Genomic DNA, 57,671 nt, shown 5'->3' with positions numbered 1-57,671 from the left:
GCTTATCGGCGATGAACTCACAGGTGACCTCGTCGTCCTCGCAGTTCCGTATGAAGCGTACCCGAACATACTTGAGCACTATCGGGATCGACTCAGCGGCAAGGTCGTCATCGACATCAGCAACCCCATTGATTTCACCACGTACGATGAGTTGCTGGTCCCATCAGACTCCTCGACTGCGGTTGAACTTTCCAAGGCCCTCCCGGTGGGCGTTACAGTCGTGAAAGCGTTCAACGTCAATCTCGGCGACACGCTCAGCACCGGCACCAATGGCACAACGCGCACGACTGTCCTGTTCGCCGGAGACGATGCAGAGGCGAAAATAGCAGTCGCGGCCCTCCTCGAAGCGGCAGGACTCCGGGCGGTCGACGCTGGTCCTCTTTCGCGTGCGAGGGAACTTGAGGCAATGGGCTTTCTCCAGATCGTATTGGCAGCAATCGGGAAGACACGCTACGAGTCCGGATTCGCGCTGCTGCCGTGAGGATTCCTGAGCGGCAGGCCACTTAAACCTCCGCCACCGGCGCTGCGAACTGGGCCTCGTACAGCCGCGCGTAAGCCCCGCCGGCAGCCAGCAGTGAAGCGTGTGTCCCCTGCTCCACGATCTGGCCGGCCTCCATTACCAGGATGAGGTCGGCGTCGCGGATCGTGGACAGGCGGTGCGCGATGACAAAGGAGGTCCGGTCGGACCGCAGTGCACTCATCGCCTTCTGCACCAGCACCTCGGTCCGGGTGTCCACCGAAGACGTCGCCTCATCCAGGATCAGCACAGAGGGCCGCGCCAGGAACGCCCGCGCAATCGTCAGCAGCTGCTTCTCCCCCGCGGACACGTTGGCGCCCTCGTCGTCCAGCACCGTGTCGTACCCGTCAGGCAGTGACCGCACGAACCGGTCCACGTACGTCGCACGCGCGGCTTCCAGAATCTCGGCTTCGGTAGCCCCAGGCCGGCCGTAGGCAATGTTGTCCCGGATGGTCCCGCCGAACAGCCACGTATCCTGCAGCACCATCCCCAGCCGCGAGCGCAGCTCGCGCCGGGGCACCGAGGTGACGTCCACGCCGTCGAGCGTTATCCGCCCGGCATCCAGCTCGTAGAACCGCATCATCAGGTTCACCAGCGTGGTCTTACCCGCCCCGGTGGGCCCCACAATCGCCACCGTCTGCCCCGGCTCCGCCACCAAAGACAACGAAGAAATCAGCGGCTTGTCCGGCGAATACGAGAACGACACATCCTCGAACACCAGCCGCCCCCGACCAAACACCGGCCCGGCAGAAGGCGCAGGCTCCACAGACTCCTCAGATTCATCCAGCAGCTCGAACACCCGCTCCGCCGAGGCAACCCCCGACTGCAGCACGTTCGCCATGGACCCCAGCTGCGCCAGCGGCATGGTGAACTGCCGCGAGTACTGGATGAACGCCTGCACATCACCAAGCTGCATCGCCCCGGACGCCACCTGCAGCCCGCACTACGATCCCCAGATACTAAGGTGCCGGCTGCTCGCCTCCGGCGGGAGCCCACCCCAGTGCCGGCCCCAGTTTCCCCCGCAATGTCGGTCAGGATCTGCACGTAGTCCTCGTGGTCGAAGCTGAAGGGCAGGGCGAACGCCACCTCATCCACTTCCTGGAAGCCTGCGTGCGCGTACAGCTGCTCGGCGATCTCCTCGCTGCTGCCAATCAGATCAGCAGCGAACATCACGCCCCGCAGCCCCTGCGGAGCAGCGGTACGGGGAGTGCGTTCATCCACATACCGCTGGTACTTCTCCCGCCGGGCCGGAGTCGCCGAGTCCGTAGGGATCACCACCAGGCCCGGCGAGACCCGCGCCTCATCATGCCCCGAGGCCGCAGCCGCTTCGCGGAACTCACGGATCTGCGACTGCTGGACCAGGTCAAAGTCCGGCTCCTGGTCCTTGTCGGGAAGATCACGCTGCTGGACAGCAGGTTGAACCCATTCGAACCGGACCAGACAGCTGATTTCGTGCTGCCCCCAGCTCGATGATCTGGAGCGTTGACTCATGGCCCGCCGCCGGGTTCCCCGGATGAACCAGCAATCATTGACGACTGTGACGGCATTGTGGTTAGGCTCGCCAAGAGCCGGTGACGGCGCCGGCACGGGAGGAATACATGTCATTGCAGGAAATCGAGTTCACGTCCGCCAACGGCCGAGACACCATCCAGGCGTGGGTCTACGAGCCGATCGGTGAGCCCAAGGCGATTGTGCAGCTGATCCACGGGCTCGGCGAGCACTCCCGCCGCTACCTCCACCTCATTTCCACGCTGGTGGACGCCGGGTTCATCGTGGTGGCCGGTGACCACTCCGGGCACGGGCGCACGGCGATGCAGCAGGGCATCTGGGGCGACGCCGGCGAGGAGGCCGCCAGCGTGGTGGTTGCGGATGAGGTCACCCTCCAGGCCAAGGCCAGGGAGGCACTCCCCCAGCTTCCGTACGTGGTGTTCGGCCACAGCTGGGGATCCATGATCGCCCGCGGCATGGCCGTCAATCCAGGCGCACAGCTTTCGGGCCTTATCCTCTGCGGCATCGCCGCCCAGATGCGGGGCATCGAGAAAATGGTCGACCGGCCGGAACTGGCACGGCTTGCCTCCGGCGAGAGGGCAGCGGAGGCGGCACCTGAGGAATTGGTGGGCCAGTTGTTCGACGGTTTCCTGGGCCGCTTAGGCGAAGATGCCGGCCCCACAGCCTGGGTGGCGCTGGACGCCGACGTCGTTGCCGACCACGGGAGGGACCCCTTCAACAACTTCGGCGCACGGCTGAGCGCGCGGTTCCTGCAGGGCTTCGTTGACCTCTACGATCAGGTCAACTCCGATGACTGGTACAAACAGCTCCCCGCGGACCTTGCCGTGCTGATCCTTGCCGGCGACCAGGACCCAGCGACCAACTACGGCGAAGGCGCCTACCACGTGGCAAACCGTCTTGCTGATTCCGGCCACGAGGACGTCCGCACCCGCGTGTTCCCCGGCGTCCGCCACGAAGTGCACAACGAACCCACCACCCGTGCTGAAACGGAGCGCGAGACGGTCGAGTTCATCCAGCGGGTCGCGCACCAGCGGCAGGACTCCCCCACCCCGTCGGCTGCAGGCTGACGGTCCCGGAGTAAGCGGCCCCAGCGGAAGGTTCGACGGCGGCACCCACCTCACCTCCGTCGTCGCACCTTCCAGCATGGGGAGACTCAGTCCGCTGCTGATTGCTCCAGCAGTCGTCGGATGCGTTCGACCGTTGGATCGATGCCCCCTGTTGACTCGATCATCAGGCCGGATTCGTCGGTCTGCAGCTCCTCCAGGTTTCCAGCTGGGAGGTGAGAAGCGACGCCGGCATGAAGTGTCCCGGGCGTTGGGTGAGGCGGTCAGGTATAGCGTGCTTCCCAGGTCAGGCGCCCAGACATGGGCAACGACCCGGTAGTTCACGGCGTCCAGCACCTCCTGCGAACGGGCAGGGCGAGGCACAGACTCAATATCAAGCGCAAAACGAGGCCTGCGCCCTTCGGTGTTTCTGCGTTGCAGGAACACCGAAGGCGCAGTTGGGCAGCCACCAAAATGGGAAGCTGCCCGCGTCCAATGGCAGTGCGTCAGCTGTCCCCTAAAGGATGTCGCGCAGCACCTGGGGGTAGTTGGTGATGACCCCGTCGACGCCCCAGTTGATGGCGCGGCGCATGTCCTGGCCGCCGTTCACGGTCCAGGTGTACGTCTTCAGTCCGTAACGGTGGATCATTTCCACGGTGCCCTGAGTCATGTTGCCGAGGGCCGGGTTGGCGGCCTGCGCCCAGGTGGCGGCATCGGCGAGCTGCGCCTCGGATGGCGCGCCGCCGAAGAGCAGGCCCACCGGTACGTCCACCGCGAGCGCGTCGTATGCGCGCAGCCACTCGTGGTTGAAGGACTGCATCATCACCCGGCCGTGCCGCTGGGCGTAAGTGAATTCGGGAAGGGCCCGGAGTTCCCTGTCGACATCGGTCTCGATGCCCGGGTAGAGCTCGGGCGACTTGACCTCCAGCAGCATGCCGGCCTGTTGGCCCACTGCCTGCGCCCACTCTGCGAGGGTCGGCACCCGCTGGCCGGCGAACTCGGGCGCGAACCATGAGCCGGCGTCGAGCTGCTTGATCTCGGCGAGGGTGAAGTCGCGGACGTTCCACGGCGCCCGGTCGGGGAAGACCTGCTCGACGTCGGTGGTGCGGGCCAGCGTGAGGTCGTGAACGACTACCAGGGCGCCGTCCGCGGTTCGCTGGATGTCGTTCTCCACCACGTCTGTGCCCTGCTTCAGCGCGAGCTCCACGGCGGCGATGGTGTTCTCCGGGGCTGCCCCGCTCGAACCCCTGTGGGCGATGACCTGGACGCCTGAATCAGTCTTGTCCTGGAACGTGCTCTGGGCGGCCTGCGCGGCCGGTGCGATTAACGCACTCAGGGTGGCTATAACGGCCAACCCCGTGACGATGCCTAGCCCGCGTTCTTTACGGCGCATGAATAGCCTCTTTCTGTTTCCAAACCGGCCTGTGCAGGTTTCTCCACCTACGCTCTCGAAACCCCGTGGACTCAAATCGAACTGCCCCTGACCGGCAGATGAACTGTGCCGCACAGCTGAACAGGCGGAGGACACACACAAGAACACCCGCTCCGCCGACGCCACCCCGAGGTTTTACGGCAGCCCAAGAAGTAAGGCCAAGCAGACACACATGAATCGCAAACTTCTAATCTTTCATCAGCAAACCCTTGCCAGAATCGCAAACAACGACTAACTTCAGAGCATGGCAGGAAATGAGACGGGGGTCACAGAGCGGGTCCGGACTTCGATTCGGAACTCGGGGATGGCCCAGCGGGAGATCGCGCATCATATGGGGCTGGATGAGACGAAGCTGTCCAAGGCGCTGAACGGCACCCGGCGTTTCCACCCCGAGGAGTTAACTAGCTTGGCGGACATCACCGGCGTCACGGTGAACTGGCTATTGTCGGGTTCGGATGAGGCGCACGGGCCGTCAGTTCCGCCGCCGCCGATGGCACTTCCCACTCGGCACCCGGAAAACAACGAGCATGCCCAGAAGCGGCGTTCCATTATTGAGGCGGCGTGGTGGTTGTTCGCACGCCGCGGCTTTTCCGCGGTCCGCATCGCCGATATCGCTTATGCCTGCAATTTGAGCACGGCAGCAATCCACTACTACTTCTCAGGCAAGCGCGAGATATTCGCGGAGGCCCTGCGCTATTCAATCAAGCTGGCCTTCGACCGGCAGATCGCCGAGTTACATTCGATTACCGATCCTGTCCGCCGGCTCAAGCGCTTGATCGAGCTACAGCTTCCCGCCGGCGAGCGCGGCAGCGCAGAGTTCTCCATCTGGCTGCAGACCTGGGCGGACGTCGCCGTCGACAGTTCCGGCAAGGAGAACCACGCGCAGGGCTACCGGCGCTGGTTCAAAACTGTGGAGGACGCCCTCGTGCAGGGCCAGGAGGCTGGCGCATTCGTGGTGGTCCCTTCCGACGAACTTGCCATGGAACTCACTTGCCTGATCGACGGCCTGGGAATCAAGGTCCTGACCGGCATGCTGACTTCGGATCAGATGTACCGCCATATCGAAAGTTTCATCGACCGCAACATCGTTATAGAACAAGGGAGTCCTGAATGAACCGCAAGGTCATCGTCACCTGTGCCGTCACCGGCGCCGGGGACACTACCGGCAGGAGCGAGCACGTGCCCGTTACACCGGAGCAGATCGCGAACAACGCGATCGCTGCGGCACGGGCCGGCGCGTCCGTGGTCCATATCCATGTACGGGACGTCGAAACAGGCCAGGGGTCGCGCGATGTGGCGCTGTACCGCGAGGTGGTGCGGCTGGTTCGCGAGAGCGACGTTGATCCCGTCATCAACCTGACAGCCGGCATGGGCGGCGACCTCATCCTGGATCCGGGCGAGCCGACCAAGCAGCTGCCGGGCACTGATCTGGTCAGCGCTCTGGAGCGGTTGGCCCACGTGGAGGAACTGCGCCCGGAAATCTGCACCATCGACTGCGGCTCACTGAACTTCGGCGAGGGCAGCCAGGTCTACATCAGCACCCCGGACATGCTGCGCGAGGGTGCCGAGCGGATCAAGGAGCTCGGGGTCAAGCCGGAGATGGAGATTTTTGACACCGGCAACCTCTGGTTCGCCAACATCATGGTCGAGGAGGGACTCATCGCTCCCCCGCCGCTCTACCAGCTTTGCATGGGCATCCCTTACGGTGCTCCGGTGAACGCCGGCTTGCTGCAGGCCATGGTGAACATGCTGCCGCAGGGTGCGCAGTGGACGTCCTTCGCGATCGGCCGCGACCAGCTTCCGTGGGTGGCCCAGTCGGTCCTGCTCGGCGGGCACGTTCGGGTGGGCCTGGAGGACAACCTCTACCTCAGTAAAGGCGTCAAAGCGACCAACGCCCAGCTCACCGAGCGCGCCATCCAGATTGTGCACGATCTCGGATCCTCTGTTGCCACTCCGGACGAGGCGCGCGAAATCCTCCGGCTCGAGAAAAAGGCCTGATCATGACCGAAGACTTCACTCCCCTGGAAATGAACGACGTCGACACGGTCGCCTGCGTGGGCATCGGCACCATCGGCGGGGGCTGGGCCGCGTATTTCCTGGCCCGCGGCTACCGCGTCAAGGCCTGGGATCCTGCACCGGACGCCGGTCCGAAGCTCCGCAGACTGATCGACGCCGCGTGGCCCGCCCTGACCAAGCTCGGGCTGGCGCCCAACGCGTCGAAGGACAACATCACCGTCCACACCGACCTCGCCGAGGCGGTCGCCGGAGTCGGCTTCGTGCAGGAGAGCGCGCCGGAGGTCCTGGAACTCAAGCAATCGTTGCTCGCCCAGATCGACGCGGTGACGGCGCCCGACGTCGTGATTGCCTCCTCCACCTCCGGGTACGGGATGACGGAAATGGCCACTGAAGCTAAGAATCCGTCCCGCCTGGTAGTGGGCCATCCATTCAACCCCCCGTACCTCATCCCGCTGGTCGAAGTGGTTGGCGGCGAGCAGACCTCGGCAGTCGCGGTCAAATGGGCCTCAGCCTGGTACGAGTTGATCGGCAAATCTGTGATCACCATGGACCGAGAGGTTCCGGGGTTCATCGCCAACCGTCTGCAGGAGGCGCTGTGGCGCGAGGCTCTGCACATGGTGGACAATGGCGAGGCCACGGTGGAGCAGATCGACCTGGCCATCACCGACGGGCCGGGCCTGCGGTGGCCGCTGCAGGGTCCGATGCTGACGTTCCATTTGGCTGGCGGAGAAGGCGGGATGGCGCACATGCTTGACCACTTTGGTCCGTCCTTGCTGTCCCCGTGGACCCGGCTCGTAGCTCCCGAGCTCACGCCTGAACTGCGCAACGCGGTCATCGCCGGCTGCGACGAGGAGGCTGCGGGACGGTCCGTTGTCGAACTGGTGGCCGAGCGCGACGAGGCGATCATCGCGATCCGCAACGCCATCGCCGAGGTCAAAGCCGCCGGCGCATGAGTGCCCTTGCACCCGGCACCTTGCGGGAGTACTCGTGCCGGGTGCAACCGGAGTGGATTGACTACAACGGCCACATGTCTGAGGCCTTCTACGTCCTGGTGTTCGGCTACGCCACAGACCTGGTGATGGAGCAGCTTGGGCTCGATGACGAGTACCGCCGCTCCACGGGCCACTCGCTCTACACCGTTGAAGCACACATCCGCTACCTGGCCGAGACCGGTCTGGACGCCGAGCTCAGCGTAATCTCCCGCATCGTCGGCGCCGGCCCGAAAAAGCTGCACCTTGCCCATGAGATGCGTTCCGGGGAAACGCTGATCTCCACCGAGGAACTGCTGGCACTCCATGTGAACCAGCACTCCGGACGTAGCACCAATTTCGCACCCTCCGTTATGGACACCATCACCGGATTCCTGCCTGCCCCGAGCGAGCCGGCACCGGAATGGACCGGCAGGAAAGTCAGTTCCTAGCCGTCCCCTTTCAGAAAGAAGGACCAGTGGAAAAATCTTCTGTTCTTCGCGGGCAACTGCGCGAGAAACCGGCACTTCCGCCGACCCGGCGTCGCGTGCTCGGGCTCGGAATGGCCCTCGGGCTGGGCGGATTCCTGTCCGCCTGCGGCGGAGGCCAAGCCGCAGTGCTGTCAGCCCCGAATGGTCCGGCTCAGCGCGGCGGCCGGCTGCGCGTGGGCCTGGCCGGCGGTGGTTCCGCCGACAGCCTGGACGCCCACGCACCGGTCAGCACCACCGACATCGCGCGGGTGGTCAATCTCTACGAGTCCCTGCTTTACCGGGACGAAAACTACGAACTAAAGCCGCTGCTGGCGGCCAAAGTGACGCCGTCGGCCGACGCCCTGACCTGGACAGTCGATCTCCGCGACGATATCCGGTTCCACGACGGGCGCCCGGTCACCGGCAGGGATGTAGCCGCGACATTCAAACGCATCACTAATCCGGACGATCCGAAGAGCGGGGCCGCGAGCCTTGTGATCCTGGACGAGGTCGCCGTCATCAACGACCACCGGGTCGAGTTTCGGCTTAACACCCCGACGGCCACCTTTGACGACTCGCTCGGTCAATACTCGCTGGGTATCGTGCCCGAAGACTTCGACCGGGCCGCGCCTATCGGCACAGGGCCGTTCAAACTCAAGTCATTCGCACCGGGACGCAACAGCGTCTTTGTCCGGAACGATCACTATTGGCGGAACGGAGAACCCTATCTGGATGAGCTCGAGATACTGAACTTCAGCGACGACGACGCCCTGATCAACGCCCTGCTCTCCACCCAGGTCGATGCGATCGGCCAAATCCCCCTGACGCTACTGGAGGTCATCGACGCCGACCCGCGGATTAGCATCCTGTCCGCGGAAACCGGTGCCTGGATGCCGTTCACGATGCGCGTGGACCGCGCGCCCTTCGACGACAACCGCGTCCGCGAGGCTTTCCGGCTGGTCGTGGACAGGGAGCAGATGATCGAACAGGTGCTCAGTGGCAACGGTAGCCTCGGCAACGACATGTACTCTCCGTTCGACCCGGGCTATCCCTCCCATCTTCCCCAACGCAAGCAGGACATCGCGCGTGCGAAGGAGCTGCTGGCCGAGGCTGGCCATCCGGATGGGCTCACAGTGGAGCTCGTGACGGCACCCATCCAGTCCGGCGCAGTGGAAGCGGCGCAGGTCTTCGCCCAGCAGGCCGCCGCAGCGGGCATCACCGTCAAGATCCGCCAGGTGGACACCACCACGTTCTTCGGCGACAGCTACCTGAAGTGGGACTTTGCCCAGGACTTCTACTACACCCGCAACTACCTGCCGCAGGTCAACGCGAGCACCCTCCCGACGTCGCCTTTCAATGAAACGCACTGGGACCACCCTCAGTTCAAAGACGTGATCGAAAAGGCCAAAGCCACCGTCGACGACGACGAACGCAACGCCCTGATCGCCCAGGCCATGGAGATCGAATACAACGAAGGCGGGTACATCATCTGGGGCCACGCGAACCAGGCAGACGCATACCAGCACTACGTGGCAGGTCTTGTTCCCAGCCGCACGGGGCTCGCCCTGTCAGGTTTCGAATTCCGCCGCGCCTGGTTAGGGGTCGCAGCATGATGCCCATCATCCTGCGCAGGCTCGCCACGAGCGTCCTGATCCTGCTGGCCGTCTCCGTGATGGTCTTCGTCGCGACGCTGCTGCTGCCGGGCGATCCGGCACAGGCCATTCTGGGTCAGCAAGCCACGCCGGAACGGCTGGCCGCGCTGCGCGAACAGATGAACCTCAACGACCCCGTCTGGCAGCGCTACCTGGGGTGGCTAGGCGGTCTCTTCGTCGGGGACTTCGGTGTCTCCGCGGCCTCGGGCGGCCCGGTCAGCGCGCTTCTGGGGGAGCGGATCGCTGCCTCGCTGGTCCTGCTCGTGGCGGCCGGTGCCATCAGCATCCCCATCGGTCTACTGGTGGGAACTTACAGCGCGCTCCGCCGCGGCCGGGCAGGCGACCACATCGCCACCGGCACCAGCCTGGTGCTCGCCGCGCTGCCGGAATTCGTCATCGGCATCGCGCTGGTCACAATATTTTCGACGACGGTGTTCACCATCCTGCCATCGGTCACAATGGCCCCGCCCGGTGAAGCCGTGTGGAACTACCCGACGCAGCTCATCCTGCCGACGCTGACCCTGATCCTCGTGGTGACCCCCTACATCATCCGGATGATGAGGGCCACGATGCTGGAGGTCCTGGAATCCGGCTACGTGGAGATGGCCCGGCTCAAGGGAGTCCCCGAACGGCAGGTCATCTTCAAGCACGCCCTGCCGCACGCGCTCTCCCCCGTCGCCCAGGTGGTTGCCATCCAGCTGGCATGGATGGCCGGCGGCGTGGTCGTCGTCGAATTCCTCTTCCGTTATCCGGGCATCGGCCAGGCCCTCGTTGACGCGGTCACCAACCGCGACGTGCAGGTGGTCCAAGTGCTCGCCGTCCTCATCGCCGCGGTATACATCGTCGTGAACCTGCTGGCCGACGTCGTCGGCATTCTGACCAATCCGAAGCTACGCACCGGGGGTGCCTGATGACCGCAGTTGATTCGCCCCAGATCATCATTACAGAGACCAAGGCGCCACCCGGGCTGATCCGCCGGCTGGTGGCACAGCGCCAGGCGAAGATTGGGATCGGGCTGACCGCCGCCGTCGTACTTTTTGCCTTGGCAGGCCCCCTGCTGCTGCCGCTGATCACAGGTTTCACCAGCACCGAGTTCACCGGGCGGCCTTTCCGGCCGGACGGGCTGTTCGGCACCGACAACCTCGGGCGCGACGTCCTCAGCCGCTTCCTCGACGGCGGGCTGCGCCTGCTGACCTACTCAGCGCTGGCGACGCTGCTGGGCATGGCGCTCGGCGTGCTGGCCGGGATGACGGCGGCGTATCAGGGCGGCCGGGTGGACAGCCTGATCATGCGCAGCAACGATGTCCTGCTGGCGTTGCCGTCGCTGGTATTTGCGCTGCTGGCCATCACCGTCCTGGGCCCGGAGGGCTGGGTGCTGGTGGCCGTCATCGGTATTACGCACGCGCCTCGGATCGCCCGGGTGACGCGCTCTGCCACCGTTGACGTCATTACTGAGGACTTCATCCGCGCCGCCGAGATGTACGCCGTGCCGCGCTGGAAGATCCTCGTGCAGGACGTCCTGCCAAACATCACAGGCCCGCTCATGGTGGAACTGGGCTTGCGGATGACCTACTCGATTGGCGCAGTTGCATCCCTGTCCTTCCTGGGCCTGGGCATGCAGCCGCCGACCGCAGACTGGGGTCTGATGATCAACGAGAACCGGATCGCACTGGTGGTCCAGCCCTGGGGTGTCATCCTGCCGGTCCTCGCCATTGCCGTACTGACCGTCGGCATCAACCTGATTACCGATTCGCTGGCCCGTGCGGCGGCGAACTCGAACGTGGGAGCAACCAAATGAGCACTTCCCTAGAGGACCCCATCAGGACAGCCGTCCTCAGCGTCTCCGCCCTACGGATCGCAACGACCGCGGGCCAGGAGATCCTAAAAGACGTCTCCTTCGAACTGCAGCCGGGCCGTATCCTGGCACTCGTGGGCGAGTCTGGCTCCGGCAAGACCACTGCAGGGCTGGCGTGCCTGGGACATTTCAGGGCCGGATTGAAGCATACGGGCGGCGAGATTCGGATGAGCGGAACCGGTTCGTCGTCAAACATGCTGGACCTGCCTGAACCGGAACGCCGGAAGCTGCGCGGCGGAACTATTTCCTACGTCCCGCAGGATCCTGCGTTGTCGTTGAACCCGGCAATTCGGATCGGGGACCAGATCCTTGAGGTACTGCAGGTGCAAGGCTACGGGAGTTCGGACGCGGAACGCCGGGCGCGAACGGCCGAGGTGTTGGCGGAGGTGGGGCTGGACAACAGCCCTGCTTATCAGCGCCGCTACCCGCATCAGCTCTCCGGCGGGCAGCAGCAGCGAGTCGGCATTGCGATGGCCTTCGTCTGCCGGCCCAGCATCATTGTGATGGACGAGCCCACCACCGGCCTAGACGTGACCACGCAGGCATTGGTGCTGCAGACCATCGACCAGCTGACCGAGCTGCACCACGTCGCCGGGCTCTACATCACGCACGATTTGGCCGTGGTAGCTAAAATCGCCGATGAGGTAGCAGTCATGCTCTCCGGCCAGGTGGTGGAACAGGGGCGCACCGAACAGGTCCTCTACCAGCCGCAGCACGAGTACACGCGGAAGCTGCTCGACTCCGTGCCGGACTTGGCAGGGAAGCGCCGGGTTGGCCGGACGTCGGCCATTACCGGGGAACAACCGGTGGTCGACACCGCGGAACCCGCGTATGGCTCACCGGAGCAGGACTACCCCGCGGGCGCCGGACCCAACGTCCTCGGCGGCACCGTACGTTTCCGGGCGGCGGCATCCGCGGACTCGCCCGGGCCTCGCGAAGCGGCGATGCTATTGGAAGTCTCCGACCTGCGGCTGGCTTACGGCAGCAACCAGATCCTGGATGGCATCAGCTTCACCTTGGCGCCGGGCGAATCCATGATGCTTCTCGGCGAATCGGGCTCCGGCAAGACGACGCTTTCCCGCTGCATAGCCGGCCTCAACGACGACTATGCAGGCGAGGTGCGGCTCACCGGGGATGCTCTGGCACCGGGCACCCGCGCCCGCACCGCCGAGCAGCGCCAGCACATCCAGTACGTCTTCCAGAGCCCGTTCTCTTCGCTGAACCCGCGCCGGACCATCTGCGAGTCCGTGGAGGTCCCGCTGCAAATGTCCGGCCGGATGGGCCGCAAGGAACGGCGCCGCCGGGTGCTCAAAGCATTGGACCAGGTCAGGCTCGGCAGCAGCTATTTGGACCGCCGCCCCGGCGATCTCAGCGGCGGCGAGCGCCAGCGCGCCGCCATTGCCCGCGCCTTGGTCAACGCCCCGTCGCTGTTGGTCTGCGACGAGGTCACGTCCGCGCTGGACGTTTCCGTGCAGGCGTCCATCATCGACTTGCTCCGCACCCTGCAGCACGAGACCCAGATGTCGATGCTCTTTGTCACGCACAACATCGCCCTCGCCCGGCACATTTCGCAGCGCATGGCCATCCTGCAGCAGGGGCGGATCGTGGAGTCCGGGAGCACCGAAGAAGTGCTGGAACGTCCGCGGCACGAATACACGCGGGAACTGCTGGCCAACGTCCCCAAGTTTTAGACCCACGCCATTGATTGAGAAGGAGAATCGTGGATCCGAGTTTTGAAAACTATAACGACGGCGGCCTGACCCAGCGGGCGTTCGACGGCCTGGGGGAAGTCTTCGGCCGACATCTGGCGGCGGCCCAGGGCGGTATGGCCTTCTGCGTTTACCGCGCCGGCGAACCATTGGTCCGTTTCTACGGCGGCAGCACAACAAGGCGGCCAGACCCGTCCGCGGAGGTGGAAGAAGCCTGGAGCCCGAAGACCATGGCTGTCATGTTCTCAGGCACCAAGGGCGTGGTGGCCACTCTGGCGGCGATGCTGGTGGATCGCGGCCTGCTCGATGTCCGGAAGCCCGTGACCGAGTACTGGCCGGAGTTCGGCGCTGGCGGCAAGGAAGCCGTCACCGTCGCCCAACTGCTCAGCCATACAGTCGGGCTGCCCTATGTGGACCCGGAACCGGAGGGGGCCGACCCGCAGCTGGACAACGCGGCGAACGCCCGGGCCCTCGCCGCCCAGACCCCGCTATGGGGACCGGGCAGCAAGGTGGCATATCATGCATCCACCTACGGGTACCTGATGACCGAGGTCTTCCGCCGCTCCACGGGCAAGCGGGTCGGCCAGCTGATCGCAGAACTCATCCGCGAACCCCTCGGCCTGGAGATCCATCTGGGCCTGCCTGAAGAGCTCGATCCCCGCGTGGCTACGGTCTTCCGGTCCGACAGCTACGCGGTCAGCACCTTCCTGCAGGATCCGGAGCGGCGCGAGGTGGTCGAGCGCATGTATCGGAATCTGATGGACCCGGAGAAGGACCCGTTCAACAGTGTTGGCATGCGCCGCGGTGAGTTCTCGGCCGGAGGGGGCATCGGGACGGCCGACGCCATGGCCAACCTGTACTCACGTTTGGCCGACCCGGCCGGCGGCGTGGTCAGCCCAGCGGCGCTCGCCGACGCCACGACCACTTGGTCCGAGGGGGTGGACGCCATCAATGACAGGCCCCTGCGCTTCGGCCTCGGCTACGAACTCGCCGACCCTATCGGAACCTACGGCCCCGTCACTCCCGCCTTTGGCCACTCAGGCGCCGGCGGCGGGCTGCACGGAGCCTGGCCAGGCAAGAACGTCGGCTTCTCCTTCTTGACCAATGAGATGCTCGCCGAGAACCAGGACAGGCGGGCCAAGGACCTGCTCGCAGAGCTGGCAAAGCTCGTCTGACGGCACAGACAGGAGGGACGACGGAGGGACCTCCCCGCCGTCGTCCGCTTTCGTTTAATGCTTCATGCCTTTTCGACATGGAGTCATAGCTGCAAGCAGATGAGTGTCATTCAGGACAATCACATGTAGTTTGTTGCTTCATCAGCTTGGATCTTTGCTGCACTTCGTTGTGCGGCATTGACGAACTTGTAGGGGGACAAATGGAGTTCGCAGAGAAGCTTTCAGCGTTGGCAGCAAAGGTGCGCCAGCAGCGCGGTGTTATCCAGACAGAAGAGGCGACGAAGAACGCGTTCGTAATGCCGTTCATTTCGACGATTCTTGGCTACGACGTCTTCAATCCCATGGAAGTCGTTCCGGAATTCATCGCAGACGTGGGGCTCAAAAAGGGCGAGAAGATCGACTATGCGATCGTCAAGGACGGCGAAGTCCAGATCCTGATCGAGTGCAAGAAGTCCAGCGAACCCGTCAAAATCGAGCACGCGTCGCAGCTTTTCCGGTACTTCGCCGTGACCAACGCTCGGATTGCGATCCTTACCAACGGGGAGGTCTATCAATTCTTTACGGACCTTGATGCTCCAAACCGTATGGACGCGAAGCCGTTCCTCGTGCTCGATTTGAATGACATCGATCAAATGCTTATCCCCGAACTGCAAAAGCTGTCCAAGGATGTGTTTGATCTTGATTCGATCATCAGCGCAGCCGGCGAGCTGAAGTACATCGGCGAGCTGAAGCGGACCCTGGCTGCGCAGTTCAAGGAACCAGAAGACGAGTGGGTCAAGTTCCTGACTGGACGCGTGTACTCCGGCCCGTACACCCAGAAGGTGCGGGAACAGTTCACAGCCCTGGTTACGAAGGCCTCGAAACAGTTCTTGAATGACCAGGTGAACGAGCGCCTGAAGAAGGCCCTCGGCAACCCGGGCTTCCCGCAGAATGAGGAAGCTACAGTGGCGGCTAGCGTCACCAGCGCTCCAGTAGCCGAAGCAGACCTAGCCGAAGCTGATGGGCTCGAGACGACGCTGGAGGAGATCGAGGGTTACCAAATTGTGCGGGCCATCGTCTGCAGCGAGGTGAAGCCAGCCCGCGTAGTGCAAAGGGATGCCAAGTCGTACTTCGCAGTACTGCTGGACGACAACAACCGCAAGCCCATTGCTCGTCTCCACTTCAACCGCACGCAGAAGTACATCGGGATTTTTGACGACAACAAGGAAGAGACTCGAGTTCCCATTAGCTCGCTCGAGGAGATCTACGAACACACTGAAGCGCTGCGGGCGAGCGTAAAGAGCTACCTGTGACGACGCCCCCAAATGACCTGGATCTGCTTCTCATCGCGATTTCCGCGATCCCCCCGCCGTGGAAGAAGTGGCCCGGCGGCTACCCTGATCGCCTGGATCTCGCATTGGTGGATGCCGTCATGTCCATCCGATTTCGATACGGCCGAGAACGCAGAGACGGAACATGGACTGGTGCGCGTGGTGCAGTATTGCGTTACCAGAGACACTCGGAGCATGTGGCACCTTCGGAAAGGATGCGCTACCTGGCGACACAGGACCCAGTCGCCCTGGAGAAGATATTGAATCGCCAGAAGGTGCATGCAGGAAAGACCAAGGCCTTTGCCATCGTGGAGGCCGCTAAGAACTTCAGGTCCGCTGGGATTACTGAGCCTGGACATTTGAAGCCCGATGACGATGATCACCAGCAGCTCTACACCGACGTTAAGGGCCTAGGTCCGGTGACATGGGAGTACCTCACCATGCTCCTAAGCCACGACGGAGTAAAGGCAGACTCGTGGATTACAGAATTCGTCGGGCGAGCGACCGGGCGGCGAGTTTCGTTCGAAGGTGCCGGCGGGCTGGTTAAGGAAGCCGCTCAGAAACTGGACGTGGACGAAACGACGCTCGACCATGCCATATGGAGCTACGCCAGCACCACGGGACTAAGGAATATGCCTCCTTTCCCTGATTTAGCCTGAAGGGGAGCATACGACGTCGGCAGGCCCCGCCGTAGTGCGCTCACTTGGGCCGGAGAGCGAGAACCCGCTAACCAAGGATTGGTGGTGCTGGGTCCTGTGCCTACTTAGAGCTTTTGTTGGTAAGAAGCGCGTGAGGCTGTTAAAGAGAATGAGGCGACACGGCCGAGAAGTTGGACGTGGCCAAGCCGGCGTGGAAATCAACCTGACGGCCTAGCCGGGCGGGAACAGGCGTCGACCTCACCCGCCAACTGCTGGTCCATCACGACGAGCGGGAAGGATGGGCGATGAGCCCCTATGGCATGGGGGGCTAGGAATCATCCAGCGCCGCCCCTGACGGCGTCCCGGCACCCCCTCGCCGGGACGCCGCCACCGGCGGGGCTTCAACTTCAGCGGCGCAGGTACTCCATCATGCCGGGTGTAGTCAGTACTACGCGCGGGGATGAGGCTTTGGCCTGGATGACAAGGCCAGTGAGTTCCTCCCCGCCGTCCAACAATTCAGCCACCCACTTGGCGCGCTGCTTATTCACGTAACCGGCTTTCTTTCCTGGACGGCCAACGACGATCGCCACGGCGTTGGCGTCGTGCTCATTGTCCGGCTCGCGCATTGCGGTAATTTTCTGGCCGACCCGGAACTTGAACGGTTTCTCCGGGTCCTCATAAAAGCCCATGCCGACCATGCGGAATGCAAAGATGCTGAAATGCCGCAACGCCAGGGTGTTGTAGTCCACGAGCTTGCCATCCGGAAGGGCGAAGTCCAGGCCGTTACTGGAGGACACCAGTCTCAGCGGAGGTAGTCCATCCGGTCCGGCCACCAGAAGAGTCTTGGCCTCTTCCGCTGAGATGTAGCCCGCCCGGTATCCCTTAACGGTTTGACCCGCCGCCCGCGCACGTGCCTTCTCCGCTTCATAAAACCTTCTCGTGGCCTCGGATTGCCGGAATGGTTCCGCGGCCCGTGGCTCCACCGGAGCGGGAGGGGCAGGTGCAGCAGGGCGGGGCGGCTCTGCTGGCGGGGGGATAGCTGCCTGTCTGGAGAGGTTCCGCTCGTGGTGTCCACGCCGACGACTGCATTCTTCAACCGCTCCCAAATCCCCATGCCCCTGACTATATAGGCCGTCCGCTGGCGATAGTGCGGGGGGCAACACAGGGGCGACCGGGCGAGTCACCTAGCATGGCGGCATAACGATAACCGTGGACCCCAGCGGAAACCTCTACTCCAACATGGACTGCCTGCACTGTGACGACCAAGGCCCACACGCTCACTACGACGTGCGCGGCGACCAACACGTCTTCCAGTGCGGTCGCTGCTTTGGCATGTTTACGGATGCCTCGCCTGCCCCGTCTACTTGGCTACCGGGACCGCGGGGTAGGGGCGTCCTAATCCCCCCGCTGCGTGCGGTCAAGGCCCCTTTGCCGGCATTGGTCCCTCCCCCGGGACCTGACCCGGGGTCGCGCGCGAGGGGGCCTACCCGTCTACGAATTATGTACGGAGTTGCCGTCCTCGTCGCCCCGCACGCATCTAGGTCACAACAACTCCGGAACGGGCCGGTCGCGAGATCCTGGTCCAGCGCCCGCCCCAACAAGGCGAGGGGCCCCGTCGGTTAAACGGATAAGCTTCTCAGCCTCGCTTGTTGCTCAGCGTGGAAGTTGGCAAGACTTGGGGTTCCGAGGGTTTCACCGATAGTGTTTATAGTCGACTTCCACGACTGACGCAGGACCCGCTTGTCTTTCCAAGTCAGCACCGCGTCCGCGAACTCAACCTCGGCAGAGCGGTTGCCGTACAGGTTCACCGCCACGTAGATGGTCAATCCAGGGGCGATTCTCGGAATCGGGAAAGGCTCTCCTCTATACGGTTTCCAAGGTTGCTTCCCGCCCTTGACCTCCGGAAAGCCATGAGGGTGGGCAGGCCTTGCCTCAAGATCGACAATAAGGTCCAGCTTTACACCCTTGGCGCTTGCGGCACCGTGGTTCGTGACGACCAGGAGGTCCGCCTTGTACTTGTAGTCCGGGCTCTTGGCGAAACGGACGCTCAGGTCCGCCTTGCGGCCACGTGAGAACTGATTTACCAGGGCTACGAGGCTCAAGGCCAAGGCCAAGGCCAAGAACGCTATGACCGTGGGCGTGGCATCGTTGCTGAAAACGTCGTGTACCGATTTACCCAAGCCGGCCCAAAAGTCGGGCGGCGTATTTCCCTGGCTGGTACCGGCATTTGGTCGCCAGATGACCTCTGGCCAGATATGTTGCACCGCCCACTACAGTGAAGTCATGTTGCACTCAACCCGGCAAGGCTCCGGTAAGCCACTCCTCCTGATCCATGGGCTCGGTTCCAGTATTGGTAACTGGAACCCGGTAATCCCGGCGCTGGCCGCTGAACGCGATGTCATCGCCGTCGACCTCCCCGGTTGCGGCGAATCCGCGCCGCTGACCGGCGAAACCACCATTGCCACGCTGACCGATGCCGTCGAAGCCTTTATCCGCGACAGGGAACTGGGTGACCTTGATCTGGTAGGCAGCTCCATGGGCGCCCGGATGGCGATGGAAATGGCACGGCGAGGGCACGCTGGCACCACGGTCGCACTGGACCCTGGTGGATTCTGGAATGACCGCCAGGCAGCGATCTTTGGTGCAAGCATCAAGGCATCCGTCGCACTGGTGCGCCGCATCCAGCCGGCGCTCCCCTTCCTCACGGGCAACCCCGTGGGCCGCACGGCCCTGTTGGCCCAGTTCTCCGCCCACCCCTGGAAACTGCCCCAGGATCTGGTCCTGCATGAGCTTCGCGGGTTCAAGACATCAACCAGTCTGGACCCGGCCCTCAACGCACTGATTCACGGACCCCGCCAGGAAGGCGCACCGGCCGGTTCACTCAAGGGCAAAGTGGTCATTGGATGGGGGCGGAAGGACAAGGTCACCGCCCCCAGTGAGGCGGCGCGGGCCATGGAGCTGTTCCCGGATGCAACGCTCCACTGGTTCGAAAACTGCGGTCACTTCCCGCACTGGGACCAACCAACGGAAGCGGCGCGCCTGATCCTCGATAGCACCGCCTGAGCTGCGGCTGAGCGCCGGGGCGGAGCCATTTACGTTGAGTTGGCTTCAGAAAGGTGGAACCTGCGACGGCTGGGGATGATGCCCCGGTCTCGGGAGGCATCGACGTCGCCGGTCCCGAATTGGGGAACCGGCTTCACCTGGACCGCCGCCGCTAGGGCGTGTCTCCCAATAGGGTGCTCCAGATGACGACGGCGTGCAGGACGGTCGCTGAGCAGTAGGTGAGGGCCAGTTTGTCGTAGCGGGTGGCCGGGGAACGCCGATGTTTGAGGGTGTTGAAGCTGCGCTCGACGACATTGCGCCGTTTGTAGGGTCCGATACGCTTGTTTTGCCTCTGGGGACTCCGGCTCTGCAACGGTTCCTCTTGCTCCCGGCAACTGGCCCACGAAGCGGACGTGTCGCCTACCCCTGAGGGTCCTCTTCTAAGAAGATTCAAGAAAGTTGGCATAATCGGATCTTCGCAGTGCCCCTCATCGGTGCTCTAATCAGCGGACGATCAATTTGACGCCCATAGGAGCATCACGGGCACCACTATGGCGTTATCCTTTTAGATCCTGAGCCCAAGTACGAAGCACGTCTGCCAGGACTGCGCCACTCCATAGAAATGAGGGTAGCTTCTAAACCTCCGCCACAGGAGCCGCGAACTGGGCCTCGTACAACCGCGCGTACGCCCCGCCGGCAGCCAGCAGTGAAGCGTGCGTGCCCTGCTCCACGATCTGGCCGGCCTCCATCACCAGGATGAGGTCGGCGTCGCGGATGGTGGACAGGCGGTGGGCAATCACAAATGAAGTACGGTCGGACCGAAGTGCACTCATGGCCTTCTGCACCAGCACCTCGGTCCGGGTGTCCACCGAAGACGTCGCCTCATCCAAAATCAGCACCGACGGCCGGGCCAGGAACGCCCGCGCGATGGTCAGTAGCTGTTTCTCCCCCGCGGACACGTTGGCGCCCTCGTCGTCCAGGACAGTGTCGTACCCGTCAGGCAGTGACCGCACGAACCGGTCCACGTACGTCGCCCGCGCCGCCTCGAGAATTTCGGATTCGGTAGCTGAAGGCCGTCCATAAGCAATGTTGTCCCGGATGGTCCCGCCGAACAGCCACGTATCCTGCAGCACCATCCCCAGCCGTGAGCGCAGCTCGCGCCGCGGCACCGAGGTGACGTCCACGTCGTCGAGCGTTATCCGCCCCGCGTCCAGCTCGTAGAACCGCATCATCAGGTTCACCAGGGTCGTCTTCCCCGCCCCGGTGGGCCCCACGATCGCCACCGTCTGCCCCGGCTCCGCAACCAAGGACAACGAAGAAATCAGCGGCTTGTCCGGCGAATACGAGAACGACACATCCTCGAACACCAGCCGCCCCCGCCCGAACACCGGCCCGGCAGAAGGGGCAGGCTCCACAGACTCCTCAGATTCATCCAGCAGCTCGAACACCCGCTCCGCGGACGCCACCCCGGACTGCAGCACATTCGCCATGGACCCCAGCTGCGCCAGCGGCATGGTGAACTGCCTCGAGTACTGGATGAACGCCTGCACATCACCAAGCTGCATCGCCCCGGACGCCACCTGCAGCCCGCCCACCACGGCAATCCCCACGTACACCAGGTTCCCGATGAACGTCATGGCCGGCATGATCAGCCCGGAAATGAACTGCGCCCCGAAACTCGGCTCCTTGTGTTAAAGGGAGGCTGGTGGCGCCCAACCCAAGGCTGGCCCCAGCTTCCCCGCGATGTCCGTCAGGATCTGCACGTAATCCTCATGCTCAAAGCTGAAGGGGAGTGCGAAGGCCACTTCGTCCACTTCCTGGAAGCCCGCGTGGGCGTACAGCTGTTCGGCGATCTCCTCGCTGGTGCCGATCAGATCAGCCGCAAACATCATGCCCCGCGGCCCCTGGGGAGCAGCAGTGCGCAGAGTGCGTTCGTCCACGTACCGCTGGTACTTCTCCCGCTGGGCCGCAGTCGCCGAATCGGTGGGGATCACCACCAGACCCTGCGACACCCGAGCCCCAGGGTGGCCAGCAGCACCAGCCGCTTCCCGGAACGCCCGGATCTGCGCCTGCTGGACCAGCGCAAAGTCCGGCTCTTGGTCTTTGTCCGGGAAGATCACGCTGCTGGACAGCAGGTTGAACCCATTCGAACCGGCCCACACCGCTGATTTCGTGCTCCCAGCCCCGTACCACAGCCGGTCCCGAAGTCCAGGCGAATGCGGCTCCACCCGGTTCGAAAACTCCTCCACCACGCCCTGCTTACCGGAAAACTCCCGCACCGGCTCACCCGCCACCAGACGCGCGAACCGCTCCACCCGGGCGTAGCTGAAGTCCTCCACGTCCGCCGTATCGGGGTACAACTCGTGCTTCACCGTGTCGTACTGCATCGGCTCGCCCACACTCACGCCGGGGTTGATGCGTCCTCCGGCCAGCAGGTCCACCGTGGCCAGGTCCTCCGCCAGCCGCAGCGGGTTCTCCCAGCCCAGGGGCGTCACCGCAGTGCCCAGTTCAATCCGCGAGGTCCGTTGGCTCGCCGCAGCCATCACTGCCACGGGGGAAGAAATCCCGAACTGCAGGTGCCGGTGGCGCAGCCAGGCACTGTCGAACCCCAGCCGCTCCCCCAGCTCGATGATCTGCAACGTGGACTCGTGGCCCGCAGCCGGGTTTGCCGGATCAAACAAACCAATGGTCAGAAACCCCAGCTTGCGCAGGGGACGGTTGGGGTGCGGCATCGGCTTCCTTCAAAGCGGCGGACGGGGCTGGTTTCAGACTAGGCGGAAGCCCCTTAAATGAACCAGCAAGCATTGACGCACATGACGGCCTTGTGGTTAGGCTCACCACGAGCCAGCGACGGCGCCGCCACAGGAGGAATACATGTCATTGCAGGAAATCGAATTCACGTCCGCCAACGGCCGCGACAAAATCCAGGCGTGGGTCTACGAGCCCATCGGCCAACCCAAGGCCATCGTGCAGCTGATCCACGGGCTCGGCGAGCACTCCCGCCGCTACCTCCACCTCATCTCCACCCTGGTGGACGCGGGATTCATCGTGGTGGCAGGCGACCACTCCGGGCACGGACGCACGGCGATGCAGCAGGGCATCTGGGGCGACGCCGGCGAGGACGCCGCCAGCGTGGTGGTGGCGGACGAGGTCACCCTCCAGGCCAAAGCCAGGGAGGCACTCCCCCAGCTCCCGTACGTGGTGTTTGGCCACAGCTGGGGCTCCATGATCGCCCGCGGCATGGCCGTGGACCCGCGGACGCAGCTGTCCGGCCTGGTCCTCTGCGGCATCGCCGCCCAGATGCGGGGCATCGAGAAAATGGTCGACCGGCCGGAACTGGCACGGCTTGCCTCCGGCGAGCGCGCCGCGGACCCCGCGCCCGAGGAACTGGTGGGCCAGTTGTTCGACGGTTTCCTGGGCCGCCTCGGCGAAAACGCCGGCCCCACAGCCTGGGTGGCGCTGGACGCCGACGTCGTCACGGACCACGGGAGGGACCCCTTCAACAACTTCGGCGCACGGCTGAGCGCGCGGTTCCTGCAGGGCTTCGTTGACCTCTACGATCAGGTCACCTCGGACGACTGGTACAAACAGCTCCCCGCGGACCTCCCCGTGCTGATCCTCGCCGGCGACCAGGACCCCGTCACCAACTACGGCGAAGGCGCCTATCACGTGGCAAACCGCCTTGCCGATTCAGGCCACGCGGACGTCCGCACCCGCGTCTTCCCCGGCGTCCGGCATGAAGTGCACAACGAACCCACCACCCGCGCTGAAACGGAGCGCGAGACGGTGGAGTTCATCCAGCGCGTCAGCCAGCGGCAGGACTCCCCCGCACCGTCAGCGGCACGCTAACGGTCCCCGAGAAAAGCACCCCCGCCGGAAGGTTCGACGGCGGCACTCACCCGGAGCCGTCGTCGAACCTTCCAGCAAAACCAGCCGGTCACGTCAGGTGTGCGTAGCTTTCTGCTGCCAGCGGGACAGGCGTGCGAACGTGGGGCCAGCGGGCGGCGGGATTTTGGCTGGGCCGGCGCCCGGCCGCCGTCGGCGCAGTTCCAGCGCCAGCGCTTCCTGGCCGCGCGCCATCGCCCACCGGTGGTTCGCGGCGAAAGCCGGCTTGAGCAGCCAGCCCGGCCGGTAGACCGCCTACGGCCGCGCCGGCCGGGACCGGTAAACGTGCCCGGGCAGCAGCGGAACCCCCTCGAAGAGCTGGGGGACGGACACCAGCTTGTAGCCCTGCCCCTGCAGGCCCGCAATCAGTTCCTGCTGCCCGGATATTGTCGACGGCTGGACGTCATGCATGAGTACCATCGCGCCGGGCGTGACCTCCTTCAGCACCTTGGGCACGAAGGCCGCCGGATTCTTGCTCTGCCAGTCCAGCGAGTCCACTGCCCAGATCATCAATGGTTTGCCCACAGCCGCCTGGACCGCTGCATCGGCCGCACCGTAAGGCGGACGCATCATGCTGGGAGTGGAACCCGTGGCGGCCAGGATCGCGGCATCCGTCCGGTCCATCTCTTTCCTGATCGCGGGCGGTGACAGCTTGGTCAGGTAGGGGTGGCTGAAGGTGTGGTTGCCGATTGCGTACCCGGCCTCGGCAACCTGCCTGGCGGTGGCCGGGTTGGCGGTGGTGTTGGACCCGGTCATGAAGAACGTGGCCTGCGCGTCGTTGGCCTTCAGGATGTCCAGTAACTGGGGCGTGGTGCGGGGGTCCGGCCCGTCGTCGTAGGTCAAGGCGGCGCACGGGACAAGATCGCAGTTCACGTGCCGGAGGGCCGGGGCGCTTGCCGGGCGCGGTGCTGCGGCGGCGTTCAGCTGCCCCAGCACCTGGCGGCCGTAATCGCTGAGGGCAGCCGCCGTGTCCGCGGCATCCATCGTGGCCGTCACCTCCCGGCCGGGCATGCCGGGCTGCCCTGCGGAGACGGTCAGTTCGCCTTCCGGACTGAGGACAAGGTCGGTCGGGATTCCTTGAGGGGCGCGGGCGGCGATGTCGGCAGGGATGCCCGCCGCGCGTGCCTGGATGGCGGGGATGGCGTCAGGCCTCAGCAGGTCGGTGCCGCTCCGGACCGCGCCGGAGGCCAGGTCGATATAAACGGTGGCGGCCGCCATCGCACTGACTCCCTCCGGCCCGGCGTCCGACACTCTTTGACGGACCACGAGCACATTGCCCTTGGCCTGGACGGGTTTGGCCGAAATGACCATTTCCCGGCCCTGGTGCTGGCCGGCGTTCAGTGCCATCGCGGGCCGGTAGCGGCCACCCGCCGGAGCCGCCGCATCCAGGAGTCCCAGCAGCCACGAGTCGATCTGGGCGTTGAAGGCGGGCAGCCCGTCAACGTAGGTCCAGGACGCGTGGACGTGGTGGTTTCCCACCTGGGCCGTCAAGCCCATCGGGTACCCGCCCGGGACAGCGGCCGGCTGATCCAGCACGTCCGACAATGGCGGTGGCATCGGCACCACCCGCGGCTGGCTGGAAACCCGGTCATGGAGCTGCAGCAGGGAAGGGGCCACCGCACTGCCAGCACCGCTGGCCAGCACCGCCGCTGCGCAGAGCGAGGCAACGAGCAAACGCAGGCAGGCAACAGCCACGCTCCCGCGGGTGCGCCCCATACCCAGCCCCATCGATCCGCACGCTCCTCAGGTGTTGACCTCTCGATTGTCCCTTACTACCAGGCCCACATGACGAAACCGGAGGCAGTGGCCTGGAACCGGGGAGCTGCGGCAGCCTAGATGGTCACGTTGAGTCCCGCTGTGTAGCCGACAGCGGCTGAACCGCTCATTGTTGCCAGCTGGTAGATGCCGCCGTCGTCCCCAAAGACGTTGTCCGATTTCAGGGTGGTGCGGGTCATGTTGGTGATGCTCTTCTCGTATCCGGGGGTGGCGTAGACATCGTCGCAGGCCGCCTTGGGCAAGGCGATCTGGGAGACGGCCAGGACCTGCCCGGCAGCCGTTGCGTTGTTCATCGACTCGAACACCTCGAAATGGATGTGCGGCCAGCGCCCGGAGTAGGCGGCCGGGAAGATCGACGTGAAGGTGACCTGCCCGTTGGCATCGGCTTCCTGCACACCGCGCAGGTAGTTTTCGTTCTTCAGGCTCGAGTCGTACATCGAGTATTTTCCGTCCCGGTCACAGTGCCACGCGTACACCGCGGCGCCGGCCATCGGGGCGCAGCCGTTGGCGTTGTCCAGGAGGGTCAGCGTGAACGTCAGCGGAATGCCCTCGGCCTTCGCGGAAGCTGTACCGAAGCTGGAGGTTATGTCCCGGCGCACCACTCCGGACGCTTCCAGGACGTTCGGCCCGTTGGACCCATCGCCAGGATAGGGGCCAGCGGTTTCCTGCGGAATTTCCACCCCGCACTCGGCGATGGCCCGCGTCAGCGTTGGCGTGGCGGGGCCGGTGTCCGGGGCCGTGGCAGATGCGGCGGACGTGGTGGCTGCCGCCGTCGTGGTTGTTGACGGCGAGGTGGAACCCGTGTTTCCGGCCGGCGAGCACGCGGCGAGCGCGGCCACCGCACCGCCCGCGCCCAGGAACAGTCCCAGGGACCTGCGGCTCACCAGGGTCTTCAGGTCAAACTCCAGCCCCCGGTCATGGTCGGGGTGCGGCTGGTCAAGGTCGGGCTGGCGGGGTGCGCGTGAAGTGCTCATGATGCAAGGAAACCGCACGGGGCTATGCCGTTGGCCGGTTGCTGCTGTGCCGTTGCTGTGCGTTCGGGCCGAGCTTCTTGCACGGCCAGCCCCGGGGAAGGTACGACGGCGGCACCCGCCCGCCGCCGTCGTCGTCCCTTCCAGCGAAGCCGGCCCGGCGCATATACGGCGCCGGAAAAGCGAGGCGGGGCAGGCCCATTGGAGCCTGCCCCGCCTCTTTGCACCGGCCGATGCCCTGCGCCCGACTTTCGGGTTTCCTGTTGCGATGGAGTATGCAGGAACATCTGCCGGCGGGTCTGGTGCGGCCGCCCGCGGTCGCCGGCGGCCTAGAGCGTCCTGGGATCGTCGGCGTACATCTTCAGCCTGATGTTCAAGGCGTCGGACATGTGGCGGGCGGCGATCTCACCCGCGCGCTCGGAGTCGCCGTCCCCGATGGCGGCCAGCAGCTCGGCGTAGTCCGCCAGCACCACCGGCCACCTTCCCGGGTAGGTCAGGGTGGTGAGGGTGTACCGGCGCACCTGCTGGTCAAGGCGTTCCAGCAGTCCGATCAGCGACGGGCTGTGGGTGGCGTGCCACAGCTGGGCGTGGAAGGCGCGGTTGGTTTCGGCGAGCGCCCGGCCGTCGCTGGGGTCCAGCTGCTGCATCTGCGTCAGCAGCCCCGCGAGCAGCTGGCGGTCCAGGGCGGTTGCCTTGACGGCGGCCTTGGCAGCCGCGGCCTGCTCCAGGATGATCCTCGACTCGTAGATGTCGATGATCTCCTCGGCCGAATGCGTGCGGACCACCACCGCCTTGCCGCGCCGTTCCACCAGCCCGTCCTGCTCCAGCCGCTGCAGCGCCTCCCGCACCGGTGTCCGGGAAGCCCCGTAGCGCTCGGTGAGCTTGGCCTCCGTGAGGGGCTCGTCAGGCGCAAAGACGCTCGCGAGGACATCCTCGCGGAGCCGCTGGTGGATGGGACTGGCCACTTTTTCCTCTTTTCCGTTGCTGGTGGGGGCTGCTGGGTGGCCTAGGCGATGGAGCCTGCGCGGCGGCCGAAGACGGCGCCCGCCGCAAGCCCGGAGCCGCCGGGGTAGTTTCCGCTGAACAGTCCGCCCAGCGCTTCGCCGCAGGCATACAGCCCTTCGAGCGGCTCCGCGTCCTCGGTGAGCACGCGGCCCCAGGTGTCCGTCTTGAGGCCACCGAAGGTGAAGGTGATGCCGCAGGTCACCGGGAAAGCGTAATACGGGCCGGTGGCGATGCTGCGGGCCCAGTTACTCTTCGGCGGCTGGGTGTCGGCCCGGCGTCCGTCCTTGACGTTGGGGTCGAAGGGCGAGCTGCCGGTGATCGAAGCGTTGAAGTTATGCACCGTCTCCTCCAAGCCTTCGGGGCTGATGCCGGCTTTCTGCGCCAACTCGGCGAGGGTTGGAGCGGTGACCACCGAGACGCCCGGCATGTCGTACTCCTCGGCGCGCAGCATGGGGCGGGAAGAAGCGTCAAAGATCTGGAAGGCGGCCGAGCCCGGCTGGGCAAGGATGTCCCGGCCGTACTTCGCGTAGGTGTAGTTGCGGTAGTCGGCGCCCTCGTCCACGAACCGCTTCCCGTCGCTGTTCACCACGATGCCCAGCGGGTACCCGCCGCGGGTGAGCTGGTTGGTGAGTTCCAGGTTGCCCTCGTTCTCCGGATGCCAGGCGTCCCAGGCCACGCTGTGGCAGGTGGACCAGTCGCCGCCCCTGGCCGCCCCGGCGTCGAGGGCAGCGAGGATCATCTCCCCCGTGTTGCCTGGCGTGCCGCGTACCTTCGCGTTCTGCCAGCCCTCCCCCAGGTGCCGGCGGCGCAGTTCAGGTGAGGCTTCAAAACCTCCCGAGGCGAGGATGACCGACTCGGCCCGGAGCTCGCCTTCTCCAGATGAGCTGCGGTACCGGACGCCGCGCACGTGGCCGTCCTCCTGGATGAGGCCGGTGGCTGCGCAGTCGTAGATGACCTCAACGCCCACGCGCTCAGCAGCTGCGCGGTGGTCGGCCATGAGCCCCTTGCCGCCGCCCACATTGCCCACGTGCAGTCCGCCCCAGAACAGGTACCCGCCGTCCTGGGTCCGGTACGCCTGGCGTTCGTACATCAGGCGGTATTTGAGTCCCAGGCCCTGAAGCCAGCGCAGGGTCGGGTTGCTTTCGCTGACCAGGACCGCGGAAAGTTCGGGGTCGTTGCGCCCTTCGGAGACCTTGGACAGATCGGCAAGGTATTCGGCGGCCGTGTAGGCGGGGACTTCGCTGGCGGCGTGCCGCTCATCAGGTTCCACGAATTCGATCAGCTCCTGGAGCCCGTCGTGGGAGATGCGCGTGGCACCGGCGGTGTAGAAGCTGTTGCCGCCCGATGCGGCTTCCCGTGCCTTTTCGAGCAGGACCACTTTGCGTCCACGCTCGGCCGCCGCAAGTGCTGCCGCAAATCCGGCGTTGCCGCCGCCCACTACCAAAACGTCGCTCTTGATCATCGTCAATCTCCTCAGCTCCATCGCTGTACACGATTGTATACATAGGTATGCCGTCGCATGCAATAGCATCCTGGCGCAGGCTTCACGGGCTCGGCGGGAGGGTTTAATGCCGGGATTTGTGGCTATCCCAGGCGCGGGTGGCTGATTTCCTGGGCGTCGATGTACATCTGGATGCGGATGTTCTTTGCCTCGTCCATGTGGGCGCTGGCGATGCGGCCGGCCTCCTCCGCGTTCCGTGCGCGGATGGCCACCAACAGCTCCTCATGCTCCTTCAGCACGCGGTCCCAGCGCTCCTTGGTGGAGAGCGTGGTGCCGGGGTAGCGGATGAAGTGGACCAGGATCCGGTCCAGCAGGTCAAGGAGGGCGGCGCTGTGGCTGGCGGCCCAGATGCGCTCATGGAAGGTGCGGTTGGCGGCGGCCAGTTCAGCCGGAGTGGCGGCCTCGAAATCAAGGGTGACCATGGCCTGGTGGGCGCGGTCGATCAGCATCAGGTCCATGTCGGTGTGCCGGAGAGCCGCGGTTTTTGCGGCCGCCTCCTCCAGGAAGGTCCGCACCTCGTAGAGGTCCAGCATCTCCTCCGGGCGGTACTCCCGCACCTGCATCCGCGAACCGTAGCGCTCCACGAGCCCCTCCGTTTCGAGGCGCCGCAAGGCTTCCCTGATGGGCGTCCGGGAGACGTTGTACTTCTTGGCCAGGGCGCTTTCAACGAGCTGGGCACGGGGAGGCAGCTCCTGCGAGATGATGGCGTTCCTGATCATCAGGTAGGGGCTTGTCTCTGGTTGCGACGCCACGGGCGGCCTCCGGTCTTCATGCAAACAAGCGGCAGGACGCGCCGGCGCCATACCTTTAGCCGCAATTCTAACGCACTGCATACCGTTTGGGCGCGCTGTGAACACCGTGCCGATTTTCCGCACACCATCTCGCCCCGCAAGGCACCAAGGCTGCCGTGTCGGTATTCATATTCAAATGACTGTTGCTTAAGTCATATCAACGGTATACCGTTTGTGACCAACGCCATACAGCACAGCAATTACCGGATTCCGGTTTGCTCAGCTTTGAACATTTATCCGGCGACTGCACACGGCAGCGCGGGGTATTTCAGGAGAACCAATGACGCTTCTATTCAGGGAAGAGCCGCAGGCCGGCACCCTCCCGGTCACCCCGGTACCGGCCACCCTCGTCCGTGGCGGCACCAGCAAGTGCTGGATATTCCGTGACGAGGACCTTCCGGCTGACGCCCTGGAGACGGACCGTCTCCTCATCCGCACCTTCGGCTCGCCGGACCTCCGCCAGATCGACGGAGTGGGGGGCGCCTCGTCCACCACCAGCAAGGCGATCACTGTGGCGGGCACCGACCCGGACGGAACGGTCCGCTACCGGTTCGCCCAGGTGGCCATCGACAAGCCGGCCGTGGAGTGGGCCAGCAACTGCGGCAACTGCGCCACAGCGCTGGGCCTGTACGCGCTCCACGCCGGACTGGTCGCTCCCACCGGGGAAGTCACCCGGGTCCCCATCCTGAACACCGTGACCGGGCTTCGCCTCGTTTGCGAAATCCCCACACCCGAGGCGCAGGTGCCGGCCTACGGCGGGCGGCGGCTCGACGGCCAGCACTACCCCGGCGTCCCAATCGACGTCATTTTCCAGAAGGCCTCCTGGTCCAGCTACGGAGCACAGTTCCCTACAGGCAACGCCGTCGATGACATCGAGGTCGACGGGCGCAGCTTCCAGGCAACACTGATCGACGCCGGAGCCCCGGCGGCGCTCTTCGACGCACAGGACCTGGGACTGGATGCCACCGGCAGCGAGGAGGACTTGGAGGCACTGGTCCGGATCGCCCCTCAGCTGCGCGCAGCGGCGGCCCGCCTGATGGGCCTTCCGGAGAACCTCACTTCCATTCCGAAGGTGGGCATCGTGGGGCCCCCACCCGCAGGCGCAACCGGCGTCTCGGCCCGAATGATCTCAATGACCGCGCTGCACCCCGCCATCGGCCTCACCAGCGCCGTCGCCGTCGCCGCCGCTTCGGGCACAACAGGCAGCGTGGTGCAGCGCAGCGTAGTTCCGGCGTCGGAGGCCGGACTCTTTATCCACTTACTGAAAGGCAAGACGGCGCTGGCATTGGATGCAGCCGATCCCGCTGAAGTCTCCTTTCAACGCTCGGCCCGCGTCATCAGCGAAAGCACCATCCTGGTGCCCAGCGACTGAAGAAACCCCTACCGGACAAACCCAGCCAAGGAATCAGCCATGAAAATCAGCATTCAAAACCTGCAGCTGAAGTACGGAAGCTTCACTGCCATCGAAAACCTCAACCTCGACATCGAAGACGGCGAGGCCTTGGTCCTCCTGGGCCAGTCCGGCTGCGGCAAGACCAGCACGATGCGGTGCATCGCCGGCCTGGAGGAGCCCACCTCGGGGCGGATCATCATCGACGACGTCGTGGTCTTCGACTCCGAAAAGGGCATCAACCTGCCCCCGAACAAGCGCAACGTCGGCATGGTCTTCCAGTCCTACGCGGTATGGCCGCACATGACGGTGGCCCAGAACGTTGCCTACTCCCTCAAGCAGAAGAAGCTTTCCAAGAACGAAATCGATGAGCGCGTCATGGAGGCCCTCACGCTGGTGGGCCTGGAGCCCTACGCCGACCGCGGCGCCAGCCTGCTCAGCGGCGGCCAAATGCAGCGCGTCGCCCTGGCCCGCAGCCTGGTCATGCGGCCCAGCGTGCTCATGCTCGACGAACCGCTCTCCAACCTTGACGCCCGCCTGCGTGACCGGCTCCGGGTTGAACTGCGTGAAATCCAGCTCCAGCTGGGGCTCACCTGCGTGTACGTCACCCACGACCAGCACGAAGCCTTCGCCCTGGCAGACCGCATCGCCCTGCTCCAGGGCGGCCGGATTGTGCAGATGGGCGCCCCGCAGCACATGTACGAAGCCCCCGCCAGCGCTTCAATCGCCCACTTCCTCGGTGTTTCCAACATCATGGACTGCACCCCGGAGGGCACCGCCGCCGGGTCCACCACCGCACGCATCACCGACAGCGAGCTCACCATCGAGTCCGCGCAGCGGGCCAGTGACGCCGGCACTTCCCCCAAGGTCTGCATCCGGGCCGAGGACCTGCAGATCACCGCCATGCCCACTGAACACCCCAACTCATGGCCGGGAACGGTCCGCGTGGCGGGCTTCCAGGGGAACGACATCCGGTACGCCATCCAGCTGGAATCCGGGCCCGAACTGGACGCACTGGGCGGACTTCGCCGCGGCGAACAGCACAAAGTGGGAGACCGCGTGTGGGTGACCGTCAACCCCCGCGAAGTCCAGATCCTGCCGGCGGAGGTCCTCGCATGAGCCTCAAGACCACCGAGGCGGCCACCCGCGCCGACGCCCGCCTCGCACCCACGCCGGCGTCCCGGGACTACCGTGCAGCCCGGACCCTTTCGGGCCTCCGGAAGAACACGCCGGGCCTGATCGTCCTGGTCATCCTCGGCGTCCTCATCGTCCTCCCCCTTGCCCTGGTGTTGCTGGCCGCGTTCTCGGACAGCGTTCCCCGGCCCGGCAGCATCTCCCTGGGCGGCCTGACACTGTCCAACCTGGCCCTGCTGGCCACCCCGGAAGCACTCGGGGCCCTGGTCAACTCGCTCATGGTCGGTGCCGGCTCAGCGATCATCGCCCTGCTGATCGGGGCATTCCTGGCCTTCGTGTGTGCCCGTTCCGATGCGCCGTGGCGGAAGTTCATCTTCTTCATCGGCATGGCGCCGATGTTCATCCCCGCCCTGGTGGGTGCCCTGGCCTGGTCGCTGCTGTGCTCGCCCAGCGCCGGCTACATCAACATCTTCCTCCGCGACCTGGGCATTGATGCCGCCATCAACATCTACAGCCTCCCGGGCCTGGTGTTCGTGCTGGGCATCTTCTACGCCCCGTACGCCTTCCTGCTGCTGCACAGCTCACTGTCGATGATGAACGCCGACCTCGAAGAGGCAGCCACCGTCCACGGGGCGCCCCTGCGCACCATGCTGCGGACCGTCACCCTGCCCCTGGCCCTTCCCGCCATCCTGGGCTCCGCCGTCCTGGTCTTCGCCTTGACCATGGAGAACTTCCCGGTGGCCCAGGTCATCGGCAACCCCGCCGGCGTGGACACGCTGCCCACCTACATCTACCGCCTCATGAGCGCCACGCCCGCCAAGAGCAACCAGGCGGCCAGCGTCGCCGTCATCCTCACCGTTGCGCTGATGGCCGTGACCCTGATCCAGCAGCGCATCATCAACAAGCGCAAATTCACCACCATGACCGGCAAGGGCAACCGTCCCCGCCAGGTGCCGCTGCGCAAGATGCGCTGGCCGTTCACCATCCTGGCCCTGGCCTACTTCGCCGTATCGGTGGTCCTTCCGATGCTGGCCCTGCTGGCCGCTTCGATGCAGGCCACACCGTTCGTGTCCTCGATGTCGCAGCTGCTCGAAGCCAACTCCCTCAGCTTCGCGAAGCTGATCGAGGTCCTGGGCTCCAACGACTTCCAGCTCGCCCTGAAGAACAGTGTCCTGGTGGCCCTGATCGCAGCCTTCGCCGGCACCACCCTGAGCTTCATCGCCTCCTACATCCGGTACCGCACCAAGTCCAAGGTGGGGCGGCTGATCGAGCTGGTGGCCATGACCCCCCTTGCCGTCCCCGCCATCGTGATGGGCATCGGACTGCTGTGGACCTGGCTGCTGCTGCCCCTGCCCATCTACGGCACCCTGGCGATCCTCGCCGTCGCCTGCGTGGCCGTGTTCATGCCCCAGGGCTACCGCGGCGTCTCCGCATCGATGCTCCAGATGGACCAGGACCTCGAGGACAGCGCCGTGATGCTCGGCGCCGGCCGGACCAGGTCCGTCCTGGACGTCACCCTGCCCCTGATGCGCGTCGGCATCATGTCCTCGTTCCTGCTGTTCCTCATGCTCTCCATGCGTGAGCTCAGCGCCTCAATCTTCCTGTTCACCTCGAACACCCGGATCCTGTCCATCCTCGTGTTCGACAACTTCGACAACGGCCAGAGCCAGGCCGCTGCCGCCGTCAGCGTCCTGTACTGCCTCGTCATCGGAATCCTCGCCGTCATCGCCCAAAAAGTCGGCGGCGAACGCAAGACCAAGCACTGAACCTCACACCACCTTTGAAAGGGACACCCACAATGAAGTTAGCGTCCAAGCTCCCCGCCCTCACCGCCGCCGGAGTGCTGCTCGCCCTCAGCCTGACCGGCTGTGGAAGCGCCGCCCAGAGCGCCGGCGTGGTCACAGCCAGCGCGGCCGTGAACACGGACAACGGACTGGTGATCAATGGCGAGTCCATCGCGGACAAGGACACCTACGAGAAGGCCAAGACCCAGACCCTGTCCCTCTACTCCGGCTACACCGATTCCTCGGAAAGCGCGCTGGTGGACGCCTTCACCAAGGACACCGGCATCAAGGTCAACGTTGTCCGGCTCACCCCGAACAAGCTCTCCGAACGCGTACTGTCCGAGCAGGGTGCCGGCAAGCTCAGCGCCGATGTCATCCGCACGTCCGACTACCGGATTGCCAAGTCCATGGAGGACGCCAAGGTCTGGAAGGCCTATGACGTCCCCGGCGCCTCCGCCCTCAAGGACGTCTCCGTGGACGGTGGCCAGTTCACCCGCATGTTCAACTCCGTGTACACCCTGGGCTACAACACCCAGCTGGTGAAGGAAGCCGACGCCCCCAAGTCATGGGCGGATGCCGTCGGCGGCAAGTGGCAGGGCAAGCTGGGCATCGTCCAGGGCGGCTCTGGCGGCAGCACCGCGGCACTGAACCGGTTCATGGAAACCAAGATGGGCGGCGACTACTTCGCCAAGTACGCTGCGCAGAAGCCCAAGATCTACGACTCCCTGGGCGCTGAAGCCACGGCCCTGGCCCGCGGCGAAGTGGCCGTGGGCACGGTCACCATCAGCGGCACCAACATCTCCGCCGTCCAGGACAAGGCTCCGGTCAAGTTCATCGTCCCCGAGGAAGGACTCGTCTCGTACGACTACTACCTGGGCATGACGGGCACCGCCACGAACGTGGAAGCCGCGAAGGTCTTCATGAACTACAACCTTTCCAAGCAGGGCCAGCAGGTCTTCGCCCAGATCGGTGAATACCCGGTCCGCACCGACGTGGCACCGCTCACCATCATGGGCGTGACGCTCCCGGCCGTCGATTCCGGCAAGGTCTATCGCATGCAGAACAGCGACGCCACCACTTACGGCAAGGACGACCTGGCCAAGTGGAACCAGGTGTTCGGCTACACCAAGTAACCCCGAAATCCCGCGCCTGGGGACCCGGCCTCCGCCGGGTCCCCAGGCTTTTTCGTTCCACACCATCCACCAGGAGGCCCCGTGACCGCCGCCCCGGACATTTCGGTGCCCCGGAACACCACGTCCCTGCTGGTCCGCCAGGACGGCAGGACCGTCGTCGAACTCGGCGACACCACCCGCGCCAGCTACGTCGCCTCCGTCCGCAAAAGCCTGCTCTCCATCCTTTTCGGCATCCAGGTGGCAGCCGGCACGGTCAGCCTCGACGCCACACTCGATGAGCTCGGTGTTGACGATGTGGGCGGCCTGCTGCCCATCGAGCGGACGGCGCAGCTCCGTGACCTGTTGACGTCGCGTTCGGGCGTCTACCACCCGCCCTCCAGCCCGGGCAGTGACGAGGCTGCCTTCCCTTCACGCGGCACAAAAGCACCGGGGCAGTATTTCCTCTACAACAACTGGGATTTCAACGCCGCGGGCGCCATCTTCGAGAAGGCCAGCGGCCTGACCGTCTTCGAAGCGTTCCAGCAGCACCTGGCCGGTCCGCTGGGGTTCGACGACTACGACCCCACACGCCAGCGAATGCTCGGGGACGCCCGAAAGTCCGCCTTCCCTGCCTACCACTTCTTCCTCTCCGCCCGGGACCTGGCCAAGATCGGGATGCTGATGGCAGCCGGCGGCCAGTGGGAGGGACGGCAGCTTGTCCCCCGGGAGTGGGCCACGGACAGCGTGGCCACCCATGTCAGGCGCGCAGACATGGCGCCGTCCACCGGTTTTGGCACCTGCGACTACGGCTATCTGTGGTGGCTGCCCCGGGAATCCGGCCCGCAGTGGGAGGGGTCGTTCCTGGCCGCGGGCAACTTCGGCCAATTCCTGCTGGTCCTGCCGGCGATCGGGAGCGTCATTGTGCACCGGCGCTTCGTCAGCGACAGCTTCGCCGTCGCCCGGAACACCCCCACGGCAGCTGCCTCGACGGCAGGCCCCGCTCCGGTGACCCACGCCGACTTCATGGACCTTGCCCGGGCTCTGGTTGCCGGGCCCCTGGCCCGGTAGGCGTCAGGTAAGGCACCGTACGACGGCGGCACCCTCCTTTGTCAGGAAGCCGCGCCCTTGGCGATGGACCGGAACACCTTGGTGGCCTGCTGCGCGGCGGGGCTGAGCCGCCGGTTTGCCAGGTGGGCCAGGAGGATCCGGCGCTTCGGGGACCCGGCGAGCGGGACCGCTACGACGTCGGGGCGCAGGGCCGTCAGGGCCAGCCTAGGTGCCAGGGCGATCCCGATGCCGGCCGCCACCATGCCCTGTGTCTCCTGGTAATCGTTGGCGGCGAAGGCGATCCGCGGCTCGAACCCGGCATCGCGGCACACCCGGCTGAGGACGTCGGCCACAGGGTGCTCGTCGCGCACCACCCATTCCTGGTCGCTCAATGCGCCGATGCGGACCGAGCCCAGTTTCGCAATGGGGTGTTCCCGCGGTACAAGCAGCACTGTTGGATCGTTGGTCAGCCTGACCAGGGCGAGGTCGGGGTCCTCGATCTGTTGCCAGGGATAGTCCCACAGCAGGGTCAGTTCGATTTCCCGCCGCCGCAGCCGTTCCAGCAGGCCGTCCCGGCGGGCGCTGACAACCGTCACTGCCACCTCGGGGTGGCGGGCGCGGAACGCCAGCACAACGTCGGGCATCAGGGAGGCTCCGCCGGTGGGAAAGGTTCCAAGCCGGAGCTGGCCGCGCCGCAGGCCCGCGAACTCCCCCATTTCGGCGCGGGCAGCTTCTACGGTCCTGTCGATGTCGTCGGCGTAGTGCAGCAGGGCGTGCCCCGCCTCGGTCAGGACCACGCCCCGGGGATGGCGCTCGATGAGGACCACGCCCATCTCCTGCTCGAGTTTGGCTATCTGCTGCGACACCGCCGAGGTGGTGAAGGAAAGGGCGGCGGCAGCAGAGGTCAGGGAGCCGGAACGGCCCACCTCGCGGAGCACGTGGAGCCGGTGGAGGTCGAGGATTGCCATGTACTGAGTTTAGCAAAAATAGATAGTCGTCCATTTATTTGCGATTGTGCTGAAGGCTCCCATCCCGGATCGTAGAAGTACAAGGTGCTGTGAAGTAGAGCACCTGCAAGTTACGAGGGAGAAATACAGTGGGACTCAAAGGACATTGGTACCGGGGCGGCACCAGCAAGTGCTGGCTCTTCGATGCCAGGGACGTGGCCCTCCACGCCCCCACCCGCGAGGAAATCCCCGCACTGCTGTCAGCCGCTTTCGGCGCAGCGGATGCGCGGCAGCTGGATGGCGTCGGCGGCGGAACGTCCACCACGTCCAAGGCTGCAGTCATCTGGGCAACCCCTGGTGCCGAGGCAGACCTCGACTACCTTTTCGCCCAGGTGGGGATCGGTGACCCCACCGTTGAGCTGGGTTCCAACTGCGGCAACTGCGCCACCGCCATTGCCCTGTTCGCAGTCCAGACGGGCATCGTTCCCGCCCGGGACGGCATGACCAAGGTCCGCATGCGCCACGTCACTTCCGGTGCCGTGCTGAGCGGATCGGTTCCCACCCCGGGCGGACACATTCCCAAGTCCGGCCTGGCCCGGGTTCCGGGCAGCAGCGCCGCCGGTGTTCCTGTCAGCCTCTCGTTCCACGGCCCCTGGGGCCAGAACACCGGTGCACTCCTGCCTACCGGCAACACGGTGGATGAGCTCCAGGTCAACGGCCGGACCCTGGCCGCAACGATGGTGGACGCCGGCGCCCCTGCCGTGCTCCTGGCAGCCGACAAGGCCGGCGTCGATCTTTCCTCAATGACTGGCAACCTCACCGCCCAGCTGCCGGACCTCATCGCGGCACGGGCATCAGCCGGCCTCATCATGGGGCTGCGGAAGCCTGAGGATCCGCCGCAGAACGCTGTCCCGAAAGTCGGGGTTGTGGCGCCTGCCGGGGACTACACCGCCGCGGACGGAACAACCATCACCGCCGGCAGCCACGACGTGCGGGTGCGGATGCTGTCCATGCTCGCGCCCCACCCGGCCATCGGCCTGACCTCAGCCGTGGCAGTTGCCCTGGCATCCTCGCTGCAGTCATCGGTGGTAGCCAACGCAGCAGGCCAATCATCCTCCGCCGGCACCGGAGCCCCCCGCTTGCTGCGGGTCGGGACGCCCGCCGGCGTGATCACCGCCGAAATCATCACCGATGACACCGGCAACGTCAGCGAAGTGGCCCTCCACCGGGCAGCCCGCCACATCGCCACCGCAGATATCGACGTGGCCCCGGCCGCCGAGCTGTCTGCCTAACACCCCTATCTCTTTGCCCCATCATTAAGGGGCCGCACCAACCAGGAAGTTGTTCAATGAAGATCAAATCCATCCTCGGACACCTGTATGTCCAGGTACTCATCGGAGTCGCCCTCGGCGTCGTTGTAGGCGCACTGTGGCCGGACCTCGGCTCGTCCCTGAAGCCCATCGGCGACGGATTCGTGAAACTCGTGAAGTTCATGATCGCCCCCATCGTGTTCTGCACCATCGTCGGAGGCATCACCTCCCTGCGGGACACCAGGAAGGTGGGGCCCACCCTGATCCGTTCGCTGGGCCTCTTCTACGCACTGACCGCCCTCGCCCTGGCCCTGGGCCTGGCCGCGGTGACGCTGTTCCAGCCCGGCGCCGGGATGCACATCGATCCCGCGCACCTGGACTCTTCGGTGGCGCAGAAGTACACCACGCAGCTGCCCAGCAGCAACCCCGTGGACTTCATCCTCAGCATCATCCCCACCACCTTCGTGGGCGCCTTCGCCGACGGTGAGGTCCTGCCCGTGCTGGTCATTGCACTGCTGTGCGGTTTCGCCTTCAGCAAGCTCGGCGCACCGGGCCAGCTGGCGCTGAACGTAGTCAACAGCTTCAACAAGCTGCTCTTCATCATGTTCGGCTACATCATGAAGGTGGCTCCGCTGGGAGCCTTTGGGGCCATGGCCTTCACGGTGGGCAAGTACGGCGCCCACTCCATCGGAAACCTCGGCATGCTGATCCTTGCCTTCTACGCCGCCTGCATCGTCTTCGTGGTGGTGGGCCTGGGTATCCTGGCCAAGGTGACCGGCTTCAGCCTGTGGCAGATCCTGCGCTACTTCAAGGATGAGTTCCTGATCGTCCTGGCCACGTCCTCCAGCGAACCGGTCCTGCCGCGCCTGCTGTCCAAGCTTGAAAGGATCGGCTGCGACCGCAGCGTTGTGGGGCTCGTGGTCCCCACCGGCTACTCCTTCAACCTGACCGGAACGGCCATCTACCTCACCCTCGCCTCCATGTTCATCGCCCAGGCCTGCGACATCCACCTCAGCTGGGGCCAGATCCTGCTGATGCTCGGCATGATGCTGCTGACCTCCAAGGGTGCGGCCGGCGTGACGGGCAGTGGTTTCGTGGCCCTGGTGGCAACCCTGACGGTCATGCCCACCCTGCCGGTGGCCGGCGTGGCCCTCATCGTTGGCATCGACCGTTTCATGAGCGAGGCCCGTGCCCTCACCAGCACGGTTTGCAACATCGTCTCCTGCGTGGCAATCGCCAAGTGGCAGGGCGAGCTGGACATGGGCAAGCTCCGCTCCGAACTCCAGGCGGGCTTCGTGCCCACCGAGGCGGAGAAGGTCCAGCTGGCCGAACCGGCCCTGGCCCACTAACCGGCCGGCAGGCCCCCACCCCCAGTGTTTGCCCGGGATCCCAGCAGGGGTCCCGGGCAAACCCTTGCAAGGGGGACTACTTCACAACCCCTACGGAAAGGACCCGGAATGAGTGAGCGCCAAACGGAGCAGGAAACGTCAGAAGACTGCGACGCCGGCACGTGCTTCTACTGCCAGAGCCCGGAAACCGACTAGGGCCCAAGGAAAGGCGGGGCGGCCGGCCTACAGCCACTGCTCCCACACCGTCAGCTGGAGGGTGACGGTCCCGGGCGAGCCAGCCCCCACAGCCCCAGCCCCCACGGAAGGTTCGACGGCGGCACCCGCCGTGCCGCCGTCGTCGTCACCTCCGGCAAGGCCAGCCTTCCCGGCAATGCCAGCCCAAGCGGCAAAACCTGCCCGGCGCATCAGGCGCGGACCGCCTCAACAGCCCCGTCAGGCAAGCGCACCGGCGTTTCCAGCCCGAGGTGCTCGCGGAGGGTGCTGCCCCGGTATTCAGTGGGGTACACGCCGCGTTCCTGGAGTTCGGGGACCAGGTGGTTCACGATGTCGTCCAGGCCGGTGGGGATCAGCCACGGGGAAATGTTGAACCCGTCCACCGCGCCCACCCGCGCATACTCCGTCAGCTGGTCTGCCACCGCGGTATAGGAGCCGGTGAAGGTGGAATCGACCCGCGCCGTCTTCGAGGTGACGAACTGCCGGATGGACAGCCCCTTGTCCTTGGCCTCAGCCCGCCACTGGTCCGCCAGCTGCCGGGCCTTGGCGCCGTGGAAACCGCTGCCGCGGGTTTCAGACGTTTCCTCCACCACCGGATCGATCTCCGGCAGCGGGCCGTCCGGATCGTAGGAGGACAGCTCGCGGCCCCAGAACTGCTCCAGGTAGGCGATGGCCTGCTGCGGGCCGATCTGCAGGCTCCGCACCCACGCCTTCTTCTCGGCGGCTTCGGCGGCAGTGGGCGCCAGGATGAACTCACTGGCCGGCATGATTTGGACGGCATTGGCGCCACGGCCGGCGGCCACGGACCGCTCCACCAGGTCCTTCCGGAAATCCACGGCGTCGTCGAACTTGGGGTGGGCCGAGAAGATCACGTCCGCCTGCCGCGCGGCGAAGTTGCGGCCCTCCGGCGAATCCCCGGCCTGGAACAGCACCGGCCGGTACTGCGCACTGCGCGGCAGCCGGGGCGTGACGTCCACGGTGTAATGCTGCCCGTGGTGCACCACACGGCGGGCGGGACCGTCCGGCGTCTCCCAGGAATCCCAGATGCGCTTGGCCGTCTCCACGAAGGCCTCGGCGTGCTTGTACCGGTCGGCGTGGTCCAGGTATCCGCCGCGGCGGAAGTTCGCTCCGGTCCAGGCGTTGTCAGTGGTCACGATGTTCCACGCCGCGCGCCCGCCCGAGATCAGGTCGAGCGAGGCCAGCCGGTGCGCCAGGTCAGCGGGATCGTTGTAGGTTGTGTTCTGGGTGGCCACCAGGCCGATGTTCGTGGTCACCGACGCCAAGGCGGCGAGCATGGTCTGCGCATCCGGCCTCCCCACCACGTCCAGCGCGTGCGGGCGGCCCAGGTGCTCCCGCAGGCGCAGCCCCTCGCCCAGGAAGAACGCGGCGAACAGGCCCCGCTCCGCCGTCTGGGCGATGCGGCGGAACGATTCGAAGTCCGTCTGGGAGCCCGATTCGGCGGCCTTCCAGATGGTGCCGGAGTTCACGCCCTGGAAGAAGACCCCAAACTGGATCTGGCCGCTTGGCGTGAAGACCTCGGATTTGGCACGGGTGTGCTGTGTCATGGTTTTCCCTTACTTTCCGGTGCCGGCTGCCGCGGCGGAGACGGTTGCATAGCGGCTGGCCGGGCGCTCCAGGCCCAGCAGGCCGCGGAAGGTGCCGTCCTGCACCACCGGGCGGAGGACTCCGCGGCGGCGCAGTTCCGGCAGCACCAGCCGGCCCAGCTCCTCGAGATCGACAAAGAGCGACGCCGGGTGCAGCCGCACGCCGTCGGCCTCCCTTAAAAGGTCGGCGAGGAAGTCGATGAGACCGGCTGCGGAACCTGCAAAAGCCGCCCGGCCGCCGTCGAACGCTGCATCCCTCGCAGCCGCACCCTGCCCGCGGGCGTCCAGGACGATGTCGAGCTCGGCGATCACGGCAACGGACGCCCCCACCCGGGCCCGGACGTCGCGGACCTCGGCGGCCAGCAGTTCCGCTGCGGGCGCAGACACCAGCACGGCATCCACCGCGTCCGCCGGAACTTCTCCGAGCAGGGACGCGGGAACCAGCACCGGCAACTGCCCCTGGAGCGGCCGCGGAATGATGGATGGCCCCTTGACGGAATAGCCCGCGCCGGCAAAACCGGCAGGCGTATCAAAATCGACGTAGTGCAGCTTGTCCACATCGATGTACCGGCCGGTGGCAACATCGCGGATCACGGCGTCGTCCTCCCAGGAATCCCACAGGCGGCGGGACACCTCGATGGAGGCGGCCGCTTCCTGGCCGAGCGCCTCGCCGGCAACGGAAGCACGGCCGACGGCGGCAGCCGCCCCAGGTGCGTCGGCGGCGGTGGCGATCCATCCGGCCCGGCCGCCGGACACGTAGTCCAGGCTGGCCAGCTGGGTGGAGACGTGGAAGGGCTCGATGTAGACGGTGTCCACCTCTGGGACCAGCGCAATGGCGTGCGTCACCGGCCCCGCGAAGGCTGCCCGCTGCAGGGCGTTGGCCCGGCCCGGCGCCGGCGCGTCGGTGAAGGTGGCGGCGTGGAAGCCGGCGGACTCTGCTGCCAGCACGGCGCGGGCAAGGTCCGCACCGTCCCACCCTGCGCCGTCGAGCTCGATCGCCAGGAAGCCCGGCTTTTCAAAGGTACTCACTGCTGGTCCTGACGTTCGTAGGGAATCTTTTCGCCGGCTTCGATGGCCACGGGCAGCCGGTTTTCGGCCGGCGGCAGCGGGCAGGTGGCCAGGTCCGTGTAGGCGCACGGCAGGTTCACGGCCCGGTTGAAGTCCAGCACCACGGACCCGTCCGCGGCGGGCACCACCGAAAGGGAGCGGTTGGCCGCGTAGGTGGTCTTGCCGGAGGTCTGGTCGGTGAACAGGATGGACAGGGAGCCGGGCGCGTGGCCGTTGAACGCGGTCAGCGCCAGCTCCTGGCCGGCCAGCTTGAAGCGGATCTCGCCGGGTGCCTCGTAGACATGCTGGATGCCTTCCACGGCTGCACCCACGGTGGTGGCCCGCGGCGCCTCGAACGGCACGAAGGTCCCGCGGACGGCGTACGCAGCATCCGGGGAGTAGGCGGGCGTGCCCTGGTAGGCCTGCAACAGCGGGTTTTCGGGGTGACGCGGCCGCACGATGTACTCGCCGCCCCGCCTGGCCAGTTCAATGACGGTCTCGCCGGACACCAGGTTGATGCCGCCGCGTTCTTCAACGGGGCCAAACTCCAGCGACGCGCCGGCTTCCGTGTTCAGCTCCGTGCCGTCCTGCTGCAGGCTGTCACCCGGTTCCAAAAGGACGCGGACGACGTCGGCCGCCACGCTCCAGGTGCCCGGGGCGCCTTCCAGCCGGGTGGGTTCGCTGCCCAGCCAGTGCAGGTGGGTCACCGCCAGGAAGCCGTGCGGGTGGGCGCGCTGCTGTTCGTGGGCGGCGTGCCATTCCTGCCAGTCGGCGTCGAAGGACTCGAGGGCGGTTTCCGTGCGTACTGCGTTCATGATGCCTTCCCCGCCTGTGACGGAGCGGCCGTGGCGGTTGCCGGCGTGGCCGCGAAGTTTTCCGCTGTGATGGTCTTGGATTCCGGCAGGGCTTCCTCTGACAGGCCCCAGCGTTCCAGGACCTTCCCGTAGGAGCCGTCCCCGATGACCTCGTTGAGGGCCTCGGAAATCACCGGCGCCAGCCCGTTGCCGCGCAGCGTGGTGGCGGCCACCAGGGTCTCGGACGGCCAGCCGGCGTTGACCTTGCCCACCACTTTCAGGTCGTCCCGGGTGTTTTCCCGGTACACGGTGGAGGGGTACGGCGCGATGTTCAGGTCCGTCCGGCCGGAGGAGAGCGCCAGGATGGTGTCGGCGTCGGAGGAGTAGTACTGCAGCGTGGCCGGGGCCTTGCCTTTGGCCTCCAGTTCCTTGTTCCAGGCCAGCAGGATCTTCTCCTGGTTGGTTCCGGAGCCCACGGAGACTTTCAGGCCGGAGATGTCGTCCGCGCCCTTGATGTCATAGGTGGCGGACTTCTTCGCCTCGAAACCCATGTACGCGGCCCGGTAGCTGGCAAAGTCGAACAGCTTCACCCGGTCCTTGTTCACGCCCACGTTGGAGAAGACGGCCTCGAAGTCGCCGGACTGGGTCTTCAGCGGCCAGTTCTCCCAGGACGTGACCTGCACGTCCAGCTCCAGGCCCAGCTTGTCCGCCACCAGCTGCGCGACGTCCAGCTCGGAGCCGATCGGCGTCTTGTCGTCCGTTGCGTGGAAGGACAGCGGGATGGAACCGGCCGTCGTGGCCACCGTCAGCTTGCCGTCCTTGCTGATCAGCGCGGGAACCTTGGCGGCGAGCGCCGGGTCCTTCTCCGCGCGGATCCGCTGCTGGTCCGGGGAGGTGTTGTAGACCACGCCGTTGCGGGCCGCCGTCGTCTGCGCCCCTCCGGTGGGGTTGCCGGCGGCGGAGGCGCCGGGGTCCGCGCAGCCGGCGAGCGCGGCTGAACCAAGGAGTGCGGTGCCGAGGAGTACGACGGCGGGAGGCGCCGCGAGGGCGCGGCGGCGGCTGGTGGGGAAAGCCATGGGAGTTCCTTAGATGTTGAAGGCCGGTTCGAGCACCTTGGAGAAGAAGCTCCGGGTGCGCGGTTCCTGGGGGTTGCTGAAGATGTCCTGCGGGGTGCCCTGTTCCACGATCTGGCCTTGGTCCATGAACACCACGGTGTCCGCCACGTCGCGGGCGAAGCCCATCTCGTGGGTGACGATGATCAGCGTGGTGCCGGACTGGGCGAGTTCACGGATGACGTCCAGGACCTCGTTCACCAGTTCGGGGTCCAGGGCGGAGGTGGGCTCGTCGAACAGCAGGATCTTGGGGTCCAACGCAAGCGCGCGGGCAATCGCCACGCGCTGCTGCTGGCCGCCGGAGAGCTGGCGCGGGTAGGCGTCAGCGCGGTCCTTGAGGCCCACCCGGTCCAGCAGTTCCAGGCCGCGGCGGCGGGCTTCCGCCTTGGAGCGGCCCTGCGCCACCACCGGCGCTTCCGCCACGTTCTCCAGCGCGGTCAGGTGCGGGAACAGGTTGAAGTTCTGGAACACCATGCCGATGTCGGTGCGCTGTTTCAGGATCTCCTTTTCCCGCAGTTCGTGCAGCCGGTCGCCGCGGACTTCGTAGCCCACCAGCCGGCCGTCGATGGTGATGTGGCCGCCGTCCACCTTCTCCAGGTGGTTGATGGTGCGCAGCAGGGTGGACTTGCCGGATCCGGAGGGGCCCACGATCACGGCTACTCCCCCGGGTTCCACGGTGAGGCTGACGCCTTTGAGGACTTCCGTGGGGCCGAAGGATTTGCGGACGCCGGTGATCTCCACCAGGCCGCGGGTGGCAGTGGGGGCGGTAAGGGTCTCAGTCATCAGAAGTTCCTCCGGGTGGGGACTGCCGCGTGGGTGGCGAAGAATTTGCGGGCCTTCTGCAGGGGCGTCAGCGGCAGGTTCCGCACCGCGCCCTTGGAGTAGTGCCGTTCGATGTAGTACTGGAAGACGCTCAGCACGGAGGTGATCACGATGTACCAGAGGGTGGCCACCAGCAGCAGCGGCAGGACCTGCTGCGTGCGGTTGTAGATGACCTGCACCGTGTAGAACAGCTCGGAGTAGGCCAGGACGTAGACGATCGAGGTGCCCTTGACCAGGCCGATGATCTCGTTGAACGCGGTGGGCAGGATGGCGCGCATGGCCTGCGGCAGGACGATCCGGGTGGAACGGCGCCAGGCCGGGATGCCCAGGGCGGCCGCGGCTTCCAGCTGGCCCTGGTCCACGGACAGGATGCCGCCGCGGATGATCTCCGCCGAGTACGCCGCCTGGTTCAGGGTCAACCCCAGCACTGCTGCCGCGAACTGGCTGATCAGTGTGGTGGTCTGGACCTCGAAGAAGCGGACATCGGTGAACGGGATCCCTAGGCTGATCTTCTCGTACAGGTAGCCCAGGTTGTACCAAAGAAGCATCTGGACCAGCAGCGGCGTGGACCGGAAGATCCAGGAGAAGGTCCAGGACACCGAGACCAGCAGCGGCGATGCGGACAGCCGCATCAGCGCCAGGATGAAGCCCAGCACGAACCCCAGGATGCCGGAGATGGCGGTCAGCTTCAGCGTTTCCACCAGCCCGTTGACCACCGACTGGGCGGTGAACCACTGCGCCACCACGCCCCACTCCCAGCGCGGGTTGGTGGCCAGGGACCACGCCACGGCCAGGACGCCGAGCGCGACGACGGCGGTCCCCACCCAGCGCCACGGATGCTTGGCGGCCACCACCCGGTAGGACGAGTAGTCCGGGGCCTTCCGGGCGGCCGCCCCATCTTCGGGCCGCCGGGTTTTCGGTGGCGTTTCCGCCGGCGGTGCCGGCTGCGGTTGTTGTGACTGCGCCACGGTCGTTGCTGCTGAACTCATGTGCCACCTCGCTTCTCGTCGTGGGATCCGGATGGGCCGTTGCCCCGGGTGGGACCGTTCGGCCCCTTGCTGGCTGCAAATCTAGGACCGGCCGGAACGGGCCAGCAAGGCGGCAGGTTGCAATAGTTCACGGGGCTTCGTACGGCGTCATGAGTCGATTCTTTGCGTCCCATAACGCGCCGTGACGCGGAGTTAACGGCCGTGACCAGGCGCTCGACCGCCGTCGTCACGGCTGCCTAGCATGGGCACTCAATCCCAGCCCCCACTGTCAGGAGCATCCATGCCAGCCACCATCCCGGCCATCGTCTTCATTGGCGGCGGACCGCGCACGGCCGGTGTGCTGGAACGGATAGCGGCCAACCGGCCTGACGTCTTCGCGGGCCCGCTGCAGATCCATGTGGTGGAGCCGCACGTCCCCGGTTCGGGCCGGATCTGGCGGTACGACCAGGACCCCGGCCTCCTGCTGAACTCCATGGCGGCGGACATCACCATGTTCACGGACGAGTCGGTGGACTGCGCCGGCCCTCCCGCCCCCGGCCCCGGTTTGGCCGAGTGGGCCGCGGGCGTCCTGGATGCCACCATCATCGACGTGCCGGACTTTCCGCAGCAGCTGTGGGACCAGCTCCGCGCGCTGACGGGCAGCACCTTCCCCACCCGCCGGCTGCAGAGCCAGTACCTGGAGTGGTTCTTCCGCCGGGCCGCCAAGTCGCTGGGCCGCAGCGTGACGGTGCACCGGACCACTGCCCTCGGCATTGCCGCTGTGGATGGCGGCCATGAGGTGGAGCTGGCCAATGGCCGGACGCTGCACGCGGACATTGTCGTCACCGCCCTGGGGCACACTGACTCCCGCCCGGACGCCGTCTCCGCCGGGTTCGCGGACTTCGCCGCCCGGCACGGCGGCTACCACGCGGCACCCAGCTACACCACCGACGTCGACTACTCCCCCATCGCCGCCGGGCAGGACGTGATCGTCGCCGGGATGGGCCTGGCGTTTGTTGACCTGCTGGTCCTGCTCATGGAGGGGCGCGGCGGCAGGTTCCAGGAAACGGACGACGGCGGGCTGCACTACCTTCCGTCCGGACGGGAACCACGGCTGTGGGCAGGGTCGCGCCGTGGGGTTCCGTACCACTCCAAGATTTCCGCACCCCTGCGCGGCCAGGCTCCGGGGCCGCTGCGGTTCTTCACTGCTGGTGCCGTGGACGCCCTCCTGGACGCCCACGGCGAACTGGACTTCCGGCAGCACCTCTGGCCACTCATTGCCAAGGAAGCAGGCTACTACTACTACCGCGAACTCCTCACGGGCAGCCCGGAACGCGCGGCCATGGAATGGGAAGTGTTTGCCGCCCGTTATGCCGGGGTGGACTGGTACAGCGGCGAGCGCGCGGACCTCGTGGCGGCTGCCGTGCCGGACCTGGGCCTGCACCTGGACCTGGAGCGGCTGGACCGGCCCTTCGACGGTGTCCACTTTGCCGGCCACCAGGAGCTGCAGGACGCCGTGGCCGGGTATATAGAGCACGATCTCTCTTTACGGGACGGCCCGGACCATCCGGAAACCCTGGCACTGTTCCTGGCCCTGCTCCACGTGTACATGGAGGTGGGACGCGTGGTTCCCGCGGAACGCCTCAATGCCCGCTCGCAGCAGGTCATTCACGGCTGGTGGCACGGCTTTTTCAGCTTCGTGGATTCCGGTCCGCCGCCGCACCGGCTGCGCCAGATGCTGGCGCTGCACCGCGCCGGGGTGCTGCAGTTCCTTGGCCCCGGCCTGGAGGTATCCGCCGACGACGCCAGCGGTACCTTCGTCGCCACATCGCGCCAGTCCGGGGTCACGGTGTCCGCCACGGCACTGATCGAGGCACGGTTGCCGTCCACGTCCGTGGCCCGCTCGCTCAACCCGGTACTTTCTTCGCTGTATGACGGCGGCCTGGGCAGCGAACAACAGCTGCTGACCTCGGACGGCATCCACTCCACCGGAAAGCTGCTGGTCTCTCCCGGGCACCACCTGGTGGACGCGGACGGCCGGGCGCAGGCAACCCTCTTCGGCGTCGGGCCGGGAACATCCGGCTGGGGCGCCGGCGCCTTCGCCAGGCCCAACACCAACGCGGCGCCCTTCCGCGAGAACGATGCCCTGGCCCGGACCGTCCTCGGGGTTGCCCGTGACATCGCCTCCCAGGTGTCCGCCACAATGAGTCCAGAACCAGCCGCCGCCGGAAAGAACTAGCACCATGACCGCAGAGTCCGATCTCAAGCCCCGCCCCCTCGATCCCGCCAGGCTGTCGGCCCTCAGCCTTCCCATGCACGATCCGCGGGTCCGGCCGCTCCTGGACGAGCTCGCCGTCGAATATGACACCCGCTACGGCGACCTGTTTGGCCGCGGGGCCGCGGCAGAGGAACTGAACCGCTACCCGGCGGCCGAATTCGAGGGCCCGCACGGCGCCCTGCTGGTGATCCAGGAAGACGGCGAGTCAATCGCCGGCGGCGCGTTCCGCCGGTACGACCCCGCCACGGCGGAACTGAAGCGGATCTGGACGCACTCGGCACACCGCCGTCGTGGGCTGGCACGCCTGGTGCTCGCCGAACTCGAGGCGCTGGCCGCGGCCCGCGGCTACACCAGGCTGTACCTCACCACCGGTCCACGGCAGCCGGAGGCCAAGCTCCTCTACCTGAACACCGGCTACGAGGCGCAGTTCGATCTCGACGCCGACCCGGAAACCATCGGGCCGCTGGCCTTCACCAAGGACCTGCCGAAAATTTGAGTGCCCGGCCTGGCCGCCAGATGGGGTGACGCCGCTAAGCTGGCGCCATGGCCACGAAAACCACAGCAGAGAAGCTTGCCACCATCCAGCAGGGCTACACGCTGGAAGGCGCCACCATCGAGTTGGGAGCCGCCATCATCGACGGCGAACTCCACAAGGACGCGCCGGTGCGGCTGCCGCTGGCCATGATGAACCGGCACGGGCTGGTGGCCGGGGCTACCGGTACCGGCAAAACCGTCACGCTGCACATGATGGCCGAGCAGCTGTCCACGGCAGGCGTGCCCGTGTTCCTGGCCGACATCAAAGGTGACCTTTCCGGCCTGGCGACGGCCGCCGTCGGCAGCGACAAATTGAAGGCCCGCACGGACAGCATTGGCCAGCCGTGGCAGGGTAAGACGTTCCCCGTGGAATTCCTCGCGCTGGGCGGCGACGGCAACGGCGTCCCGGTCCGCGCCACGGTGACCTCCTTCGGTCCCGTCCTGCTCTCGCGGATCATGGAACTGAACGACACCCAGGAATCCAGCCTGCAGCTGGTCTTCTATGTCGCGGACAAGAACGGCCTGGAGCTCATCGACCTCAAGGACCTGCGTGCCGTCATCCAGTTCCTCACCTCGGACGAGGGCAAGGACAAGCTGGAGGAACTCGGCGGCCTGTCCAAGGCAACCGCGGGCGTGATCCTGCGGGAGATCGTGAACCTGGAGGCGCAGGGGCTGGAGAAGTTCTTCGGTGAGCCGGAGTTCGATACGGCCGAGCTGCTGCGCACCGCCCCGGACGGCCGCGGCGTGGTCACCTGCCTGGAACTGCCCACCCTGCAGACCAAGCCCATGCTGTTCTCCACCTTCCTGATGTGGCTGCTGGCGGACCTGTTCGAGGACCTTCCCGAGGCCGGCGACCTGGACAAACCCAAGCTCGTGTTCTTCCTCGACGAAGCACACCTGCTGTTCAACGGGGCCTCCAAAGCCTTCCTGGAGGCCATCACCACCACCGTCCGGCTGATCCGGTCCAAGGGTGTGGGCATCTTCTTCGTCACGCAGACGCCAAAGGATGTCCCCGCCGATGTCCTGGGCCAGTTGGCAAACCGGGTCCAGCACGCCCTGCGCGCCTTCACCCCGGAGGACGCCAAAGCGCTCAAGGCCACGGTCTCCACGTTCCCGGTCAGCGACTACGACCTGGAAGAGACGCTGACGTCCGCGGGCATCGGCGAGGCCGTCATCACCGTCATGAACGAGAAGGGTGCACCCACCCCGGTGGCCCTCACCCGGCTGCGCGCCCCTGAATCCGTCATGGGTCCCAGCGAGGAAGCGCTGGTCCGGAGCACGGTGGCCGGCTCCGCCCTGCTCGGGAAGTACGGGACCACCGTGGACAACCCCTCCGCCTACGAGAAGCTCACCGGCAAAGCCGCAGCCCCCACGGGCCCGGCGGTCCCCGGGCCTGCTGCCGGCACACCTGCCCCGGGTGCACCTTCAACTCCGGGCACGTACGACGTGGACGCCGAGGCCCGCCGGATCGAGGAAGAAATCCTGGGCCGGCCCAGCAGCAGGCCAGCCCAGGCCCCGGAACCGCAATACAGCGAGCCCCAATTCGACGAAGCCCGGGACCCTGGGCCGCGCCAGTCCCGGGCCAAAGCGCCCCGGACGCGCCAACCGCAGCCAAGCCAGCCGGAGCCACAAGCCGGCGGCATGATGGGCGACCTTGGCGGCGTACTCGGCGGTGCCCTGGGCGGGGGGCTGAAGAGCATGGCGCGGTCCGTGGGCACGCAGCTGGGACGCGAACTGCTCCGCGGCGTGTTCGGAACGTCGTCCCGGCGCCGGCGCCGCTAACCCCGCCACCGGGACCGCCGGAGGCAGGGTCCAAGGCGCTGGTGGGCGTTGTTCCGGCGCCCCGCCGTCGGGAGTTAACGGGTGCTGCCCGCCAGATTAGGGGGGACACCAACTTTAGTGTGCGTCCGCACTGACGTTACTGTGTAGAACGTGCAGATGAGTCAAGCGTTGGTGAGGATCGCGGCCGGGTGGCTGCTGGGCCTCATGCTTGCCATCGCCGGAGCCGTGGTGGCCATCAATGTCGTGAACAATACCGTGGCCAGTCCGCAGCAGCCCGTCAGGGAATACCTGGACGCGCTGAAGAGCGGCGACGGCGGGCGTGCGCTGGGGATCCTGCGGGCGGCTGTCCCGCCCAGCAACGCCGCCATGCTGGATGGGCCAGGGCTGCAGACCTCCGCGTCCCGCGTCACGAATGTGGATATCGGCGATCCCGAGGAACGTCCGGGGAACCAGGTCATGGTCCCGATGGAATACACCATCGACGGCAGCCGGCTGCACACGGAGTTCCTGCTGCAGAAGACCGGTACCGAGTGGCTGTTCTTCAACACCTGGGCATTCGTCCCGTCCCGCCTGCCCACCGTCGATATCACCGTGGTCAACGGCAACGAGGCGGTGCTGAACGGCGTCCCGGTGAACATGCCCAACGGCCGCAATTCCTTCGCGGTCTTCTACCCGGGCGAGTACGAGGCCTCCCTCAACGGGCAGTACTTCTCGGCTCCCGCCACCCGGGCCACGGTCACCGCCAAGGACGCGCCCGTGGCGCCACTGAACCTGCTGACCCAGCCCACGGACAAGCTGAAGAACGATGTCGCGGCCAAAATCAGGGAATTCCTGGACGGCTGCGCGGCCCAGGCCGTCAAGGAACAGAAGCTCCAGCCGGACTGCCCCTTCTACTACGCCAGCAACAACCGGGTCCAGGACGGCACCATCAAGTGGACCGTCACCGAATACCCGGGCGTCTCGGTGGAACCCTTCGACGGCCGGTGGGTGGTGTCCCCGCTGGACGGCAAGGCCAAGGTCGAAGCGCTCCAGCAGAACTCCTTCACCGGCGCCTGGTACCCGCTGGACGCCGAGGTGGACTTCAGCTTCACCACCCGCCTGGACGTGGCCGGTGACACGGTCAAGGTCACCCCGCAGCTGAGCTTCTAGGCCCCCTCCCCTACCCGCCGCGTCACACCGCCGGCACGTTAGCGCCGGCGCCGCAGGACAGCCAGCACCTGCTCCACCATCGCCTGCGGCCCGCACACCACGTCGGCGTAGTAGTAGCGGAGGGCTGTATATCCCTGGAGGACCGACTCATTGTTTCGGCGATGATCCTTTTGAACCTGTTTCCACTCCGCGTGGTGCCTCCCGTCCAGTTCAACGACCAGCCATCCGTCCAGCAACAGATCCACATACCCCACCCGCTCCAGGTACACCTGCGGCTGCACCTGGATTCCCGCTTGCCGGAAGTATGTGCGTGCCAGCGTCTCGAGGAGGGAATCCGCCCCGCTATCCACCCAGTCCAGGACCGCATTGGCCTTTCCGTTGCGTTTTCCCGGCAAGCGCCGGCGCAGGAAATCGACAGTCATGTCGCCGCGGGTTACGGCGCACTCCACCATGACCAGCGATCCCGCGAAAGACAGGCATCGAAGCGCGTGGATCAGCACATCAGCCAGGGCGGCCACAGGCTGGACCCGGGAGGGTGGCAGCAGGAGCCCGGAGTGATGGATTGCATCGCCACAGACCGACTCCTGCCGGCGGTGGTAGACGTGGCGTTTTCCGTCCGAGGGCAGCGACCACAGGCTATATGCAGTCGCAGCGCTGGAACACGTCAACAACTCCCGGTTTTGGAGCACGGCAACCAAGTCCGGAGGCGCCGTCGGAAGCGCATACAGGCCCCGGTCCGGTTGCAGGACCCCCGCCCGTACCGCCCTCCTGAGGGCGGCGTCATCCACTCCCAGCCTGGCCAGGGCGGGTCTCCGTGCGGCTCCGCCGCAGACTTCCAAGGCTCTGAGGGCATCCACCCGGCCATGGTGCCCCGCTTCTGAGAGCCGCCCATACCCCGCCGCCGCCCTATGTGGACAGCGGAGGATCCGGCCAGCGTCACGCAGAGCACGCTTTCAGGGCCGGCAGTCTGCGAAAAGCCCGGAATTCCGGGACGGCCGCCGTGCTGGGAACGCGAAAGGCTGCCTCCCGTGACGCGGAGTCACATGGAAGCAGCCGTTCAGCAAACCACAGGCGGGTCAGTCCATTCCGCGGAGGTCCAGGACCAGTTCGGTGTCACCGTCGGCCTGCAGGACCACGGGGATGCCCCAGTCCTGCTGGTAGAGGTGGCAGGCGGCGTGGTCGGGGATCTCGCCGTCCTCGGTCTCGGGGCCGTCGCAGGCTGCGGCGCGGGCGGTAATGTGCAGCACGCCCCCGGGAACGTCCGGGGACAGCTCCAGGGTGCGGAGCAGTCCCACCGAGGTGCCGCCGCCGGCCGCCAGCAGTTCCGGCGGGGTGGAGGAGATCTTCAGCTGCGTCGGATCGCCCCAGCGGTCATCGAGTTTCTGCCCGGTGGGAGCGGTGAAGCGGACGGTCAGGTCCAGGGCGCCGGGGGCCACAGGGCTCTTGGGCCGCTGGGTCTGGGAGGCGCCCTCATCCACCTGCTGCGCTTCCTTGGGGATGGGAACGTACACCAGTTGGTGCTTGTTCGCCTCGACCACCACCAGCAGGGGCTCGGAGCCGGCGGATTCCGTGTGGTCCACAATCACGTCGGACGGCTCGGCAAGCCCGCGGGCCAGCGTGGACACGGTGCCGGACGCGGGGTCGTAGCGGCGCACGGCTCCGTTGTAGGTGTCTGCGATCGCCACGGAGCCGTCGGGCAGGACGGTCACACCGAGCGGGTGCTGCAGCCGTGCTTCGGCGGCCGGGCCGTCGCGGAAGCCGAAGTCGAACAGGCCCTTGCCCACGGCGGACTCCACTGTGATGGAGGCGTCGTCTGCGATGTTCAGCTTGCGGAGGGCCGACGTTTCGGAGTCCGCCACCCAGATGTTGCCGTCGGCATCTTCGGCCAAGCCTGAGGACTGGGCGAACCAGGACTCGTGCGCGGGACCGTCGAGAAGCCCTTCCAGGCCGTTGCCGGCAATGATCGACACGGCGCCGGAGACGGGGTCAAAGCTGAAAATCTGGTGCGTGCCGGCCATGGCCACCACCACCGCATTGAGCTTGCGGGACCATACGACATCCCACGGCGAGCTCAGCGCCACATCCAGCGGGTCCGTGCCCAGTGAGCCGCTGAAGCCGGCGCCTTCCTCGTCCACCCGGGCCGGGCCGGTTTCCAGCAGGCGCTGGATGCCGTTTCCAGCCAGGGTGGAGGCCTTGCCGTCCGTGAGCGAAAGTCCACGCAGCCGGTGGTTGACCGAGTCGGCAATGACGACGTCGTAGCCCGCCTTGGCTGCCACGTCTTCCGGGAGCAGGACCAGGCCCTGGGGCTCGTTGAACTGGGCGCTGGCGGTGTCCCCCGCGGCGGGGCCGTCGGCGTAGCCCTTGGTGCCCGAGCCGAAGGTGGCCAGGACTGTTTCGAAGTCGGTGGCCAGTTCCACCAGGCGGTGGTGGCCGGTGTCGGTGACCAGCCAGGACCCCTTCTCCGCAGCAACGGAAGCGGCTGCACCTGCGGGCGTGCCGCCGTCGGCTGTTCCAGCCAAAGCCGTGGAACCGCGGCCCGGCGGGAGGAACAATGCCTTGCCGGGGAAGCGCAGGGTGCCGGACGTTGCCTCGGGGGCCACGTACGGGCCGGAGCCGCGGTGCAGGGTGCCCTTGGCCTCGTGCTCGGCGATCAGTTCCGGGATCAGCACCGCGAGCCCGTCCGCGTGGCCCTCACCGGAAAGGTGCGCCACGATGTAGCCCTCGGGATCAATGACCACCAGGGTGGGCCATGCACGGGCTGTGTACGCCTTCCAGGTGTCCAGTTCGGGGTCGTCCAGGACAGGGTGGTGGATCTCGTAGCGCTCCACGGCGGCCGCCAGCGCCACAGGGTCCGCCTCGTGCTCGAACTTGGGCGAGTGGACTCCCACGGTGACCAGCACGTCGGAGTACTGCTGCTCAAGCGGCCGCAGCTCATCGAGGACGTGCAGGCAGTTGATGCAGCAGAAGGTCCAGAAATCGAGCAGCACGATCTTGCCGCGCAGGGCTTCGAGGTCCAGGGACTTGCCACCGGTGTTCAGCCAGTTGCGGCCCACCAGTTCGGAGGCCCGGACCCGGGCATGCGTGCGTACGGTTTCGCTCATCAGCGTCCTTCCAGCTTGTTGCGTTCAGCCAGCTTGGCATCGCGTTCGGCCAATTTGGCAAACATATCGTTGTAAGCGGTCAGATCGGCGTCGTTATTCCTGTCCGCCGCCCGGTCCACCCGCTTGGTCTCCCGCTGGTCCGACCTGGACCACATGATGGCGACGCCGATCGCCACCAGCAGCGTGGGCACTTCGCCAATGCCCCAGGCCACCGCGCCGCCGGCCTGCTGGTCGGCAAGGGCGGACGGCCCCCAGACACGGCCCAGGTTGCCAAAGTAGTCCGCAGCCATCAGGCCCGTGCCGCCCATGATGGACACGCCGAAGAAGGCGTGGAAGCCCATGGTGGCCAGGAGCAGGAGCAGCCGCATGGGGTACGGGGCGCGGCGCGGCAGCGGGTCGGTGCCGATCATGCTCAGCACGAAGATGTAGCCGGTCAGCAGGAAGTGCAGGTTCATCAGCTCGTGGCCTACATGATCGCGCATGGCGAAGCCGAAGAGGTCCGAGTAGTAGAACAGGATGATGGAACCGGCGAAATTGGCTGCCGCGAACAGCGGGTGGGTGACCAGCTGGGAGAACTTCGAGTGCACGAAGACCAGGAGCCACTCGCGGGCACCGCGTGAGCCGTCACCGCGGGCGGGCAGGGCGCGCAGGGCCAGCGTCACCGGGGCGCCGAGCACCAGGAAGATCGGGGCCACCATGGTCAGCGCCATGTGGTCCACCATGTGCGCAGAAAACAGGATGCGTCCGTAGACCGACGGCGGCCCGGACGTGATGTACGTCAGCACCACCAGGCCGATGACCCAGTTGACGGACCGGAACCACTGCCAGGAGTCTCCCCGCCGCCGGATCCTGGCAACGCCCAGGAAGTAGGCGACCAGCCCGAAGAGGGCCACGCCGACCCAGATCCAGTCCAGGCGCCACTCAGTAAGCCAGCGTTCGGGAGCGAGCTCGGGGGGAAGCTCGTAGCCGCTGAGGATGAAGGCGGGTGAGGCGTTGGGTGCCAGCTCTGTTGGCTGCGGCGGGGCTGAGCGGCCCAGGGCCACGGCGATGCCCGAGGTGGCACCCATGACCAGCAGCTCCGCCAGGATCAACTGCCACAGCACGCGCCGCGAGGACATAGTGGCCCCCTTGCGGCCCAGCTGCGGGATGACCCACTGCCGGTGCATGAAGCCGATGCCGCCCAGCACCACCGCGCCCGCGGTCTTGGCCAGGATCAGCTGCCCGTACGCCGAGCCGAAGAGATCATGCCAGCTGGTGACGCGGATTGCTGCGTTGATGATGCCGGAGGCGAAAACCAGCACGAATGCGAAGCCCGCCAGGGTGGAGAAGCGCTTGAGCGTGGGTTCGGTGATATCGGAAGCTGCCCCGGCTTTGGGCCCCGTCAGGATTCCAGACAGCAGGGCCAGGATGATGATGCCGCCCACCCATGTGCTGACGCCGAGCAGGTGCAGGCCGAGCGAGTTGATGGCGCCCTCGTGGTCCGACGAGCTTGAGGAGTGTCCGATCAGGGCGGTGGGCACCAAGCCGATGAGGGCCAGGATGAGGGTGAGGGCCAGGCCACCGAGTGACCTGACGCCGAAGAGTGCCGTCGTCACTATCGCGGCGATGATGGTGACGGCGAGCCAGGCCCGCCCTGTATCGATGTCCGTCATGAAGTACACCAGGGCCTGCGTGAAGGCAGGATCGCCCGACAGTCCCTGCCCGGCCACATCGGCGTACGTGAGCACCAGGACCGCGATAGCGGACAAGGTCCACACCGCGCCCGCAACGGCCGCCACCGCGAGCACGCGGGTGAAGGCGGGATGCTCGGGTGCCCCGCTGCCTGCTTTCTCCCGGTCCCGCCCGCGCCCGTTGAGGTTCTTGGGCAGGATGCCGACGGCGAAGATGAGCCCGCCGACGACGGTCGCCAGGGACACGTTGTGGATGGCCTTGCTGATGGGGAGTCCCCAACGGACCAAGGCGCCGGGATCGGCGACGCTGCGGGCCGCTGACGCTCCGGAGAAGATCAGCGCTGCTGCAAGGCCCAGGAAAAGTGCCGCCAAGCCAGCCACTTGCCAGGCAACCGGTACCCCCCGGGTGCCGGCGTCCCGGACCGCAGCCCCCTTGCCAGGGCTGGACTGTGGCGGGGTGGAGCGTGGTTTTGCGGCAGAAGACACCATTCCATTGTCCGCTACGCCCGCCCGGGCGGCGAATCCGGGGTTAAACGCCAAGGAGCGGCAACCCGACGGGTTGCCGCTCCTGTTCCAGCCGGCTGCATGCCGGCCGGGAATAAGCTCTACTTCTTGGAGACTGCAGCCTTCAGCTTGGAGCCGGCGGTCAGCTTAACGCTGTGGCCTGCTGCAATCTGGATGGTCTCGCCGGTCTGCGGGTTGCGGCCGGTGCGGGCTGCACGGTCGGTACGCTCGACGGCGAGCCAGCCCGGGATGGTGATCTTCTCGCCGGCGGCGACGGAAGTCTCGAAAACCTCGAACAGTGCGTCGAGGACGGAGTTGACGGCAGCCTGGCTGGTGCCGGCCTTGCCAGCTACCTCTGCAACAAGTTCACTACGGTTCTTAGCCATTGATGTCCTCCTGGACGGTTCTGATTCTGGAGCCTGCACACGGCATGCGCGCAGGCCACTGTTCGAAAACTTACCAGCTTGGGCGGTTGCGGGCCGCAAATTCCGCGTGTTTCCGCCATTTTTTGAGGTTAATCACCGGATTTCAGGGGGTTTTCACCCTGCTCAACCTTTGGTGGTGGTCTGGCGGCGGCCGCGGTGTATGCCTGGCTGGGAGGTGAGGGTCGACGGCGGGGCGCACCTTCCAGCCGCTGCCCACCAAGACCGGGTACGGGGTGGGTGGGTTGGTGTTTGATGTTTGGTGTTTAAATGTGGGAGGCCCCAACCGTGTGGTTGGGGCCTCGACCATTAATAGTTGTTCCGGCGGTGACC

Annotated in this window: 48 protein-coding genes and 4 pseudogenes (1 of these 52 running past the window's edge); 26 read left to right on the top strand and 26 right to left on the bottom strand. The window is 66.0% G+C overall.

The genetic code is table 11. The annotated features are described in order from the left end of the window. Positions 1-481: the 3' portion of an NAD(P)-binding domain-containing protein gene (locus PV772_RS17725; protein ID WP_321214510.1), read on the top strand. Its footprint begins 143 nt before the window's first position; only the last 481 of its 624 coding nucleotides appear in the window; its start codon lies off the left edge, out of view; it ends in the stop codon at positions 479-481. A 22-nt stretch (positions 482-503) separates the two neighbouring features. Here PV772_RS17725 and PV772_RS17720 read toward each other — a convergent pair. Together PV772_RS17720 and PV772_RS17715 are read right to left on the bottom strand one after the other, a co-directional pair. Next, positions 504-1,457, bottom strand: a pseudogene (locus PV772_RS17720) (ABC transporter ATP-binding protein); the annotation flags it as partial. 19 nt (positions 1,458-1,476) lie between these two features. Next, a pseudogene (locus PV772_RS17715) lies at positions 1,477-1,977 on the bottom strand (LLM class flavin-dependent oxidoreductase); the annotation flags it as partial. Positions 1,978-2,115: 138 nt separating this feature from the next. Here PV772_RS17715 and PV772_RS17710 point away from each other — a divergent pair. Continuing rightward, on the top strand, positions 2,116-3,093 hold the full coding sequence (locus tag PV772_RS17710) for an alpha/beta fold hydrolase (RefSeq protein ID WP_347887014.1): 978 nt from the start codon (positions 2,116-2,118) through the stop codon (positions 3,091-3,093). 493 nt (positions 3,094-3,586) lie between these two features. Here PV772_RS17710 and PV772_RS17705 read toward each other — a convergent pair whose 3' ends face one another. Beyond that, entirely contained in the window at positions 3,587-4,462 is an 876-nt protein-coding gene (locus PV772_RS17705; RefSeq protein WP_347887013.1) for a glycerophosphodiester phosphodiesterase family protein, read from the bottom strand. A 343-nt stretch (positions 4,463-4,805) separates the two neighbouring features. Between PV772_RS17705 and PV772_RS17700 the strand changes: the two genes are divergently transcribed. From PV772_RS17700 to PV772_RS17650, 11 genes are all read left to right on the top strand, one after another. Then, positions 4,806-5,615: a TetR/AcrR family transcriptional regulator gene (locus PV772_RS17700; RefSeq protein ID WP_347887012.1), complete on the top strand. Its 810-nt coding sequence runs from the start codon at positions 4,806-4,808 to the stop codon at positions 5,613-5,615. Continuing rightward, entirely contained in the window at positions 5,612-6,499 is an 888-nt protein-coding gene (locus PV772_RS17695) for a 3-keto-5-aminohexanoate cleavage protein (protein WP_347887011.1), read from the top strand. The genes PV772_RS17700 and PV772_RS17695 overlap by 4 nt, the downstream gene beginning before the upstream one ends. 2 nt (positions 6,500-6,501) lie before the next feature. Beyond that, entirely contained in the window at positions 6,502-7,470 is a 969-nt protein-coding gene (locus PV772_RS17690; protein WP_347887010.1) for a 3-hydroxyacyl-CoA dehydrogenase NAD-binding domain-containing protein, read from the top strand. Next, positions 7,467-7,937, top strand: coding sequence for a thioesterase family protein (locus PV772_RS17685; protein WP_347887009.1), 471 nt, complete (start codon positions 7,467-7,469; stop codon positions 7,935-7,937). The genes PV772_RS17690 and PV772_RS17685 overlap by 4 nt, the downstream gene beginning before the upstream one ends. Positions 7,938-8,047: 110 nt before the next feature. Then, positions 8,048-9,568, top strand: a complete 1,521-nt coding sequence (locus tag PV772_RS17680) for an ABC transporter substrate-binding protein (RefSeq protein WP_347887016.1) — start codon at positions 8,048-8,050, stop codon at positions 9,566-9,568. Next, positions 9,565-10,518: an ABC transporter permease gene (locus tag PV772_RS17675; protein WP_347887008.1), complete on the top strand. Its 954-nt coding sequence runs from the start codon at positions 9,565-9,567 to the stop codon at positions 10,516-10,518. The genes PV772_RS17680 and PV772_RS17675 overlap by 4 nt, the downstream gene beginning before the upstream one ends. Then, complete coding sequence (locus tag PV772_RS17670) at positions 10,518-11,405, top strand: ABC transporter permease (protein WP_347887007.1); 888 nt, start codon at positions 10,518-10,520, stop codon at positions 11,403-11,405. The genes PV772_RS17675 and PV772_RS17670 overlap by 1 nt, the downstream gene beginning before the upstream one ends. Continuing rightward, positions 11,402-13,153, top strand: a complete 1,752-nt coding sequence (locus PV772_RS17665; protein WP_347887006.1) for an ABC transporter ATP-binding protein — start codon at positions 11,402-11,404, stop codon at positions 13,151-13,153. The genes PV772_RS17670 and PV772_RS17665 overlap by 4 nt, the downstream gene beginning before the upstream one ends. A gap of 29 nt (positions 13,154-13,182) precedes the next feature. Beyond that, the gene (locus PV772_RS17660; RefSeq protein WP_347887005.1) at positions 13,183-14,346 is read left to right on the top strand and encodes a serine hydrolase domain-containing protein; all 1,164 of its coding nucleotides are present in this window, start codon (positions 13,183-13,185) and stop codon (positions 14,344-14,346) included. 200 nt (positions 14,347-14,546) lie between these two features. Next, complete coding sequence (locus tag PV772_RS17655; RefSeq protein ID WP_347887004.1) at positions 14,547-15,638, top strand: type I restriction endonuclease; 1,092 nt, start codon at positions 14,547-14,549, stop codon at positions 15,636-15,638. Further along, positions 15,635-16,315 (top strand): hypothetical protein, encoded by a 681-nt coding sequence (locus PV772_RS17650; protein WP_347887003.1) that lies wholly within the window; start codon positions 15,635-15,637, stop codon positions 16,313-16,315. The genes PV772_RS17655 and PV772_RS17650 overlap by 4 nt, the downstream gene beginning before the upstream one ends. 386 nt (positions 16,316-16,701) lie before the next feature. On the opposite strand, the gene PV772_RS17645 is transcribed toward PV772_RS17650, so the two are convergent. Together PV772_RS17645 and PV772_RS17640 are read right to left on the bottom strand one after the other, a co-directional pair. Next, on the bottom strand, positions 16,702-17,127 hold the full coding sequence (locus PV772_RS17645; protein WP_347887002.1) for an HIRAN domain-containing protein: 426 nt from the start codon (positions 17,125-17,127) through the stop codon (positions 16,702-16,704). 786 nt (positions 17,128-17,913) lie between these two features. Beyond that, positions 17,914-18,474 (bottom strand): hypothetical protein, encoded by a 561-nt coding sequence (locus PV772_RS17640; RefSeq protein ID WP_347887001.1) that lies wholly within the window; start codon positions 18,472-18,474, stop codon positions 17,914-17,916. Positions 18,475-18,577: 103 nt separating this feature from the next. Between PV772_RS17640 and PV772_RS17635 the strand changes: the two genes are divergently transcribed. Next, positions 18,578-19,357 carry an alpha/beta fold hydrolase gene (locus PV772_RS17635; protein ID WP_347887000.1) on the top strand — a complete coding sequence of 260 codons (780 nt, stop codon included), beginning with the start codon at positions 18,578-18,580 and terminating at the stop codon, positions 19,355-19,357. Between the two features lie 151 nt (positions 19,358-19,508). Here PV772_RS17635 and PV772_RS17630 read toward each other — a convergent pair whose 3' ends face one another. The 3 genes and pseudogenes from PV772_RS17630 to PV772_RS17620 form a co-directional block, all read right to left on the bottom strand. After that, entirely contained in the window at positions 19,509-19,802 is a 294-nt protein-coding gene (locus PV772_RS17630; RefSeq protein ID WP_347886999.1) for a transposase, read from the bottom strand. Between the two features lie 169 nt (positions 19,803-19,971). After that, a pseudogene (locus PV772_RS17625) lies at positions 19,972-21,015 on the bottom strand (ABC transporter ATP-binding protein); the annotation flags it as partial. A 12-nt stretch (positions 21,016-21,027) separates the two neighbouring features. Then, the gene (locus tag PV772_RS17620) at positions 21,028-22,068 is read right to left on the bottom strand and encodes an LLM class flavin-dependent oxidoreductase (RefSeq protein WP_347886998.1); all 1,041 of its coding nucleotides are present in this window, start codon (positions 22,066-22,068) and stop codon (positions 21,028-21,030) included. Between the two features lie 142 nt (positions 22,069-22,210). Between PV772_RS17620 and PV772_RS17615 the strand changes: the two genes are divergently transcribed. After that, positions 22,211-23,185 (top strand): alpha/beta fold hydrolase, encoded by a 975-nt coding sequence (locus tag PV772_RS17615; RefSeq protein ID WP_347886997.1) that lies wholly within the window; start codon positions 22,211-22,213, stop codon positions 23,183-23,185. A gap of 93 nt (positions 23,186-23,278) precedes the next feature. On the opposite strand, the pseudogene PV772_RS17610 reads toward PV772_RS17615, so the two are convergent. The 6 genes and pseudogenes from PV772_RS17610 to PV772_RS17585 all read right to left on the bottom strand — a co-directional run. After that, positions 23,279-23,461: pseudogene (locus PV772_RS17610) on the bottom strand (polyketide cyclase); the annotation flags it as partial. A gap of 15 nt (positions 23,462-23,476) precedes the next feature. Then, positions 23,477-24,937, bottom strand: coding sequence for a polysaccharide deacetylase family protein (locus tag PV772_RS17605; RefSeq protein WP_347886996.1), 1,461 nt, complete (start codon positions 24,935-24,937; stop codon positions 23,477-23,479). A 116-nt stretch (positions 24,938-25,053) separates the two neighbouring features. Beyond that, entirely contained in the window at positions 25,054-25,971 is a 918-nt protein-coding gene (locus tag PV772_RS17600) for an intradiol ring-cleavage dioxygenase (RefSeq protein ID WP_347886995.1), read from the bottom strand. 326 nt (positions 25,972-26,297) lie between these two features. Then, entirely contained in the window at positions 26,298-26,933 is a 636-nt protein-coding gene (locus PV772_RS17595) for a GntR family transcriptional regulator (RefSeq protein ID WP_347886994.1), read from the bottom strand. A 41-nt stretch (positions 26,934-26,974) separates the two neighbouring features. Next, positions 26,975-28,435, bottom strand: a complete 1,461-nt coding sequence (gene tcuA / locus PV772_RS17590) for an FAD-dependent tricarballylate dehydrogenase TcuA (RefSeq protein WP_347886993.1) — start codon at positions 28,433-28,435, stop codon at positions 26,975-26,977. Between the two features lie 122 nt (positions 28,436-28,557). After that, positions 28,558-29,226 carry a GntR family transcriptional regulator gene (locus PV772_RS17585; RefSeq protein WP_246839828.1) on the bottom strand — a complete coding sequence of 223 codons (669 nt, stop codon included), beginning with the start codon at positions 29,224-29,226 and terminating at the stop codon, positions 28,558-28,560. A 319-nt stretch (positions 29,227-29,545) separates the two neighbouring features. On the opposite strand from PV772_RS17585, the gene PV772_RS17580 reads away from it, so the two are divergent. The 5 genes from PV772_RS17580 (at position 29,546) to PV772_RS17560 (ending at position 35,753) form a co-directional block, all read left to right on the top strand. Continuing rightward, positions 29,546-30,637 (top strand): PrpF domain-containing protein, encoded by a 1,092-nt coding sequence (locus PV772_RS17580; protein WP_347886992.1) that lies wholly within the window; start codon positions 29,546-29,548, stop codon positions 30,635-30,637. A 39-nt stretch (positions 30,638-30,676) separates the two neighbouring features. After that, entirely contained in the window at positions 30,677-31,774 is a 1,098-nt protein-coding gene (locus tag PV772_RS17575) for an ABC transporter ATP-binding protein (RefSeq protein WP_347886991.1), read from the top strand. Further along, entirely contained in the window at positions 31,771-33,555 is a 1,785-nt protein-coding gene (locus tag PV772_RS17570; RefSeq protein ID WP_347886990.1) for an iron ABC transporter permease, read from the top strand. The genes PV772_RS17575 and PV772_RS17570 overlap by 4 nt, the downstream gene beginning before the upstream one ends. A 32-nt stretch (positions 33,556-33,587) precedes the next feature. Further along, complete coding sequence (locus PV772_RS17565) at positions 33,588-34,706, top strand: extracellular solute-binding protein (RefSeq protein WP_347886989.1); 1,119 nt, start codon at positions 33,588-33,590, stop codon at positions 34,704-34,706. Between the two features lie 81 nt (positions 34,707-34,787). Then, a complete protein-coding gene (locus tag PV772_RS17560) occupies positions 34,788-35,753 on the top strand; it encodes a serine hydrolase (protein WP_347886988.1) in 966 nt (321 codons plus the stop codon). 41 nt (positions 35,754-35,794) lie between these two features. Here the strand turns inward: PV772_RS17560 and PV772_RS17555 are convergent, their stop codons facing one another. Further along, the gene (locus PV772_RS17555; RefSeq protein ID WP_018772062.1) at positions 35,795-36,700 is read right to left on the bottom strand and encodes a LysR family transcriptional regulator; all 906 of its coding nucleotides are present in this window, start codon (positions 36,698-36,700) and stop codon (positions 35,795-35,797) included. Positions 36,701-36,828: 128 nt separating this feature from the next. Here PV772_RS17555 and PV772_RS17550 point away from each other — a divergent pair, with 128 nt between their 5' ends. Both PV772_RS17550 and dctA read left to right on the top strand, forming a co-directional pair. Further along, entirely contained in the window at positions 36,829-37,971 is a 1,143-nt protein-coding gene (locus PV772_RS17550) for a PrpF domain-containing protein (RefSeq protein WP_347886987.1), read from the top strand. 56 nt (positions 37,972-38,027) lie between these two features. Next, positions 38,028-39,338, top strand: a complete 1,311-nt coding sequence (gene dctA / locus PV772_RS17545) for a C4-dicarboxylate transporter DctA (protein WP_141159015.1) — start codon at positions 38,028-38,030, stop codon at positions 39,336-39,338. A 222-nt stretch (positions 39,339-39,560) separates the two neighbouring features. On the opposite strand, the gene PV772_RS17540 is transcribed toward dctA, so the two are convergent. From PV772_RS17540 to PV772_RS17510, 7 genes are read right to left on the bottom strand one after another with little or no spacing between them, the layout of a single operon-like run. Further along, complete coding sequence (locus tag PV772_RS17540; protein ID WP_347886986.1) at positions 39,561-39,743, bottom strand: hypothetical protein; 183 nt, start codon at positions 39,741-39,743, stop codon at positions 39,561-39,563. Further along, positions 39,743-41,116, bottom strand: a complete 1,374-nt coding sequence (locus PV772_RS17535) for an NtaA/DmoA family FMN-dependent monooxygenase (RefSeq protein ID WP_347886985.1) — start codon at positions 41,114-41,116, stop codon at positions 39,743-39,745. Before PV772_RS17535 ends, PV772_RS17540 begins: the two co-directional genes overlap by 1 nt. A gap of 9 nt (positions 41,117-41,125) precedes the next feature. Next, on the bottom strand, positions 41,126-42,184 hold the full coding sequence (locus PV772_RS17530) for an LLM class flavin-dependent oxidoreductase (protein ID WP_347886984.1): 1,059 nt from the start codon (positions 42,182-42,184) through the stop codon (positions 41,126-41,128). Beyond that, positions 42,181-43,017 (bottom strand): DUF1684 domain-containing protein, encoded by an 837-nt coding sequence (locus PV772_RS17525; protein ID WP_347886983.1) that lies wholly within the window; start codon positions 43,015-43,017, stop codon positions 42,181-42,183. The genes PV772_RS17530 and PV772_RS17525 overlap by 4 nt, the downstream gene beginning before the upstream one ends. Further along, positions 43,014-44,072, bottom strand: coding sequence for a transporter substrate-binding domain-containing protein (locus PV772_RS17520; RefSeq protein WP_347886982.1), 1,059 nt, complete (start codon positions 44,070-44,072; stop codon positions 43,014-43,016). The genes PV772_RS17525 and PV772_RS17520 overlap by 4 nt, the downstream gene beginning before the upstream one ends. 9 nt (positions 44,073-44,081) lie before the next feature. Continuing rightward, on the bottom strand, positions 44,082-44,891 hold the full coding sequence (locus PV772_RS17515) for an amino acid ABC transporter ATP-binding protein (RefSeq protein WP_347886981.1): 810 nt from the start codon (positions 44,889-44,891) through the stop codon (positions 44,082-44,084). Next, the gene (locus PV772_RS17510) at positions 44,891-45,919 is read right to left on the bottom strand and encodes an amino acid ABC transporter permease (protein WP_175316939.1); all 1,029 of its coding nucleotides are present in this window, start codon (positions 45,917-45,919) and stop codon (positions 44,891-44,893) included. The genes PV772_RS17515 and PV772_RS17510 overlap by 1 nt, the downstream gene beginning before the upstream one ends. A 280-nt stretch (positions 45,920-46,199) precedes the next feature. On the opposite strand from PV772_RS17510, the gene PV772_RS17505 reads away from it, so the two are divergent. The 4 genes from PV772_RS17505 to PV772_RS17490 all read left to right on the top strand — a co-directional run bounded on the left by PV772_RS17505 (position 46,200) and on the right by PV772_RS17490 (position 51,641). Next, the gene (locus tag PV772_RS17505; RefSeq protein ID WP_347886980.1) at positions 46,200-48,137 is read left to right on the top strand and encodes an FAD/NAD(P)-binding protein; all 1,938 of its coding nucleotides are present in this window, start codon (positions 46,200-46,202) and stop codon (positions 48,135-48,137) included. Positions 48,138-48,141: 4 nt separating this feature from the next. After that, the gene (locus PV772_RS17500) at positions 48,142-48,672 is read left to right on the top strand and encodes a GNAT family N-acetyltransferase (protein WP_347886979.1); all 531 of its coding nucleotides are present in this window, start codon (positions 48,142-48,144) and stop codon (positions 48,670-48,672) included. Positions 48,673-48,719: 47 nt separating this feature from the next. Next, positions 48,720-50,492 (top strand): helicase HerA-like domain-containing protein, encoded by a 1,773-nt coding sequence (locus PV772_RS17495; RefSeq protein WP_347886978.1) that lies wholly within the window; start codon positions 48,720-48,722, stop codon positions 50,490-50,492. A 156-nt stretch (positions 50,493-50,648) separates the two neighbouring features. After that, positions 50,649-51,641, top strand: a complete 993-nt coding sequence (locus PV772_RS17490) for a hypothetical protein (RefSeq protein WP_347886977.1) — start codon at positions 50,649-50,651, stop codon at positions 51,639-51,641. A gap of 38 nt (positions 51,642-51,679) precedes the next feature. Here the strand turns inward: PV772_RS17490 and PV772_RS17485 are convergent, their stop codons facing one another. The 4 genes from PV772_RS17485 to PV772_RS17470 all read right to left on the bottom strand — a co-directional run bounded on the left by PV772_RS17485 (position 51,680) and on the right by PV772_RS17470 (position 57,302). Continuing rightward, entirely contained in the window at positions 51,680-52,498 is an 819-nt protein-coding gene (locus tag PV772_RS17485; protein WP_347886976.1) for a DUF559 domain-containing protein, read from the bottom strand. Positions 52,499-52,717: 219 nt separating this feature from the next. Beyond that, positions 52,718-54,742, bottom strand: a complete 2,025-nt coding sequence (locus tag PV772_RS17480) for an NHL domain-containing thioredoxin family protein (RefSeq protein ID WP_347886975.1) — start codon at positions 54,740-54,742, stop codon at positions 52,718-52,720. Then, entirely contained in the window at positions 54,742-56,901 is a 2,160-nt protein-coding gene (locus PV772_RS17475) for a cytochrome c oxidase assembly protein (protein ID WP_347886974.1), read from the bottom strand. The genes PV772_RS17480 and PV772_RS17475 overlap by 1 nt, the downstream gene beginning before the upstream one ends. A 116-nt stretch (positions 56,902-57,017) precedes the next feature. Beyond that, entirely contained in the window at positions 57,018-57,302 is a 285-nt protein-coding gene (locus tag PV772_RS17470) for an HU family DNA-binding protein (RefSeq protein WP_011693739.1), read from the bottom strand. Between the last annotated feature and the right edge of the window lie 369 nt (positions 57,303-57,671).

Source organism: Pseudarthrobacter sp. CC12 (genome assembly GCF_039907755.1).
Classification (GTDB): domain Bacteria; phylum Actinomycetota; class Actinomycetes; order Actinomycetales; family Micrococcaceae; genus Arthrobacter; species Arthrobacter niigatensis.
The sequence above is the reverse complement of the archived record's forward strand: the minus strand, read 5'-3'. Positions and strand labels throughout refer to the sequence as shown.

What these genes read in the sequence shown, in the direction of transcription:
- PV772_RS17710 (WP_347887014.1), top strand. Translation starts at nt 2,116, where the DNA reads ATGTCATTGCAGGAAATCGAGTTCACGTCCGCCAACGGCCGAGACACC.
- PV772_RS17705 (WP_347887013.1), bottom strand. Translation starts at nt 4,462, where the DNA reads ATGCGCCGTAAAGAACGCGGGCTAGGCATCGTCACGGGGTTGGCCGTT.
- PV772_RS17700 (WP_347887012.1), top strand. Translation starts at nt 4,806, where the DNA reads ATGGCCCAGCGGGAGATCGCGCATCATATGGGGCTGGATGAGACGAAG.
- PV772_RS17695 (WP_347887011.1), top strand. Translation starts at nt 5,612, where the DNA reads ATGAACCGCAAGGTCATCGTCACCTGTGCCGTCACCGGCGCCGGGGAC.
- PV772_RS17690 (WP_347887010.1), top strand. Translation starts at nt 6,502, where the DNA reads ATGACCGAAGACTTCACTCCCCTGGAAATGAACGACGTCGACACGGTC.
- PV772_RS17685 (WP_347887009.1), top strand. Translation starts at nt 7,467, where the DNA reads ATGAGTGCCCTTGCACCCGGCACCTTGCGGGAGTACTCGTGCCGGGTG.
- PV772_RS17680 (WP_347887016.1), top strand. Translation starts at nt 8,048, where the DNA reads ATGGCCCTCGGGCTGGGCGGATTCCTGTCCGCCTGCGGCGGAGGCCAA.
- PV772_RS17675 (WP_347887008.1), top strand. Translation starts at nt 9,565, where the DNA reads ATGATGCCCATCATCCTGCGCAGGCTCGCCACGAGCGTCCTGATCCTG.
- PV772_RS17670 (WP_347887007.1), top strand. Translation starts at nt 10,518, where the DNA reads ATGACCGCAGTTGATTCGCCCCAGATCATCATTACAGAGACCAAGGCG.
- PV772_RS17665 (WP_347887006.1), top strand. Translation starts at nt 11,402, where the DNA reads ATGAGCACTTCCCTAGAGGACCCCATCAGGACAGCCGTCCTCAGCGTC.
- PV772_RS17655 (WP_347887004.1), top strand. Translation starts at nt 14,547, where the DNA reads ATGGAGTTCGCAGAGAAGCTTTCAGCGTTGGCAGCAAAGGTGCGCCAG.
- PV772_RS17635 (WP_347887000.1), top strand. Translation starts at nt 18,578, where the DNA reads ATGTTGCACTCAACCCGGCAAGGCTCCGGTAAGCCACTCCTCCTGATC.
- PV772_RS17630 (WP_347886999.1), bottom strand. Translation starts at nt 19,802, where the DNA reads ATGCCAACTTTCTTGAATCTTCTTAGAAGAGGACCCTCAGGGGTAGGC.
- PV772_RS17620 (WP_347886998.1), bottom strand. Translation starts at nt 22,068, where the DNA reads ATGCCGCACCCCAACCGTCCCCTGCGCAAGCTGGGGTTTCTGACCATT.
- PV772_RS17615 (WP_347886997.1), top strand. Translation starts at nt 22,211, where the DNA reads ATGTCATTGCAGGAAATCGAATTCACGTCCGCCAACGGCCGCGACAAA.
- PV772_RS17605 (WP_347886996.1), bottom strand. Translation starts at nt 24,937, where the DNA reads ATGGGGCGCACCCGCGGGAGCGTGGCTGTTGCCTGCCTGCGTTTGCTC.
- PV772_RS17600 (WP_347886995.1), bottom strand. Translation starts at nt 25,971, where the DNA reads ATGAGCACTTCACGCGCACCCCGCCAGCCCGACCTTGACCAGCCGCAC.
- tcuA (WP_347886993.1), bottom strand. Translation starts at nt 28,435, where the DNA reads ATGATCAAGAGCGACGTTTTGGTAGTGGGCGGCGGCAACGCCGGATTT.
- PV772_RS17580 (WP_347886992.1), top strand. Translation starts at nt 29,546, where the DNA reads ATGACGCTTCTATTCAGGGAAGAGCCGCAGGCCGGCACCCTCCCGGTC.
- PV772_RS17575 (WP_347886991.1), top strand. Translation starts at nt 30,677, where the DNA reads ATGAAAATCAGCATTCAAAACCTGCAGCTGAAGTACGGAAGCTTCACT.
- PV772_RS17570 (WP_347886990.1), top strand. Translation starts at nt 31,771, where the DNA reads ATGAGCCTCAAGACCACCGAGGCGGCCACCCGCGCCGACGCCCGCCTC.
- PV772_RS17565 (WP_347886989.1), top strand. Translation starts at nt 33,588, where the DNA reads ATGAAGTTAGCGTCCAAGCTCCCCGCCCTCACCGCCGCCGGAGTGCTG.
- PV772_RS17555 (WP_018772062.1), bottom strand. Translation starts at nt 36,700, where the DNA reads ATGGCAATCCTCGACCTCCACCGGCTCCACGTGCTCCGCGAGGTGGGC.
- dctA (WP_141159015.1), top strand. Translation starts at nt 38,028, where the DNA reads ATGAAGATCAAATCCATCCTCGGACACCTGTATGTCCAGGTACTCATC.
- PV772_RS17540 (WP_347886986.1), bottom strand. Translation starts at nt 39,743, where the DNA reads ATGCGCCGGGCAGGTTTTGCCGCTTGGGCTGGCATTGCCGGGAAGGCT.
- PV772_RS17535 (WP_347886985.1), bottom strand. Translation starts at nt 41,116, where the DNA reads ATGACACAGCACACCCGTGCCAAATCCGAGGTCTTCACGCCAAGCGGC.
- PV772_RS17525 (WP_347886983.1), bottom strand. Translation starts at nt 43,017, where the DNA reads ATGAACGCAGTACGCACGGAAACCGCCCTCGAGTCCTTCGACGCCGAC.
- PV772_RS17520 (WP_347886982.1), bottom strand. Translation starts at nt 44,072, where the DNA reads ATGGCTTTCCCCACCAGCCGCCGCCGCGCCCTCGCGGCGCCTCCCGCC.
- PV772_RS17515 (WP_347886981.1), bottom strand. Translation starts at nt 44,891, where the DNA reads ATGACTGAGACCCTTACCGCCCCCACTGCCACCCGCGGCCTGGTGGAG.
- PV772_RS17510 (WP_175316939.1), bottom strand. Translation starts at nt 45,919, where the DNA reads ATGAGTTCAGCAGCAACGACCGTGGCGCAGTCACAACAACCGCAGCCG.
- PV772_RS17505 (WP_347886980.1), top strand. Translation starts at nt 46,200, where the DNA reads ATGCCAGCCACCATCCCGGCCATCGTCTTCATTGGCGGCGGACCGCGC.
- PV772_RS17500 (WP_347886979.1), top strand. Translation starts at nt 48,142, where the DNA reads ATGACCGCAGAGTCCGATCTCAAGCCCCGCCCCCTCGATCCCGCCAGG.
- PV772_RS17495 (WP_347886978.1), top strand. Translation starts at nt 48,720, where the DNA reads ATGGCCACGAAAACCACAGCAGAGAAGCTTGCCACCATCCAGCAGGGC.
- PV772_RS17490 (WP_347886977.1), top strand. Translation starts at nt 50,649, where the DNA reads ATGAGTCAAGCGTTGGTGAGGATCGCGGCCGGGTGGCTGCTGGGCCTC.
- PV772_RS17480 (WP_347886975.1), bottom strand. Translation starts at nt 54,742, where the DNA reads ATGAGCGAAACCGTACGCACGCATGCCCGGGTCCGGGCCTCCGAACTG.
- PV772_RS17475 (WP_347886974.1), bottom strand. Translation starts at nt 56,901, where the DNA reads ATGGTGTCTTCTGCCGCAAAACCACGCTCCACCCCGCCACAGTCCAGC.
- PV772_RS17470 (WP_011693739.1), bottom strand. Translation starts at nt 57,302, where the DNA reads ATGGCTAAGAACCGTAGTGAACTTGTTGCAGAGGTAGCTGGCAAGGCC.